Here is a 57,671-nt window from a genome sequence, read left to right on the forward strand (position 1 = left end):
TTACATTGTGAAAGGGATTCTCGCCAGACATTTGGGTGGGGAAGCCAACATTGTCAACTCCATGCATCTGGCCAAAATCCGTGATCTGAATGTGGTTGTAAGCCAAACCTCAACAACTAAAGGATTTACTAACCTGATTACCGTAACATTGGTTACAACTCAGGATGCTGAGGAACGTCGTGTAGCAGGTACATTGCTTGCAGGTTATGGAGAACGTATTGTTCGTCTGGACAAATTCCCGGTAGATATCGCTCCGGAAAGTCATCAAATTTTGATCTCCCACAACGATAAACCAGGTATTATCGGACGTGTAGGAACGCTGCTTGGACAAAACGATGTCAACATCGCATCCATGCAGGTTGGACGTAAAATTATTGGTGGTGCAGCGATCATGATTCTGACCGTAGATAAAGCTGTTCCAAAAGATGTGCTTGTGCAGCTTGCTGCGCTGCCTGAAATCAATACTGCTGTTGAAATTGTTCTGGAATAATCAAATATATTTCTATATGTAAAAGGAAAGACGGGACCCTCGTGGTCCCGTCTTTTTTCGTGTACCCGCTGAAATATCGGTGAAGAAGTTTGCAAACAAAATATTTGTGGAATTGGAAAAGGGGTGCCCATCACCACCATATGAAGTCCGCTTCTTTTGCCCACTGGGAAATAGTATTAATACGTTATCGAACTATTAACTTAACTGAATAATGTTTAGTGTAGACCCCGGAGGAGACAGAACGGCTGCGCCAACAAGCCCGAATAATTGTAACTGTATTGTAGAACCAGCGGTAACGGTAACCATAAAATCAGACTGCAGCTGACTGAGAGAAAGTACTGGAGATACTACACTCGCTGGAATTGCTGCACCGTTAAGTAAAACCCGAGATTGGATAGCAAGTGCAGCTGTCAGATTTATTTTGTATGAGATATAGTAACGACCTGCGTTGGTCAGTGTGAAGGTGTCATTTGTCCCATTGACGGTTATACCTGTGCCAATATTTTGGTTATTCGGTAATGGAACGAGTGTACCACCCAATATTACAACAATCGTACCATTAGTGTTCTCAGCAAAAGCCGAGTTAGATGTTACAGATGTTCCGGTTGCACCTGTTGCTCCGGTAACTCCTGTACTTCCGGTTACGCCGACTCCCGTTGCTCCCGTTATACCTGTGGCTCCGGTTTCCCCCGTCGAACCAGTAACTCCAGTACTTCCCGTTACGCCAGTCGCACCAGTTGCCCCGGTACTTCCCGTTACGCCAGTCGCACCAGTTGCCCCGGTACTTCCCGTTATGCCGACTCCTGTTGCTCCCGTTATACCTGTGGCTCCGGTTTCCCCCGTCGAACCAGTAACTCCAGTACTTCCCGTTACGCCAGTCGCACCAGTTGCCCCGGTACTTCCCGTTACGCCGATTCCCGTTGCTCCCGTTATACCTGTCGCTCCTGTTTCACCCGTAACACCAGTTGCTCCGGTACTTCCCGTTACGCTGACTCCCGTTGCTCCCGTTATACCTGTCGCTCCTGTTTCACCCGTAACACCAGTTGCTCCGGTACTTCCCGTTATGCCGATACCCGTTGCTCCTGTTATGCCTGTCGCTCCAGTTCCACCCGTCGCACCAGTAACTCCGGTACTTCCTGTTATGCCGACTCCCGTTGCTCCTGTTATACCTGTGGCTCCGGTTTCCCCCGTCGCACCAGTAACTCCAGTACTTCCCGTTATGCCGACTCCCGTTGCTCCCGTTATACCTGTGGCTCCGGTTTCCCCCGTAACACCAGTTGCTCCGGTACTTCCCGTTATGCCGACTCCCGTTGCTCCTGTTATACCTGTGGCTCCTGTTCCCCCAGTCGCACCAGTTGCCCCGGTACTTCCCGTTACGCCAACTCCCGTTGCTCCTGTTATACCTGTGGCTCCGGTTTCCCCCGTCGCACCAGTTGCCCCGGTTATACCTGTCGCTCCGGTTTCACCAGTGACACCAGTTGCTCCGGTAATTCCTGTTATGCCGACTCCCGTTGCTCCTGTTACGCTTACTCCCGTTGCGCCAGTCAATCCTGTTGCTCCTGTTTCCCCTGTAGCACCAGTACTACCTGTTACACTTACTCCTGTGGCTCCTGTAATTCCCGTCGCCCCAGTCAACCCTACAAGACCAGTCGCTCCTGTTTCACCAGTTGCCCCAGTTCCTCCAGTTACTCCTGTTACGCTTAATCCCGTGGCTCCTGTAATTCCCGTCGCCCCAGTCAACCCTGCAACACCGGTCGCTCCTGTTTCACCAGTTGCCCCGGTTCCTCCAGTTTCTCCAGTTTCTCCTGTTACGCTTAATCCCGTGGCTCCTGTAATTCCCGTCGCCCCAGTCAACCCTGTAAGACCAGTCGCTCCTGTTTCACCAGTTGCCCCGGTTCCTCCAGTTATTCCTGTAGATCCCGTTACGCTTAGTCCCGTGGCTCCTGTGATCCCCGTCGCCCCAGTCAACCCTACAAGACCAGTCGCTCCTGTTTCACCAGTACTTCCCGTTACTCCAACTCCAGTTGCACCCGTCACACCTGTCGCTCCTGCTCCAGCGATCAACGTGTAATCTGGCGAAGTCCCCGGCGTTCCCGTTGGCGATGCTACATTTGCAATATACGTACTGCCGTTGAACGTTACAACCTGACCCGCTGGATACGTTGGGGCTACGGCTGGATCGAATGGCACGATACCACTCAAACCAACGCCTGTCGCTCCCGTTACCCCTGATGCCCCTGTGACTCCGGTACTTCCTGTTACTCCAACACCAGTTGCACCCGTCACACCTGTTGCTCCCGCACCCGCAAGCAACGTGTAATCCGGTGAAGTCCCCGGCGTTCCGGTTGGCGATGCCACATTCGCAATATACGTACTACCGTTAAACGTTACGACTTGACCTGCTGGATACGTCGGGGCTACGGCTGGATCAAATGGTACAATGCCACTCAAACCTACGCCTGTCGCTCCTGTTACGCCTGATGCTCCTGTGACTCCGGTACTTCCCGTTCCACCAATGCCGGTTGCTCCTGTAACTCCCGTTGCTCCTGCGCCCGCTAGCAATGTGTAATCCGGTGAAGTCCCCGGCGTTCCGGTTGGCGATGCCACATTAGCGATAAACGTACTGCCGTTGAACGTTACAACTTGACCCGCTGGATACGTTGGGGCTACGGCTGGATCAAATGGTACGATACCACTTAAACCTACACCTGTCACTCCTGTTACGCCCGATGTTCCTGTGACTCCGGTACTTCCGGTTACTCCAACGCCAGTTGCACCCGTCACACCCGTTGCTCCTGCGCCCGCAAGCAACGTGTAATCCGGTGAAGTCCCCGGCGTTCCCGTTGGTGACGCCACATTCGCAATATACGTACTGCCGTTGAACGTTACAACCTGACCAGCTGGATACGTCGGGGCTACGGCTGGATCGAATGGCACGATACCACTTAAACCTACGCCTGTCGCTCCTGTTACCCCTGATGCTCCGGTACTTCCTGTCACCCCAACTCCAGTTGCACCTGTCACACCCGTTGCTCCTGCTCCAGCAAGCAATGTGTAATCTGGTGAAGTCCCCGGCGTTCCGGTTGGCGATGCCACATTCGCAATATACGTACTACCGTTGAACGTTACGACTTGACCTGCTGGATACGTTGGGGCGACGGCTGGATCGAATGGTACAATGCCACTCAAACCTACGCCTGTTGCTCCCGCGCCAGCAAGCAACGTGTAATTTGGTGAAGTCCCCGGCGTTCCGGTTGGTGATGCTACATTCGCAATATACGTACTGCCGTTAAACGTTACAACCTGACCCGCTGGATACGTTGGGGCTACGGCTGGATCGAATGGTACAATGCCACTCAAACCTACGCCTGTCGCTCCCGTTACCCCTGATGCTCCTGTCACTCCGGTACTTCCTGTAACTCCAACGCCAGTTGCACCCGTCACACCTGTCGCTCCTGTTACGCCCGATGCTCCTGTAGCTCCGGTACTTCCCGTTCCACCAATGCCGGTTGCTCCTGTAACTCCCGTTGCTCCTGCGCCCGCAAGCAACGTGTAATCTGGTGAGGTGCCCGGAGTTCCGGTTGGTGACGCCACATTCGCGATATACGTACTGCCGTTGAACGTTACAACTTGACCCGCTGGATACGTTGGGGCGACGGCTGGATCAAATGGCACTAGGCCTGTCAATCCCGCCCCGGTTGCTCCCGTTACACCTGATGCACCTGTGGCTCCTGTAGGTCCTGCACCTGCAAGCAATGTATAATCTGGCGAACTTCCTGGCGTACCCGTTGGCGAAGCGACATTTGTAATGTAAGTACTGCCACCAAACGTGACGATCTGTCCAGCTGGATATGTTGGGGCTAATGCGGGATCGAATGGCACGATGCCACTTAATCCTGCACCTGTGGCTCCAGTAACACCAGTCGCCCCCGCAGCAGCGATTAATGTGTAATCCGATGAAGATCCCGGTGTTCCTAGAGGACCAGCTACACTCGTAATGTAAGTACTACCGTTATACGTAATTACTTGACCTGCTGGATAACCCGGGGCGAGCGCTGCATTAAATGCCACGGCTCCTGTCAAACCAGCTCCGGTTGCTCCCGTTGCTCCATTGGTTCCACCCGACAGTAAAAGAGTGTAGTCTGGAGAACTTCCGGGTGTACCCAATGGACCGTTTACATTAGCAACATAAAGACTACCCTCGTAGCTTACTACTTGACCTTGAGCATAAGTTGGTCCCAGTGCAGGATCATATGCAGTAATATTGTTCAAACCCACACCTGGTGCTCCTGCCGGACCCTGTGCTCCCTGTGGACCAACTGGGCCAACCGGTCCTACTGGTCCAATTCCTCCAGGTGTTCCAGTAGCCCCTTTCACCCCAGGGACTCCTGGGACACCTGGTACCCCCGGGACTCCTGGCACTCCTTGTGGGCCAGCTGGTCCGGTAATCCCACCAGTTCCAAGAGTTGTCGTCGCCCGGCTTAACGATATGGAGATCGATCGAATTAATCCCACAAGTTTATCTTTTTCTGCAGGTGGTACTTCAAGAAGCAGCGTCACACTTAACAAGTCATCCAGTAAGTTTTGCAAGTTACCTGCGAGATTAATAAGAGGAACAGGGACAACCTCTGAACCTGCAATCGTTAATTCCAATACGGCTTGTAATTCAGCCTTTACTCCGGCACGAAATCCGGATTGATTTACAAAAGTAAGTAACTGGCGTAATCCATTCTGTAATGACAGTATATTGGCTGAAGTCGGCTGACTAATTGCAGCAGGAATAGCCACAGCCAAAGAACGCAGTATGGATTCAAACTGCTCCAGTTCGCTTGTGGTTATTGGAATAAACGGAGAGCCTGCTCTAAAAGATCTGCCTTCCAGGAAAGCTTTAATATTGACCCTTTTTCGATCATCGGACATGCTTAACTCAATCCTCCTCTATCTTGCTTGCTTTTCAAGCTTATGTAACATAGGAAGGAAAATTATCTTGGACACTCTTTTTAGTCAAAAAAAGACCATTCTTGTTCCACGTTGAACAAGATTAAACGGTAGTCTTCAACAAAAAAACACCCTCCATAAGAGGGTGTTTCCGCACTTTTTGTATGAATTCAGGCTATTTCGATGAATCCAAAGGAAATTGCAAAATAAACTCTGTTCCTTCGCCAAGCACACTATTGACGGTAATCATGCCTTGGTGCGCATCAACAATATTTTTCACAATCGCTAAACCAAGCCCCGTACCCACACTTTCTCCCCGAACACGAGCCTTGTCTGCTTTGTAGAATCGTTCGAAAATAAATGGCAAGTCGGATGAAGGGATACCTACACCCTGATCCTTCACAGAAACTCTGACAAATGGAGCACGAAGATAAGTGACCCGCTCTGCTGAGATCATTACATTTTTGCCAGTAGGTGTATGTCTGAACGCATTATCCAGCAAATTCGTAAATACTTGCTCAAGTCGATCCTCATCTGCTTGTTGAAGTTCAATAGTTGGTTGTTCGAACTTAAATTGCAGTTGAATTCCCTGTTCTTTTGAACGCACCGAGAACTTCCGATATACACGTTCAAGTAGTTCTCCGAGGTCAACTTCTTTCATCACCATGTCCGTGTGTCCAGCTTCCATCCGCGCAAGATCAAGCAAGTCTTTAACCAGTCTGCCCATCCGCAGGGACTCATCATGAATGACCTGGATCAGTTCTTCGCTCTCTTCCGGTGAGGTTGCCATGCCGTCCAAAAGGGCTTCACTGTAACCTTGCATCATGGATAGCGGAGTTCGTATCTCATGAGATACATTAGCAACGAAATCACGCCGCATTTTCTCCAGACGCACTTCTTCTGTTACATCCCTTAAGACAGCCACAGCCCCTCTGACCACACTGTCAGCATACAACGGTGCCATCTGAACAGACCAGACACCTTGCTGTACATGAACATTGGAGTTCTGGTCCCCACCTTGCTCCATCACCATTCTGAACAAAGGAAGAAGGGGCTCAGGTACATCACGCGAAGACTTGTCGGACTGCTCGGAATCTTGTCCTTCGTCCATTTTTGCCCAATCGAGATCATACCATGTCTGCATGATCTTCTCTCCAGGCGGATTCGTCAGAATAACTTTGCCTTCACCATCAAATGTAACCACCGCATCGGTCATGCTGCGAAGCACACTCGCCAGATGTTCCTTCTCATGGTTAAGGTTTCGAATATTATCTTCCAGTTGGGCAGCCATATGATTAAATGTGTTGGCAAGTTCACCAATCTCATCACTCGTTACCAGGGAGAGACGCGTTCCGTAGTTCCCTTTGCGAATCGCATTGGCTGCCTGAATCAATTGCTGCATGGGCTGCGTTATTTTAGTGAATAGAAACAATGCAAAAAACGTGGTTAAACTGAATCCGATAATACAGATATAGGTGAACAACCGCTTAATATCTCTGGATTCGGATTCTGCAAAGTTCGTATCAATGTAGGGCAGCAAAAAAAGACCCAGCGCTATAAGTACACAACCCACAAGGCAGATAATAGTGATCCATAACTTCCCGACCAGTGATCTCCAGAAACTAAAACTACTTCGGTACTTCCAGTTTATAACCCACACCCCACACCGTCGTAATCATGGCCGCCGATTCAGGCGATACCTTGTTAAGTTTCTCGCGAAGACGCTTCACATGCGTATCCACGGTACGAAGATCGCCAAAGAATTCGTAATTCCATACATCTTTGAGCAATTCTTCTCTGGAGAAAACTTTGTCGGGAGATGTTGCCAGATAGTGCAGCAATTCATATTCTTTTGGTGTAAGACTAATCTCTTCGCCACCAGCGGTTACCCGGTGGGCATCATGCTCAATTACCAGATGCGGGAACACGATGTTGTTACTCGAATTGCTCTCCTTGGAGAGATAAGCTGTCGCGGAAGCTCGACGCAAAATCGCTTTGACGCGATAAATCACTTCACGCGGGCTGAATGGTTTTACAACATAATCATCAGCGCCAACTTCGAAGCCTTGAACCCGGTTAATCTCTTCACCTTTTGCGGTGAGCATCAAAACCGGCGTTGATTTCACCTGACGAAGACGGGTACACACTTCAACTCCATCCATACCCGGCAACATCACATCAAGCAAAATCAGCCCGTAGTCCCCTGCTGTTGCTTTACGCAGTGCAGTTTCCCCATCCTCAGCTTCATCGATTTCATAACCTTCTTTTTCAAGATACATTTTCAAAAGCCTGCGGATTCTCTCTTCGTCATCCACGACCAGTATTCGATTCTCATGTTCAGCCATGCCTCTCCAGCCCCTTTGCAATAACTCCTCATCACTTCTATTATGTTCGATCTGGCGAACAATATTTGAATACCTTCAATAAAAAGGTACATTTGTGTTTCCCGCTTCTAAACTAAACCTTTGCAATACGAGTCTGTCCTAGTCAGCTCCAGCATAAGAATGTAATCCGGCAATGATCAGATTCACTCCAACCAGCGTAAACATGACCACCAGGAAGCCAAGAACTGCAAGCCATGCAGACTTCTGACCTTGCCAACCTCTGGATAAACGCAAATGCAGATACACACTATAATATAGCCATGTAATCAATGCCCACACCTCTTTGGGGTCCCAACCCCAAAAGCGACTCCAGGCAATCTGAGCCCAGATCATGGCAAAAATTAATGCTCCCAGCGTAAATATCGGAAAACCAATGGCAATCGCGCGATAACTTATCTCATCCAGATCATCCGCATCGATTCCATCCATCATTGGCTGTAACGCTTGTCCAAGTGGTCTGCGCACAAGAAGTCGTACAATTCCATACAGGATCAGACCTACAATAAGTGACCAAACCACCGTATTCAGCTTGCGCCCGGCATTTACCCCGTTCATCCAGGAAGGCGTCTCAAGTAAAGGTTTTTTCATGCCAAGAAACGGTGTCATGCTCTCCACTTCGCTATTATATGGTGCAAAAATCGGAGGCATGCGATAAATCACTTTCTCTATTGTACTATTTTCCTGTACCTCTGTGTCAATGCTGACCGTTTTCTGCACAAAAACCGCCTCGTAACCAGCTGTACGAAAGGCAAATACCGTTCCGATAAATCCGATGACTACAACGATTGTAATCAGGGTGAATTCAACCCATCCTCGTTGACGTCTTGAAGACTTGTCTTTACCACTGAAATCAACAGTACGGAGCAAATACATGAACCCTGCGGCAAAACCCACGGCGAAGAATGCTTCACCAAGCGCGGCCAACGTCACGTGAATTTTCAGCCAGATGGACTGAAGTGCCGGGATTAATGGTTGTACCTCCTGAGGAAATACAGCGGCATACGCCATAATAATAATGGTAAGTGGTAACGCAAACAAACCCAGTAATGACTTGCGGTATATGGCATATACAACAATAAATGCAACCATAATCATCATGGACAGAAAAGACATGAACTCATACATGTTACTAACCGGGATATGACCTGCCCCAGCCCATCGGGTTACAAAAAATACGATATGTGCCGCCAAGGCAACAGTTGAAGCGATAAAAGCTCTTTTACCCCAGCGATTCATATGGTCCAGAGGATCACGATTACTCCATTTTTTGCCCATGACCGCGACAGCATATAACAAGAATGCAGCACAATAGAGAAAGAAAGATACAATAAATGCGTCGCTGCTGAAATCCAATAAATTCATGCCTGGTTCCCCCCGTTATCCAACGACTTCTCTTCAACTTCCAGATTCATCTGTTTTAACACGGCCGCAACTTCACGCCTGAAGCCAAACCAGTTTTTGTTGGTATGTCCACCCAAGGTGAGCTGTTGATCATCAAAACGAATCCAGATGCGGCGATGATGCCAATAAAAACCCATGACCAGACCCAACATGACAATACCGGCTCCTACCCAGACAAAAGGCATTGCCTTATCCACTCTTATATTGAGATAACTTACGGACTGAATAATATCGACCTTGTCCATGCTGTCTACTTCCAGCTGTAAAGGAATCTCAGCTCCAATCAACTGTTGGTTAATCGCATCTTGTTGAAACCGTTGTTTATCAATCTGCTTCGCAAAGTACAGATATTGTATCCCCTCTTCGGGCAGATCCGGTCCCTTGATGAGAAAGAGAAAAGCAGGTGCATTAGGTGAAGGCGATTTTGATTTGGGCTGACCATTCTCATCTAATCCAAAGTCCATAAACTTTTCTTTTACCGTGAGCTTATAAGGACCAGCTTCAAATGTTCTTTGGGTATCTACCATATCGATCTTAATTGGCCCATATACTTCACCCGTCTTTGTATTGACCAGATCAGGCGTTACGGACCGAATGGTGGGTGTTAGATCATAATCAAACTGATAGGCTTTCAGACCGTTATAATTCAATGGATGATTCACCCGCACATCATGTCTGGCCACCTCAGCTAACTGAGGTTTCTTCGAAAGATCCGAACAATCTGCTGTACATTCATACAAAACAACTTTTGTTTCAAAAAGTTTTGGAACAGTCTTATTCAGGTTACGGAATTGCTCAGGCACTTCTTCCTCACTGTAGAATTCAACATTAAACTGTTCATTTTGCAGATACATCGACGTATTCGGGATCTTTTTGATCTCACCTTCAGGAAAAGCGACATGCTCATCCAGATTCAGACCAGGAAGTCCTCGTGCAAGCACCGCCAGCAAAAATATAATGAGTCCAATATGGATGACATATGGGCCCCAGCGACTGAATCGCTGTTTCTCGGCGAGTAATGCATCACCCTGGGTGTGTACGCGGTATCCTTTCTTTTTCAACGGAGTAACCGCTTTCTTAATCCAGTCTTCTGGTGCCTCTTCGATGGTACCTTGGTACACCAGACGCTGTCTTGTCAAAAATTGCGTATGCTTACGTATTCTCTGTTTATTCAGTGCTTTGTAGAGCGGTAGAACGCGATCCAGACTGCATATCACCAATGATGCCCCAATCAGCACCAGCAGTAGAATAAACCACCAGGATTCGTATGTATGGGATAAACCCAACAGATAATAGATATGACCCAATTGACCGTATGTTTCTTTGTAATACACGGAAGGATCAATATTCAAGAATGTACTTTCTTGCGGATAGATTGTACCAAGCATAGAACCTACAAGCGTAAAAACAATCATATAGACGGCAATTTTGACGGATGAAAAAAAGTTCCATATGCGGTCAATGATGTTGGGATTACTACGCTGTGAACGGCGCGCCATGCCATCATAACGCATTTCCAGCACTTCATCCGATTTAGCTTCAGACTCCAGCAGCGGTTTCCCACATGCTTCACATAGTACAGTGCCTACCGGATTCTGGTGTCCGCACTCACATTTGGTATTTTGGAACACGAATAGACCTCCTGTCAGGGCTGCTTCGCCAGTTGCGAAATTTGAGCGTCAAGTGTGTCCAAATCAAGTTGCCCGATATGAATGGTAGAGATTTTGCCCGTGTCGGATACAAAGAATGTTGTTGGCATCGGAGAGATCCCGAAATCACGAACCGAGTTTTTCTCCCGGTCAAGCATGATTGGAAACGTAACCCCAACCTGCCGCACAAAATTATCAACGGTCATCTGGTCTTCTCCAACATTAATTCCGACAAATTGTACTCCCTGGTCCTTCCATTTGTCAGCTTGCGCCTGAAGTGCAGGCATTTCTTTAACACAAGGTTCACACCACGTGCCCCAGAAATTGATCACCATCGCTTTTCCTTTGTACTCATCAGACGTATGAACTTGACCATCCAGGCCCAGCAGTTCAAAAGAAGGAGACTTGTCCCCTTCCTTTGGCTTGCCATTCGAGCCGGATACCGATGTGGTAATCGCATATCCGCCCAACACCAGGATCAATAACAAAATGACGATTTGCACCGTTCTTCTTGATTTGCCCATGTGCTGCTCCCCTTTTAAGTGACTGTAGCATTCGCATCTTATTGGTCTAAGACAACTGTGAACATCCTATGAACAATTATAGCGAATTTCGTCACAAAACTGCGGCGGTTTTATGAAAATTGTGTGTCCTCACATTACCTTTTTTTCATTTTTTTGGCTGGTTCTGATTGTGCGAGGGTAATCAGGTTGTTGACTTCTTCTTTGGTCAGATTACGTGTCAGACCACGTTTCAGGTTTTGTAGCAAAATACCACCAAACGAAATCCGTTTCAGACGGGTTACCGGATGGTTGATCGCCTCAAACATGCGTCTAACCTGACGGTTACGTCCTTCATAGATCGTAATGGAAATGACCGACTCATTAGCGGCTGTATCCACATCTTTGTACTCTACCTCTGCAGGAGCAGTCATGCCGTCATCCAGCATAATGCCTGTCTTTAATTTCTCCAGAGCTGTACCATGCGGCACACCTTTAACCGTTGCATGATACGTTTTGGGTACGTGATGCTTCGGATGCGTCAGCAAATGTGCAAACTCTCCATCATTGGTAAGGATCAATAAGCCCTCTGTGTCATAATCCAGACGACCCACAGGATATACGCGTTCCTTGACACCTTTCAGGTAGTCGGATACAATTTTCCGACCTTCCGGGTCAGATGCACTTGTGATTACACCTTTTGGCTTATTCAACATCAAGTACACTTTTTTCTCACTGCGGATTGGTTTTCCATTAACCGTAATCATATCCTCTTCGGGGTTCGCTTTTGTACCCAGTTCGGTTACGACCTCCCCGTTAACTTCTACTTTGCCGGACAGGATTAGTTCCTCGCTCTTGCGGCGGGATGCAATGCCTGCCTGTGCGATAATTTTTTGTAATCTTTCCATGTTTGTCATGTCACCTCACACTAATGATACCCATCACGCAGGGAAATCACAAGGATAATCCAAGGATTTTGCAAACTGGCGACACGAATATGCATTTTAGGCGACCTTCCCCTTTGAGATTGACGCAAAAAAAGCCTACCTTTACACGACCTGTTGAACACAGATGGTGTAAAGATAAGCCTTTTCCTCAAATCATTTAATTGGAAACTTTTCCTGCAACTGCAACTTGTTTTTTGGCAGGTTTAGTACTCTCTTTAATGAAAGTCTGCAATGTCTTGGAAGTAATATAATAGGTACGTCCACCGTACACAAATGTCATCATACCAATGACCCGGTTGTTCTGATCCAGAACAGGGCCACCTGAATTACCTTGTGCCATGGATTTCACAATACTGCCGATTCCCTTTTTACCTGGAACGTCCGAAGCTTGGGAACTGAACACTCTGCTTTTGGCTATCGTATTGTAGGTTGAAGGAAAATCTTCATCCAGGATGACAAGATCACCAGCAGGATTTTTAGGGAATCCAATGGTATAGACAACCTGGTTATCCCTTGCGTTTGCAAACGTGACCGGTTGGGCGTCTATTTCCTTGTCCAGCTTCAGCAGTGCCATATCTGTCACCGGGTCTGTCTTAATAATTTTTGCCTTTACAGGCTTACCCAAGGAACCCGGACTTGCAACACTCAGTGTACCTTCATCACCATCAGACAGTTCAGCAAAACTCTGAACGACATGATAATTCGTGAGCACTTCATCCTTTGAGATCAATATTGAGGTACCAACATCATAATATACCATATCGGGTTCATCCTGCTTAACCAAACGTACATTCACGACTGGAAAAGAATCCGCTGTGACTGCCATTTGTGCACGCAGCTGTTTATCGAAGTAACCTGTAAAATGTATCGTCTGAACGGCTTGAGCTGCCGCCAGCCCCGTTGACCCTGCGAGCATTGCAATAGCAAGCACGCTTGACATTCCGACACGGAGCATTCGTTTCCAACTCTTCTGCATGTCTCACTCTCCTCCGCTATTATTCTAGCATATCTAATATATCGGAAGGAAAGGAGATATCATTTAACCAAAAACGAGCAAACAAATGGCGAGGGCAGCAATAAAACCAATGACATCTGAAAACAACCCTACTTTGAGTGCATACCGACCGTTCCTTATGCCTACAGCCCCAAAATAGACAGTCAGCACATATAAAGTGGTGTCTGTACTCCCCTGAATCGTAGATGCCATACGTCCAATCATAGAGTCGGGACCATGGGTTTTGATCAGATCGGTTGTAAACGCTAGGGAGCCTGTCCCCGTTAAAGGACGCAGTATTCCGAGTGGTAACACTTCGCCTGGAACACCCATCCAGGACACCAGCGGAGCGAACAGGCTAATCACAAAATCCAGTGCACCCGAGGCACGAAATACGCTGATTGCGACCATCATGCCCACGAGATGCGGAATAATACTGATTGCAGTAGAGAATCCATCCTTGGCCCCATCAACAAAGGATTCGTAAACCGGGACCTTTTTGGTAAACGCATATAATGGAACAAACGCGATAATAACCGGGATGGCCCAGACGGAAATCCAGTTGATGAAGGTTAACAAAGATGCTCATCCTTTCATGCCGGGATTGCCACTTTTCTGTATGCGCGGCGGTTTGTGTAAAGCCCTGTTCCGATACCAGCGATCGGCGATTATAGCAGCAAATGTAGCGATAATAGTAGCCATCAATGTTGTTCCCACAATCTCTGTAGCATTGGCAGAATGATAGTTTAAGCGGATGGCGATCAGCGTTGTCGGAATAATGGTAATACTGGCCGTATTCAGAGCCAGTAAGGTGCACATGGCAGGAGAAGCAGTTTGTTTGTCCGGATTAAGCTCCTGCAGCTGTTGCATCGCTTTGATTCCCATCGGAGTAGCCGCATTTCCTAGCCCCAGCAGATTGGCACTCATATTGGAGAGGATATAACCCATCGCCGGATGATTTTTGGGCACATCGGGGAACAGGAAACCCACAACCGGACCGAGCAGCTTGGCAATACGAGCCAGTAGACCCGCATCTTCAGCCATTTTCATCATACCCATCCAGAACACAAGCACACTAATCAGTCCAAAACAGACCGTGACTCCCGTTGCCGCCCCATCAAAAGCAGCTTGCGTGACCACTTCAATATTGCCGTTGACGGCTGCAAAAGCAAATCCGATTAAAATCATGAGCAGCCAAATTAGATTAATCATGGATTATATCCTCCCTTCAATGGCGATTTAGCTAAGGAGACAACAGGTGGCTTAACACGGCACGCCATGCAGCTGCCCAGGAAGAGACATCACCGATTCCACCCAACGTTGCATCTTCTGTCTTCGGTTCAGGAGGAATATAACTCCCTTTGCGATACACCGGAATTGAGCCAACAAGTTTGCCATCAAGCTGCATATCAATGCGACCTGCCAATCCAAACGAAGGATCTGTCGATTGTTCCTTGCCTTCGACTTTCGTTTCCGACTGGGCGCGATTCTCGTGCAGAATCAACTTTTTGGTCAATGAACTTTTCTCACTCTCGGCCAGAGGATACCAGAATCCCCGGCCCGTAACAACATCTGTATTTTGCACAGGCTGTTCTTGCTTGGCGACCTCTACTAACGGGAAGTACTCAAACCCGAAATCCAGCATCCGAGCATGATCGTTCCAATCGTTTCCGTCGTTCAGCGTTACTGCGGCGAGCTGCTGTCCGTTACGTGTAGCGGAACTGACCAAACATCTGAAAGCTTTTTTTGTGTAGCCGGTTTTCACTCCATCCGCACCTTCATACATCCGCAACATTTTATTTTTATTGTGCCAAGAGTATTCCCAGCTTTCATTGGGGTTCGGTGCGGATTTGTCCTCCGTGGCTACGATGCGTTTGAACACCGGATTGTGCAATGCATATGCCGTTAATCGTGCCAAGTCGTTAGCTGTTGAATAGTGACCTTCTGCATCCAGTCCATGAGGGTTCATAAAATGAGAATGCGTCAGACCGATTTGCTCCGCCTTTTTATTCATTAACAGGACAAAGCCTTCTTCCGATCCACCGACATGTTCTGCGATCGCAGAGGCCGCGTCATTGCCTGAACGGAGCATTAGCCCGTACAACATGTTTTCAAGCGTCATCTCTTCACCTAACTTGAGATAGAGAGAAGATCCTTCTTTGGCAAAAGCTGAGGGAGACACTTTCACTTTATCATCCAGCTTGCTGTGTTCGATCGCTACGATCGCTGTCATGATTTTGGTCAAACTGGCAATTCGCAGTTCTTTATCCCCATCCTTGCTGTATAAGATCCGGCCTGATGTGACATCAATGAGAGCAGCGCTTTGCGCATGTGTAGACGGACCTTGAATCGTTGCCTGGGCTTGAGTAGCCCCTAATGAAGACAGCAAGAAGACAGGGATAAGCATGCATGCAAGAACTTTCGTTATTTTTCGCATCAATTCATTCCTCCGGGTCACTTGGAATCTTGTACTATCTTATGTTCGGACAACTTGGAGTATGTCCCATAGGGCAAAAACAGCAAAAATCCCTCACGCTGGGATGCGGGAGGGATCATGACGAAATGATTCAGCTATACGTTGATGGATCTGGTGTAACGGGTACACCTGTTGTATTCGTTGGTGTTGTATTCCGTTGGAACATGCCTTGAATTCGGTCCAAAACATAAGGGGTAGAGTCAATGAGTTTCTCAAACAGATGTGTGGAATTATCGAGTGGTACGATGTGTACCCCCTGTTTACCTACCACCAGGAACGCAATAGGACGTATGGATACACCGCCGCCACTACCGCCACCAAACGGAGAAGCAACTTTAGCCGAACTCGCATGTTCAGCAGAGGCACCCGTAGCACCACTTTTGCCACTACTTTCTCCATTAACGTGAAAATCACTACCACCGGCAGCAAATCCGAATCCCACCTTACTGATTGGCAGAATCACGGTACCATCTGGTGTTTCGACTGCATCGCCAACAATTGTATTGACATCCACCATGGCCTTGATATTTTCCATTGCGGTTTCCATTAAGCCTTGAATTGGATGATCTGACATTTAAATTCCCTCCAGTTTCAATGTAAGCTAGGTTTGATCTAACCATATCATCCCCAAACTTGAAGGGACTTATGTAATAAGCATTTTAAATACACTCACCAAATCCCAACCTTACATTCCCAAAAACAGACCGACTATGATGGTTTTTTATACTGTTGTCCCACTAAGCTTATTCTTTTGTTTCTCCTTATGCCTGCGGCGCTGTTCCTGAAGAAGCTTGAACCACATCCGCCATCCGCCTTCGACTTGAAGCACACGGGTGAGTAGTGTAACTCCAGCGATCAGAACGGCTGTAATCCGAATTTTCACTCTGAAATCAAGCTCCGTTCTAAATTCCATTTCATCGGACCATACCGGCATAACCTGAAGCACAGGTGTTTCATCAAAGCGGATCTGATAGGTGAGAAAACCAATAATAATGGACTTGATACTCCACACCCAGCCCGTCAGCACCGCTGTATATGCTGCATCACCAACGCCGATGTGGGTAGCCCAGGACAGTTGGGTCATATGTACGCGTGTAAGTGTTTGCTTCAGCCACAGCTTGAGCGCGTCCGTTGCCCTAAGCATGATTTTCACATCTTTAGCCCACTTTTTGACTTTGCGTTTGTTGACCCTCTCGCTTCCCTGGGCCTCCCCTCTCGAATGATTCATGGATTGTTCGGTCTTGACCAGAAAACCTTCCTTCATATTACGAAAAACAATACTCGGGATCTCATAGTTAATCCGCACAATTCCATAGAGAAGACGAACATTAATATTGGCGTAATCATCACTTTTATGTTTACTGAATGTAAAATGTACATGAACATTTGAGATGAGGACTGCGGCAATCAGCAATGCGAACAACAAACCGATTCCTCCAAGCCAAATCCACACAGGCCTTACCTCCAAGCCCTCAATTCTTTTCTCGTCTAGTATGGCACTTTGAATAGGAAAAAATTCACGTCTGACCTAAAAATCCCATTTCATATTTGTTTGGAAACTGTTCTATTCACCATTTATCTAAAAATAATGCACAAAAAAACCGACCCCACTTTGGGTGTCGGTTAATATGAACTTTCAATTAGAGTAAAGAATCCGTATTATCATCTTCGTTGTCGATATGACTTAGGTCATCCGCCGGATCAGCACTTTCCGGTTCCAGTTGTTGCAAATCCAGTTTGTTGAATAACAGTTGTGTCTCTTCCTCCAGGTTCTCCGAATCTTCGAACAAGCCTGGTTCCGGAAGGTCTTTAATTGAAGCCAAACCGAAATAATCCAGGAATGACTTGGTCGTTCCGTACAGAATTGGTCGTCCGATTGCCTCGGCTCGTCCCACTTCAATAATCAGATCCTTATTCACAAGCGTATGGATGGCTCGCTCCGATTTTACACCGCGGATTTCCTCAATCTCTACCCGTGTAATCGGCTGACGATACGCCACAATGGCCAGCGTCTCCAGAGCCGCTTGGGATAAGGATGTGCGTGCAGGAGAGTATGCCAGTTTCTCAAAATATACAGCGTGCTCAGGCAAGGTTCCCAGCTGAACTACCCCAGCAATTTTGAGAATCTGTACCCCTCGTCCCTGCTGTGAAAATTCATGAATCATCTCCTCAATCGCGTCCGTTACAAGCTCCACTCGCTGGTCGACGATCTCGGCGATTTGTTTGATACTCAGACCTTCTTCTCCGGACAAAAACAGCAGGCCTTCAATAATCGATTTCAATTTCGGAAAATCCATGATTCTTTGTTTCCCCTCTCCACTCCATAACGATATCCTCAAACATCCGTTCCTGATAACAGACAATCTGCTTCATCTTCATCAGTTCCAGCACCGCCAGAAAAGTGACAACAATCTCATGGCGATAGATATGCTCGTCCATCAACTTGGAGAATAACAGTCTGCCTCCCGGCCCCATACTTTCCAAAGCGCCGATGACATCCCGTATCCGGTCCTTAACCGAAATCTCATCCCGTTTGATTCGGGTTACAGTTGTGCGCTTCTCAGCCTTGCGTAGCGCCTTCTGAAAGGCTGCAATCAGGTCAGAGGTGTGTAAACCCTCAACCGGGTTCGATTGGGCTTCTACGGGCATATAGGGGCGCAGATCCTCGGGCTCTTTGGAAAATATAAGGCTGCGTTCCCACTCCCGTTCATGAAGATGACGCGCAATTCCCTTGTACTTGCGATATTCTATCAGACGTGCAATCAGCTCTGCACGTGGATCATAATCTTCTTCTTCCATAAAATCATAATCCTCGAAGTCCTCAATTACCGGTGGTTTAGGCAGTAAAAGTTTGCTCTTGATCGACAGCAATGTTGCTGCCATGACCAGAAATTCACTCGTAATATCCAGTTCCAGTTCCTGCATTGAATGCAGGTACGCCATGTATTGATCGGTAATATCGCTGATGGGAATATCCTGGATATGAATTTCAGCCTTATCAATCAAATGAAGCAGCAGATCCAAAGGCCCTTCAAAAGTCTCCAGTTTGTATGTAACTACCGTCACTAGACGAATCCTCCCGCCAGAAAAATACAAAACCCTGCTAAGCCGTCCGAATCCGGTTTCCCGTGTTCGTCTGCGCAAAGCAGGGCACTACTATTAAATAAGCACTATTTTAGCTGTTTCGTCAAGTTTGCCATCTCAATTGCCGCCGTAGCTGCATCCCAACCTTTGTTACCCGCTTTGGTTCCGGCACGTTCAATCGCTTGTTCAATATTTTCTGTTGTAACCAGTCCAAAGATCGTAGGCACGCCAGTTTTCAGGTTGATTGCTGCTACCCCTTTAGCCATCTCGTTGCACACATAATCGTAATGCGTAGTGGATCCACGAATGACAGTTCCCAAGGTAATCACCGCATCATACTTGCCGCTCTCCGCCATTTTCTGCGCAATCAAAGGGATTTCGAACGCACCTGGAACCCAGGCTACATCCACTTCATCATCCTGCACGCCGTGACGTTTGAATGCATCGAGCGCTGCGCTAAGCAATTTACTGGTAATGAATTCGTTGAAACGTCCAACGACAACTCCATATCGTGATCCTTCTGATACTAAATGTCCTTCAAAAAATTGTGGCATTCAAGTCATCTCCCTAACGGTATAATGTAATGTAAGTACCGGAAATCCTAATTAATCTCTTCCATAAATTACATGGTGAACGTTATTCATCTAAAATATATTTACTGTTCGTTTTGCTCGATATCATCAAACTTGAGCATATGCCCCAGCTTGGCTTGCTTGGTATGAAGATAAACCGTATTGTCCTCGTTCTCCTCCATCTGGATCGCGACACGCTCTACGACTTCAAGTCCATACCCTTCAAGACCTTTAATTTTACGAGGGTTGTTAGTTAGCAGTCTGATCTGACGAACCCCAAGGTCTTTCAGAATTTGAGCGCCAATTCCGTAATCACGCAAGTCGGCAGCAAAACCCAAACTCAGGTTTGCATCAACAGTATCCATACCTTCCTCTTGCAGCTTATAGGCTTTGAGCTTGTTGATCAGCCCGATACCCCGACCTTCCTGTCTCATATAGAGCAGTACGCCATTGCCTTCCTCGTGAATCTGTTTGAGTGCCGCATCAAACTGCGGACCACAGTCACAACGATGCGAATGGAATACATCACCTGTCAAACATTCAGAGTGCACACGTACAAGTACGGGTTTCGAACCATCAATTTCGCCTTTGACCAAAGCCACATGTTCCTTATTGTCCACAGCGTTTGTATAAGCCACCGCTTGAAACTCACCAAAGTCCGTCGGCATACGCACAGCCACTTCACGTTGAACCAGCTGCTCTTTTTCGTTACGGTAACGAATCATGTCCTGAATACTAATCAGCTTCAGATCATGTTTGCGGGCAATCTCCTGCAGATCCGGAAGTCTGGCCATCGTGCCATCTTCCTTAATTACTTCACAAATAACGCCGGCAGGGTAGGAACCACACATGATAGCAAGATCTACAGCCGCTTCCGTATGTCCGGCACGACGAAGTACTCCGCCGTCTTTTGCAATCAACGGGAACATGTGACCAGGCTTACGGAAGTCCCCGGCTTTCGCCTCAGGATCAATTAGACCTTTCACGGTAATAGAGCGTTCATGTGCCGAAATACCTGTTGTCGTATCTTTGTGGTCCACAGAAACGGTGAAGGCTGTTCCATGGAAATCCGTATTTTGTTGAACCATCGGTTTAAGGTTAAGTTCGTCCGCACGTTGTTGTGTAATCGGAACACAGACCAGACCTCTACCTTCAGTAATCATGAAATTAATAACTTCAGGTGTCGCCTTTTCGGCCAAAGCGATAAAATCGCCTTCATTCTCCCGATCTTCATCATCCACAACAATGACGGGTTTACCACGCATGAGATCATATATGGCTTCTTCTATTGTGTCCAGAATGGATTGTTCTGACATTGGTCCACCTCCAGTTAATTTCTGTTCTCTATTTATGCAAATCCGTGATTGGAGAGAAAATCTTCACTGATACTGCGCGGCTTGCCAGCACCCGTCTCCCGATGCCCTCTCCCATACTGGAGCAGATGATCCACATATTTGCCCAAAATATCGCATTCGATATTAATGGTATCCCCTGTCTTTTTCACATTTAGTACAGTTTCACCAATGGTATGCGGGATAATGGAAACCGTGAATGCGGTATCCGATGTATGGACAACGGTCAAACTAATGCCATCCAGTGTAACCGATCCTTTGGGGATCAGATATTTGAACAACTGGTGATCATCAGGCTTGATCTCAAACACAATCGCATTCTGATCACGTGTTATACTGCCAATCACTCCAGTACCATCAACATGGCCCTGAACGATATGTCCCCCAAAACGACCGCCTGATTGCATGGCCCGCTCCAGATTAACTTTACTGCCAGATTGCAGCTGACTGAGATTGGTATGGCGATAGGTTTCAGGCATTACATCGGCGGTAAAACCTCCACCTTCGAGCGTTGTTGCTGTTAAGCACACGCCGTTCACTGCTACACTATCACCAATCTTCAGATCGTCCATGATGGCGGAAGCTCCGATATTCAGGACCATCGCTTCGCCTTTCCGACCAATACGCCGGATCTGACCGACTTCTTCCACCAAACCGGTAAACATGCTGCCGCCTCCCTTTTTCAAGTTATAAAGAACCTAACTTTCTACTTTCAAATCCATTTATTTATTCAGGCCACACCGGAATACCGCCAATGCTGATATTATCTCCAACTTGTTCGATCTCCAACTGATTCAATTGAATCGCCTGATTCATACGTTCCACACCTTCGAAGCGGAAGCTTCCAGGTGTATCATAACCGCCTACAATCTTCGGAGCGATAAACATGAGCAGTCGATCAACCAACCGTGCCTCCAGCATGGCTCCATTCAAGGTGCCTCCACCTTCAAGCAAAATTGAACCAATCTCACGCTCACCCAACTTGCTAAGTCCGTTTAACAGATCCACACGTGGTCCAGGACCACAGCGTATAATTTCGACGCCGTAGGCTTCCAAACGTTCAGCAGCTTCAGGACTGGCTTCGTCTGTTGTCAGCACCCATGTTGGAGCAAGACCATCCTTAACCATTTTGGCACCTACGGGAAGACGTAACTTGGAATCCACTACAATGCGCACTGGACTAATGCCTTCGACTTGCAAACGGGTTGTAAGTTCCGGATTATCGGCAATCACTGTGTCGACCCCAACCATAATTCCCTGGTGACGATGACGAAGGGCATGCACAATCTCACGAGCGGGCTCGTTAGAGATCCACTTGCTGTCTCCGCTGCGAGTAGCAATTTTGCCATCCAAAGTAGTAGCCGTTTTCAGTGTCACAAAAGGTAGACCCGTTGTAATAAACTTAATGAATTTTTCATTCATGCGTCTTCCACGCTCACGCAGTACGCCAACTTCAACTTCAATGCCTTGTTGACGAAGCATGCTGATGCCCCTGCCGGATACTTGCGGATTTGGATCTTCACAACATACCACAACACGTTTCACCTTTTCATGAATCAGGCGTTCACTACAAGGTGGCGTCTTGCCATAATGACTACAAGGCTCAAGTGTAACGTATACCGTACTTCCTTCTGCATCACTGCCTGCCATGTTAAGTGCATGCACCTCTGCATGACCGGTTCCACGTTTCAGATGGCTTCCCAGGCCTACAATACGACCCTCTTTCACAACTACACATCCAACGACCGGATTAATCCCCGTCTGTCCCTGTGCTCGTTCCGCCATATCCAATGCCAGTGCCATATAAAATTCATCATTGATCATTTCCAAATCCGTTCACCCCGCGGTTTAAAGTCTTGTTTATTAAAAAATCCCCGTCGAACAATCAGTTCGATGGGGATGATGAGAGACAAATGTCACCAGCAGGAGTGAAATGGATACAGCACGCCAACACTTTGCCCAAAACTTCATTTCGGGCAAGTGAAAATAGACACATACCTTAATGAACATCAATTACAGGTAAAGAGCTTTTATAGTGCGGCATATGTATGGAACTGTCCGGCGTAACCGGATCTTCCCTGCACAGTGCAAGACATTACCAATCGTGACTGTGCAGCAATACTCCTGCTGAATGCAAACCTGTTAGGTCTGCACCTCTCCTTCTCCCATCCAGACTATACTGTCGGTTCTGGAATTACACCAGATCAGCCATCTGCCAAGGGCAGACAGGTCACGGACTTTGCATCGAGTGCTGGACATATGTCCTTACACTTCCTGCATCACCGCCGGTAGGGAATTGCACCCTGCCCTGAAGGATTGCTTTCGTTATTACTTGGATGTTAGCACTTTAATGCCAAAAAATCAATTGTTTTTTGTTCCTTTTTGTCACATACTAACTTTTAATAAGCTAAGAAACAACAAAAAACCGCTTCCTCTCAAGGAGGCACGGTTTTTGCTTGGAGGCCCATTTCACATCCATCGCAACATTCTACATATCAGGAAAACACCAGCTCGCCATATGCTTTAATTCTTTGGCATTATGGAATGGAGTGCGATCAGGTTCTTGCAGGGGCGAAGTCGGAAGCGGGAACTCTCTTGCCACCCTTCTGACCCAACTTGTGGAATCAATCGCAATAGCCGAGCATTTCCAGCGTCCATTCGCTCTCGGTCGAAACGTCCCATGCAAATCTGCTTTTCCCGGCATCTCTGGAAAGACTCCATCCAAATATTCAACGATGACACGCTTGTCTCTGACTTCATGACAATACACCGTCACCCATACACCTTCCCGAACCCGAACAGCATACACATCTCCAGACTGTACCTCCCCGGTACCTGCATCAGGAGATGCCTTTGGTACTTTTCCGCGAACACTTCTCTTCTTCTCCAATGCTCCTAAGATCGTGTCCTTTACAGCTGGACTCTCATCAGGCTTATCCGCAAGAGATATATTATTCAGATCAAAATCATGAAATATCTTGTTCAGGTTGTTCTCATTAATTCCGACAGATGAGTCCCACCACGCCAGAGGGGCCTGCACTTCAACCCGCACATTGGGGCGTGCGTCACGCTGCATGTAAGAGGTGAATCCCGTGATCATTCCAGGATGTTCCGGCGTATCCAATATGCCAATCAGAGCTAACGTCTCAAGCAAATCACGGTAGGCATATTCCTTCTGTGTAGGCAAAAGACGTTCCTTCTTGAGCGCTACTGCTGCCTTGCTGTAACGTGTTTTGGGAGGTAATTCGCGCAGCACCGTTAACACCGCACGGAATGTCCAGCGGTCGTACTCATTGGGTATTGGAAGCTCCTGCGCGGCAGCCAGCTCTCGAAGTGCCAACACATATCCAAAAGGATCACCGTCCAACGGGGTTCCATTGGTCATCCGCCAATACCATTGCAGCGTTGTGTCGGTTGCTTGATCTACACTTAATCCGCAGATCTTGCAAGTGTTCGAAGATGGATATGGCGTATGTTCATGACTTGGCATACTGCTCGCAATAAGCTTGCCCGTAAGCAACGAGCGCCAGATCATGGGTGCTGACCACAAAGAGGATACAAAGGCCTGCGCTGCATCATTTAGCGTCCATTGATTCGCAACTTTTTTCAGCTCAGTAATCGTTTCATCATGTTGCGGACGTACAAATCGATTCGGTTCATGCCCGGCTGCCTCAAGCGCTTCTCGATCCTTTACGGATAGACTATCCGGAACGACATGGCGCGATGCCTGCAGTTCTTCATCCCACAACGTGCGCTCACTATAAATTTGTTTCAACAAGCTTAGCTGAGTAACCATATCCAAGGTTTTATTCATCCTTTCTAATTATCGATTTCAAGTATGTAAAAAAAAGAAAAAAAAGTGCTTCTATAAAAGAAGCACTTCATGTTTGGATCCAGTTAAGGTGAAGGTATTAAGCTTCTACAACTTCAACAGTTTCCATTTTGTCTTTACCTTCTAAAGCGTCCACGAACTCCATGCCTTTAGTTACTTTACCAAATACAGTATGTTGTCCATCCAAATGTGGTTGCGGTTGATAGCAGATGTAGAACTGGCTTCCACCTGTGTTACGGCCAGCATGTGCCATAGCAAGTGTTCCGCGCTCATGTTTGTTCGGGTTAATTTCACAGTTGATTGTGTAACCTGGGCCACCTGCACCGCTACCGTTAGGGCATCCGCCTTGAGCTACAAAGCCCGGGATAACGCGGTGGAATGTAAGACCATTGTAGAAACCGGAGTTAGCCAGTTTCTCAAAGTTTGCTACTGTGTTTGGAGCTTCTTGATCGAACAGATCGATCAGAACTTCTCCGCCGTTTGCCAATTTAATTTTCGCTTGTTTCGCCATATGTAAATGACTCCTTTCGTATTGACCATCGTTAATGGTGCTAGAACGCATGACCCTGGGCCAAGCATTACAGCACTTTTCTTAGTGTACACCGAAAATGTCTGGATCGCAAAAAAAACGGCAACTTTTTTCATGATTTAGCTCAAATACGCAAAAAGCAGACAAAAAAGGAAGTTCCCTTTTCATCTGCTTCAACTGTAAACGAATTAACGAGTTACTGGCTGTTTGCCAATGCGCGCTGGTACCAGGTCATTCTGGATGATATCTTGATACGTCTCACGGCGTACCACGACATCTCCTTGACCGTCTTTGACAAATACAACGGCCGGACGACGAATCCGGTTGTAGTTGCTCGCCATGGAGTAGTTATACGCACCTGTGCAAGCTACAGCGAGTAGGTCGCCGCTTTCCACTTTTGGCAAGTCCAGATCCCAGATCAACATATCGCCACTCTCGCAGCATTTACCCGCAACAGATACTGTTTCCTGAGCAGCCTCATTCGCACGATTGGCAAGCACAGCTTCATACTTGGATTCATACAAAGCAGGACGTGGGTTATCGGTCATACCACCATCAACGGCAACGTATTTACGCACGCCTGGAATGTCTTTGCTTGTTCCAACAGTATACAGCGTTGTTCCCGCTTCACCCACGATGCTGCGGCCTGGTTCAACCCAGATCTCAGGTACGGCATAGCCGATTTGGGCAAAATGATTTTTAACGGCGTCTGTAATAGCCTTCACGTATTGTGCAACTTCAAGCGGCGTATCTCCATCGATATAACGGATTCCGAATCCACCACCAAGGTTAACCACTTTGAAAGCAACATTAAGACGCTCATATACACTTGCTGCAAATTCAGCAACACGTTGAACAGCCATCTGGAAGCCTTCAACTTCGAAGATCTGGGAACCGATGTGGGAATGCACACCAAGCAATACCAGGTTAGACTGCTTGGAAGCCAAGTCAATCGCTTCAAATGCTGTACCATTACCGATATCGAATCCAAATTTGGAATCCGTTTGACCTGTGGAAATATATTCATGCGTATGGGCCTCAACACCAGGCGTCACACGAAGCAAAATGTTTACTTTACGATTTTTGTCCGCTGCTACAGCCTGCAACAGATGCAATTCATTGAAGTTATCAACAACAAAGCATCCAATTTCCGCATCAAGAGCCATTTCGATCTCTTCCAGCGTTTTGTTGTTACCGTGGAAGTGAATGCGCTCAGCCGGGAAGCCTGCTTGCAGTGCAGTAAACAGTTCACCATCAGATACGACATCCAGGGAAAGTCCTTCTTCTGCTGCAAGGGCACACATCGCCATTACACAGAATGCTTTACTTGCGTAAGCAACCTGGAAGCCCAATCCGGAAGCACGGAATGCTTCCATGTACTCTCTGCAACGCTCGCGAACCAATTGCTCGTCCACAACGTACAGGGGAGTTCCAAATTGTTCTTTCAGATCTGTTGCATCAACTCCGCCAATCTCCAGATGCCCTTGCGCATTTATTTTACTTGTACCATGTAAATACATAATCTGCATTCCTCACTTTTTTGTATACTGGAACAGTTGCTATTCCAATGATTTTACACCAGTATATCAAATTAGGCAGCGAGATGAATGGATTTTTCGGAAGATCATTTGTGTTTTTTACTTTTTCGCAGTTCCCCGTCCGGATCATCGGACATTTTGGTGTTGTCACGGGTCTTGTTAAATGATGGACGTTTTTTATTTTCCAGCAGCGGAAGCCGGAATAAAAAGTTGCCCAAGGCCTTTGCATTAAACGGTATAAAAGGCCAGAGATACGAAGAATTATACGACCGGTGAACGGTGAGCGCCAATATGAGTAATGTACAGCCCACGACTAACCCCGGAACCTTGAATATCGCAACAGCGACTAGCAGAACCAGCCTGACCAGCCTATTGGCGAGACCCAACTCGTAACTCGGCGTGGCAAACATACCGATGGCTGCGATGGCCATATAGAGCACAACTTCATTGACAAAATATCCTGTTTTCACGGCGATATCCCCAACTAAAATGGCCGCGATCAAGCCCATGGCCGATGCCAGAGGTGTAGGCGTATGAACCGCTGCCATCCGTAATAAATCGACGCCCAGTTCGATCAGTAGAAACTGTAGAATCAGCGGTAGCTTTACATTTTCCTGCGGACCAATGAAGTCGAGTCCCATCGGTTTAATCGAAGGGTCAATAACCATCAGAAGCCATAGTGGTAACAAAAACAACGATATGAGAATCCCTGCAAAACGCACCCATCGTAAATACGTTCCCATCAAGGCCGTCTGTCTGTTCTCTTCCGCATGCTCACACAGGTCAAAGAAGGTCGTAGGCAGAATCATCACACTGGGAGAAGTATCTACAAAAATGACGACTCGTCCTTCCAGCAAATGGGAAGCTGTAACATCCGGTCGTTCCGAGTAACGAACGAGTGGAAACGGATTCCATCCCTTGTTGATAATCGCTTCTTCCAGCTGTTTATCAGCGGATGGAATACCATCAATATCCACTCGCTGAATTTTTTCACGAACTGAATCCACCTGCACTTTATCCACAATATCATCAATGTACACCACGCAGACATCGGTTTGCGTTCTTCTCCCGACCTGCATGATCTCAAACTTCAGCCCAGGGTCGCGTATTCTGCGACGCACTAATGTTACGTTGGTCAGGAGTGTTTCGGTAAAACCGTCTCTCGAGCCCCGGACTACCCTTTCCAATGAAGGTTCTTCAGGTGAACGTACCGGATAACTCCGGGTATCCATAATTAAGACCGATCGGTCTCCTTCAACGAACATTGCACTCATACCGGTAAGAACCTTGTTGATGACCGCACTCATCTTCTCGACTTTCTCCACCTGAATATGGGGAATGTAACATTCGAAATAGGATTTGAGAGCATGTCCGGACACGTCATCCGGCGTGAGATAGGTCAGTCTTTTCAACACTTCAAGCAAAATCTCATCCTTGGCGAAGCCGGTGATCATCAGCAACCCAACGTGCTTGCCACCCAGGACCATTTCCCTCATATTTACGTCGAACGATTCTCCGAGCCCCAGTACCTGTTGTAATGTATATCTATTTTCACTCATCCGAGGGGAGATGTCATCGTTTTCCTGCCAATATTGTACGGATTCCTCAACGCTGTCGGACATCTCATTTTGTTTTTTCTTGTTGTACGCTTTCTCCTCTTCTTCCTTCTGAATCTCATAAGCAGACTTGTGTAACATCTCTTCCGTTATACCTTCACTATTTTCCTGGCCTGTGTGCTCCGTTCGTTCATCCATCTTCCATCCTCCTATGGCCACGAGTTACCGCTGATATATGAAAAAATCAAACAGGGAACCTGTCATTTTGCCCAAAATCATGGCGAGCAGTAATCCAAACAAATAAGGTTTCATGCCCAAACGTTTGGCTAACACGGGCAGCACATTAAGCACCTCGGTGAGCGCCGCAGCGAGCAGACCGATGAACACGCCACAGAACAAACCAACGATCGGGCTGAGCAGCAGCACCCCATGCATTTTCCAGTGCCAGAAATCCGCCACCGTCCCGAGCAGTGAACCACCAATTAGCGCCCCTTCGTACCAGTGAGTCTTGTCATACGATTGCGTAAGTTGAGCCAACCTGGGAATCATATCGAGCACCAGAATGAGCGCAATTACGCCGCTCCCTACGGCAATTCCCCCTGCAATACCCAATACAATGCTTATTGCTCCATTAAGAACGCTCATCCGCATTCATCTCCCTGCGTTCCTGCTCGTGCATCCGTTCGCTTTCTTCAATCACTACATATTTATCTACATTTTGCTGGTATAGGAACATCTCCACTTCTAGTGGGGTAGGTTCCTCATTCCATTTTTTCTTGAACAAATGATTAAAAAATACTGCCATTCCGAATCCAATGCCAATGGAATACGCCACTTGGAACAAATAGGGATGTTCGTCCCGATGCCCAGTGAGCATCTCCACAATACGAATCTGTACTTCCTGCATGTTCACATCGGCATGAAAATTCATAATGGTTAAGGCTGATCCAAAAAACAGCAGCAGCCAAACCAGAATGAACAGGGACTTGGAAGGTTGACCATTTCCCGCGATGACTTCAACCAACGTATGACCTGATCCCATCAGTTCCACACTTACCTCCGGCAAGATGTGCCGAATTCGGGGAATAATCTGCAATATATCAATGAGGATCAGATTGCCATCCTCCGGTCCAGGGCGCAGCAGTTCAAGCTCCAGTAGCCTGCCCTCCTGGTCTTCAGAAGAGGTCAGTACATGTGCAATATCTCCAAGCTTGACTGCTCTGCCCCTCTGGATGCGAATACGGCTGCGCAGACGAATATAGACCATTGGAGTGGGTGTCTGGGACATCCATAGCACTCCTTTACTGCGTAATTTAGGTTAGTATTTGAAGAATGTGCAAATTTATTACAAACGGGTTGGAAAAAAGGTGGAAGGCTGAGTTGGCGCTGCGGGATGGATCGGTCATTGGTCGCTGTTATCCCCGGATTTCTTGAACTCTCCTTTTCAAGGAGGAAATCCGGTGCTAAAGGCGAACGCTTCGCTCCTTTTGACCGATTCCATCCCTCCGCTACCCCTCGTCCTCCCGTTTCCAAACGTTGAAAAAAATATGCTGGGTGGGGGCAGGGTAAGGATTTAAAAAGAGGAGCTTTTGGGGGTTATTTTGCTCAACATTCTATGACTTTTGAAGTTATCTTCTGGAACCATCTAGACTACAGTTGTGTTAGAAATTTGGAGACAAAGGCGAACGCTTCGCTTCTTCAGGTCTAATCTGCCGCCTGCGTTGCTTATGTATCCTTAAGTGAGCCCTCACGCTTCGCTCCTTTTGACCGATTCCATCCCTCCGCTGCCCATCGTCCTCCCGTTTCCAAACGTTTGAAATAAATATGCTGGGGAGGTGGCAGGAAGGGAATTAAAAGATGAGCTTTTGGGGGTTATTTTGCTCAAAATTCTATGACTCTTGAAGTTATCTTCTGAATACAACATAGACTACAGCTGTGTAGAAATTTGGAGATTAGCCTTTTTATACGCTCTCCTTGTGACCGATTTGGGGCGTAATTGAGTGTGAAGCATTATTACACATATCAAAAAAAGTCGCCGTATGGGCGACTCTTCGGTATTGGTAGCTAGGCTCACGGATCATGAACAAGAACTCAACAATTATGTTCTTTTTCTCTTTTGTTCAATTCCCTTCTAAATCGTAAAGGGGTTGAATTCATTGTTTTGCGGAATTGGTTAATGTAATAACTCGTGCTGTTAAAACCAACCTCATAGGCAATTTCGGTGATGCTACGCTTGGAGGATTGCAATAGTTCAATGCTTCTTTGGATGCGGTACTCTATCACATATTGCATGGGTGTGGTTTTCAGGATTTGCTTGAAATAACGGCATGTCTCCGATCGACTTAACTGTCCGGCCTTTGCAATATCTTCCAGCTTAATCGGATCAGCATAGTTGAGATTAATCCATTGCAACATGTCTTTCATTCGATTGTTTCTGCTCATCTCTGATGGATCATGTTCAAGAGAATATCCGTTCATAATCAGCAGTTTCCACATATTAAGCACCGCCGAAGCAATATTCACTTCGTAAAACGGAACTTGGTGCACCAGCTCCTTTCTAATCCGTGCAATAGCATCCAAGATCTGTTCACCCCAAGCGTTAGCTCTTTCGATATACAGAAAAGGCAAATTAGTTGCTGTTATATATGGATGTACGTACTTTATATACAAATCCGAAGGCATGATAACATGTGGGGACAAATTCAGACATAAATAAATGCAGTTCTCGCTCACACCATGATCTTCGGCCATATGCATTATTCCACTGTTGATAAAAATCCCGTCACCTTTGGACAAAATCATCTTTTGATCGTTGATATGGAACAACGCCGTACCCTGAAGAACAGCAACAAACTGCAATTCATCATGCCAGTGGAGAGGAATATGACCGTGAACATTTTGAACAATGGTTGTCTCATAACAGGCTATAGATAATGTATCGGTACGGTGTTGCGTCATTTCTTTCAAATGTTGATCAATGATAAATTCGATCTTTTGCATGGCCCTCATCTCAATATAGTTATATTTTTAAGTGTAATATTGATATTAATGTACCGCATTTCTCCTTAATATAACACTATTCTTATATTTAAGGTGAGGCGAACAAGAATGACAACTTCTGCAAAATCCAAAATTTCAGGCATCATACTCGTTCTGACGGGAGCCATCTGCTGGGGCATTGGGGGTACGGTATCTCAAAAACTGTTTCAACTGGATGGAATTGAGGTCAATTGGTATGTCACTGTACGATTGTTGATCGCTGGGTTACTATTACTGGTTATTCAATTGTTTACAAATGGACGATTTCAAATTTTTGATGTGTGGAGAAATAAAAAAACGGCTGGACAGATGATCATTTTTGGATTGGTGGGCATGCTTGCCGTTCAGTATACGTACATGGCATCCATTAAACACGGCAATTCAGCGGTGGCTACACTCCTGCAGTACCTGTCCCCTATTATGATCATGATTTACATCGCACTCCGTAAGCAGTCTGTCCTCACACTTAATGACCTTGCATGCGCCATTCTGGCTCTCAGTGGGTGTTTTCTCCTGCTGACGAATGGCTCACTTACCCAGTTATCTGTCTCCTCGCTTGCAGTGATATGGGGGCTGTTATCTGGGGTTTCAGCTGCATTTTATACGCTGTATGCCGTGCAACTGATTAAAAAGTTCGATTCACTTGTTGTGGTCGGCTGGGCTATGATCATCGGTGGTTTGGGAATGAGTTTTATTCACCCGCCCTGGAAAATGAATTTTGCTAACATCACGCTTGAAACCTACGGTTATTTGATATTTACGATCCTTTTTGGAACCATGATTGCTTTTTGGTTTTATATTGCGAGTCTCAAAAGTCTTACACCCAAGGAAACTAGCCTGCTCGGGAGCGCAGAGCCGCTTGCTGCTGTTGGAACAACCGTCATATGGCTCCATGAACCTTTTGGCTTTTATCAATGGATTGGTATGGCATGTATTCTTGGCATGATGCTGGTCATGCAGTCCAATCGTTCGAGATCTCCCCGTATTAACAACAAATAACCTCCCTCGCCATAATGCGCGATAGAAGGTTGTTAGTTGTCGTATATTGGTGTATATGCACCAATATTGTTGTTGCAACCCACGAAATCACTGCGCGATCTGGTCGCGGATGGATTGCAGTATTTTTTTCTCCAGACGTGATACCTGCACCTGAGATATTCCCAATCTGCTCGCAACCTCGGACTGGGTTTGATCCCGGTAATACCTAAGATAAACGATTAACCGCTCCCGCTCACTGAGACCACCGATCGCTTCGTTTAGCGCCAATTTGTCAAACCAACGTTCCTGAGACTCGTCGGCAATCTGATCCATTAACGTGATGGGATCACCGTCATTCTCGAATACCGTCTCATGGATGGAGGTCGGTGGTTTGTTCGCTTCCTGGGCAAATACAACTTCCTCCGGGGTTACCCCCAGCTCTGCGGCAACTTCCTTAATCGTTGGTAGACGATCCAAATGTTTGGACAGTTCGTCCCTTTTTTTGCGGACTTTATTCGCCATCTCTTTCAGTGAACGACTGACCTTCAGGGTACCGTCATCCCGTAGGAATCGCTGGATTTCTCCGATGATCATCGGTACCGCGTAGGTCGAGAACTTCACGTCATAACTGAGATCGAATTTGTCCACTGACTTGAGCAGACCGATACAACCAATCTGGAACAGATCTTCCGGATCATATCCCCTGTTCATAAAACGCTGTACGACGGACCAGACGAGTCTGATGTTGCAGTTCACCAGCGTATCCCGTGAGACATGGTCACCCGACTGACTGAGCGCAATCAGCCGTTTGACCTCGGCATCGTCCAAATAGGTCTGTGAAGATGGTTTCACTTCAGCATCCATAAGAACACCAACCCCTAATTATACAATGCTTTCTTGGATTCAATCCTTTTTTTCATCTTGATGGAGGTGCCTCTGCCGGGCTCACTGCTGACTTCGAATTCATCCATAAAGTTTTCCATAATGGTGAAGCCCATGCCCGACCGCTCAAGTTCGGGTTTGGACGTATATAGCGGCTGCTTGGCCAGTTCAAGATCTTCGATTCCTTCACCGCGGTCTTCCACAATGATTGTAATCATGTCTTCCCGAATCTCGGCCTGGATGGACACAACACCTTCGGAGTTGTTGTTGTATCCGTGGATGATGCTGTTGGTCACGGCTTCCGAAATGACCGTCTTCAGGTCACTGAGCTCGTCCATCGTTGGATCAAGCTGGGAGATAAACGCAGCAACGGTTACCCGTGCAAACGACTCATTCTCTGACTTGGCCGCGAATTGCAGATTCATGAAATTTGTCCCTGTTCCTTCATTCATGAGACGACCTCCAGACCTGAGAGAGCAGTTCCCTCATTTTCGTATATCGGCATAATCTTGAACAGACCCGACATTTCCAGCAAACGGTACACTGGCGAATTGACGTCACAGACCACCATCTTGCCACCTTTATTCTTAATGAGCTTGTATCTTCCCAAAATGACACCCAGACCTGAACTGTCCATAAATTGCAGATCTTTCAGGCTGAGTACGAGATGCTCGCTTTGTCTCCGCTGGATGGCTTCATCCATTTGCATCCGTACCATGTCAGCTGTATGGTGATCCAGCTCCCCGGATAATCGTACAATCAGAATCCCGCGATGGTGTTCCATTTCCACATGCAAGTTCACGTTTGCTCACTCTCCTCCCTGTCTTAGAACAAGGATTTCTACGCTTCCGAAGGCTTTTCCTGCCCCCCGACAAAACTAGAAGAAAACCCCTATTTAACTACAAAATATGTTCGAAGGATACGTGCAACTCGCAGAAATCGCCGTTTAGTCAAACAGGTTGGACGTTGTCCGCTTGAACAGCTTCCACCAGCCAGCCTTATTCACATCCTGCGGAGCCTGAATGTCGAACTCCTTAATGACGTCGTTACCCTGGTAAACCACCAGTTTACCTATACTTTGCCCGGCTTTGATCGGAGCTTTCAATTCTTTGGCGACCAGCAATTCATGCCGGATGTCATTGGATTTGGCTCCTTTGCGCATCAGTACACTATAATTTTGCGTGGCATTTAGAGGCAATTCGGCAACTTCACCTTTTTCGATCTTCAGACTACCCAGCAGATCCCCTGCCTTGTAGAGCGCCTTCATCGTATATTGACTAAACGCATAGTCAAACATCGAAGACACTTCGCTGTTCCGTGTTTTGGTATTTGGTTCACCAAGTACCACGGAAACGACACGCAGTCCGTCCTTGGACGCTGTTGCGGACAAGCAGAATTTCGCTTCGGACGTGTAACCTGTTTTCAAACCGTCTGCCCCATGATAAAAACGAACCAGCTTGTTTGTGTTCACCAGCCAGAATGGCTTCTCCGAATCTTTGCGAAGGTAATCCTGGTATGCACCGGTGTACTTCGTAATCCCGGAATGCTTCAGTAGTTCACGGCTCATGACGGCAATGTCATGGGCGGAAGAATAATGATTATCGACCGGCAGGCCGTTACAGTTGGCAAAATGAGTATCCTTCATGCCAAGCTCCTTCGCACGCTCATTCATCAGCTGTACAAAAGCTTCTTCCGAGCCAGCGATCTTCTCAGCCATCGCTACCGAGGCATCATTGCCCGAAGCCATCGCGATCCCTTTTAACATATCATCAACTGTCATTTCTTCCCCAGGCTCCAGGAAGATCTGCGAACCGCCCATGGAAGCTGCGTATTCGCTCGTTCTTACTTTGTCGGTCAGCTTCAGCTTACCCGAGTCGATCGCTTCGATCGTAAGCAGCATGGTCATAATCTTTGTAATGCTCGCCGGAGGCAGCTGATCATGACTGTTTTTCTCATAAATGACCGTCCCCGTATCTGCATCCATTAAGATCGCAGAGCGCGCCGACGGGGCCAGATCAGTTCCTCCCGCTGCCTTCGGTGTTTCTTCAGCTAATGCCGTTGATGCCAAAAGGGACAGCAGGATACAAAGGGTCATGAACGATGCCATTATTCTTTTCTTCACAAGGTTACCTCCTCAAATGACTTGCTTACTGCATGTTCCATGCATGTACTGCTAATCATTGTCGGCCCGTTTCCAGTAAATTATTCCATGTAAAGCATGATTTCCCGAACTTTTATTGAAAATGTGGTCAAAGCAAAAATAACGCACTGCACTCAACGAATGAGTAAACGTACGTTCAACACAACAAAAAAAGGTTACCCCCGATGATTTCTCATCCAAAGAGGTAACCTTATCTACTCAAATCTTGCTTACATTTGTGGAATAACCGCCACTACCAGCGCCAGGAACGACTCACGCACACGTTCGGTCGTCTCCATAACCTCATCATGTGACAGTGGCTGGTCCAGAATGCCGGCAGCCATGTTGCTGATACAGGAAATACCGAGTACTTCCAGGCCTGCGTGGCGTGCCACGATCACTTCAGATACAGTGGACATGCCCACTGCGTCTGCGCCCAATGTACGCAGCATTCTGATCTCTGCCGGTGTCTCGTAGTTCGGACCGAGCATACCTGCGTATACCCCTTCACGTACGTTAAAACCTTGTGATGCGGCCGTATCCTTCGCCAGCGCACGCAAACGGCGGCTATATGCTTCGGACAGATCAGGGAAACGCACGCCCAGTGCAGCGTCATTTGGTCCGATCAGTGGATTTTTGCCTGTGAGGTTCAAGTGATCAGAGATCAGCATCAAGTCTCCAGCTTCATACGACGTATTCACGCCGCCCGCAGCATTGGTTACAAGCAGGCTACTTACACCCAGTTCTTTCATAACCCGTACCGGGAAAGCTGTCAATTCCGGACCATATCCTTCGTACATGTGGAAACGGCCTTTCATCATCACGACTGGACGACCTTTAATGGTTCCGACCAATAGTTCACCTTCATGTCCTTCTACTGTGGACACCGGAAAATGTGGAATATCCTGATAAGCAATACTTACGCCATCTTCAATCAGTTCTGCCAGTACGCCAAGACCCGAACCCAAAATCAAACCGACTTCCGGCTTGATGGAGCTTTTGCTTTGAATATAAGATGCTGCTTCCGAAATCATTTGTTGGTTTAATGCTGTCATGCGCTGTATGTTCCTCCTTGAGTTGAAACGATCCGTCTTATGTATAACGGCGTTTGGATGTATTCAATTTATTTTATCCTAAATCGGCCCAATGTTCCGCATTTATTTGTGAATGCCCTGCGTCAAAATCTATCTTGCCCTCGGATGATGGGTTTCATAGATTTCTTTCATGGTTTTGCGACCATGATTGCCGTATTGTTGTCCAGGCTGCTCCACGTGACCCAGCATATCTTGAACCGCACGTGTATCCGCCCCATTGGCAATCAGGTGTGCTGCAAACGAATGACGAAGGGTATGCGGCGTAATTTCTTCCGAGATTCCCGCATCCACCGCCGCTTTTTTGAGCAGCTTCCAGAAGCCCTGCCGGGTTAAACGTCTACCAGATACATTCACGAATAGTGCCTGCTCGTCCGAATCGGTTTTGAGCAACTTGTTGCGGAATTCCTCCACATATACACTTGCCCAATGTGCTGCTGGTGCACCGATGGGAAGGATGCGTTCCTTGCCCGCCCCACCGCATCGTATAAAGCGCATGCCTGGCTGAACATCCCGAATGTCAAGGGCAATCAGTTCCGAGACCCGAATGCCTGTAGCATATAACAGTTCAAGCATCGCTCGATCTCTCACACCTTGCGGTGAACGAATATCAGGCGCTGTCAGCAGTTGTTCGATCTCCTGAATACTTAACACCTGTGGTGGCGTCTTGTCCGCCTTGGGAGCTTCCACATCAAACGTAGGGTCCTGTATAATATCACCCCGCCGCATCAAAAAATGAAAGTAGGAGCGCAGAGATACGATGCTGCGGGCAATGGTTGCATTGGCACGTCCTGCCTGTTTGAGCTGACCTGCAAACAGGACGACATGTGTGCGTCTGACCTGATCGGCTTCGCGTATGCCATATTCCTTATCTGCAAATTCAATGAACTTGTCCACGTCTCGGAGATACGATTCAAGCGTGCTGCTCGACATCCCTTTATCATCTTCCAAGTATAAGGCATAGGCATGTATCGTCTGTTTCATGTACAACGCTCCTCAACTGACAGATCTGCCGCTCTGGCAGACTGCTCCCGTATTTGCATCCCTGGCTGTTTGAAGCTACTCCCCGTACCAATAGAACAAACGGAGACGCTCTGCCATCGTAGGACGTCCTTCTCCATTACCCGGCCAATCCGTTTCCTGAAATACTTTGATTGCATTGCCAGTTGGCATCTGATACTGATCCACAGGTGAGATCCAGCCATTAAACAGATCCAGAACATGATAGAACAGATAAACTAATGCAGCGAAAAATATAATAAATCGAATAAAACGGAGCCCTCTCCGCACTGATATAATCATGGGCGCGTCCCCTCCTGATTCGAATCCGGTATTGTCCTTGAATCAGGGTATGTCCATAAACACAGGTTTATGCCATTTGGGCGAAACTCCAGATCACTCCGGTGCCAAAAAAGCTCTCCCGTCAAAACCGCCGGTGAGAGCTTGAAGATATGCTATGTTATTCTTCATCTTTGGGTTTCTGTTCATTTTTAGCTTTGCAACGATAACAAATTCCATGAAAGTCCAGTCGGTGATCTACTACCGAAAAGTTGAATTCCCGCTCCAAACGCTCTTCAAGCGGTCCAAGCCAGTCTTCACGTATTTCATCCATACTTCCGCATTGAACACAGATTAAGTGATGATGGTGATGCTTGGATGTATCTCCGCGCAGATCATAACGCGCTACACCGTCGCCGAAGTTGATTTTCTCTACAACATGCAGCTCACTCAGCAGTTCGAGGGTACGGTACACGGTTGCCAGACCGATTTCGGGAGCCTTTTCTTTAACGAGCATGAATACATCTTCTGCGCTCAGATGATCTTCTTCATTCTCAAGAAGTACTCTTAAGGTGGCTTCCCGCTGGGGCGTTAATTTATATCCTTGGGACTGTAGTTGCTGCTTAATTTTATCAATCCGTGCTTCCATTTTCTCCCTCCCCCTAGGAAATCACTGCACACTGCAACTTAACCCACTCTTTTCATTATAGGGGGAGTGCGTAATTAAAGTCAACATTTTACACTATACGGTACACGTTAGGCCGGTAGTAGCATTGGCGTGACCCAACGCATCATCGCAGGTGTAACCCATGTTTCAAAAGACGCCACGCCGAGCAGCAATGCAGCCATAACCAAAGTTAACACTATATATGAAGCAAAAGGCCTTTGTCGACCCGGTGTTCGCTGCATCAAAACACGATTGCGAATGATGTATAACGAGAACGTCATCGCCGCCACACTGCAGATCAGAAGGATCGGAATGACAAATAGATTATGCGGCGCCACGGACACCAGTGCAAACAGCAGCCCTTTCCAGGAATACTGCCCAACAAGGTACCCCACTGTGAATCCAATGAGCACACCTTTCAAAAAATCCAGAACCAGTATACCGGGTAGTCCAACGACGGATAAACCCAGAATAAAGATCAGACCCACCCATTTCAGATGGAGCATGGCAATGTCCCAATATGCCCCGGTCTCAGTCACTTGTGCACTGTGCTGCACGGTCATGAAGAAATTGCCGAGATAACCCTCCAGATCCTGACGTTGCTCAAGAGACAGTGCATTCACCATGAGCGCGCCAAAAATGACGCCGACCAGAAACAAGACAGCCACGAATACATATAACGAAGTCTGACCTTTAAATGTAAAGTAGGAAGAGCGCATACAGGTACGAGTCCCCTTTCCGGTATCATGCTGCAAGGATTCTCAGTTACATCCTCATAGTCATTCTTATGAACCGGAATGCACCTGTATGACTTCTTGTCCAGATTGGCTCTACGTGAAGTGAAGCTTTATCAGTTGAACCTAGGAGTATTTACACGGGTCACTCCGAAGCTTTTTCCTGAACAGCAACTTTACCGTACGTACCGCCACCTCCGGAGGACAACTCCAGTTGTCCGTTCCGTGCAGCCACAATCAGGCCTGCCAGCACAGGTCCAACAACCGCAGCAAGCTCTTCCTCACGCGTGCGATGAAGTACGTTCATTTCCGTACCAAAATGGTCCAGTAGCTGGCGCAGTTTGGCTTTTCCAAGTCCCGGAATGAACTCCAGTGGTACCTGATAATGATACGCCGGTCTGTTTGCAGGAACATGAGGACTCTCCCGATCAGAGATTGCCAGAATGCGGTCCAACACTCCCTGAACCAGTTTCAGACTGCCACAGTGCGGACAGCGCTCTGCTGACATCGCTTGCTCATCCATAATGCTGCCACATGCTGCACAGTAGGTACGATGATATTTGCCCAGCCTTGGATTCAGTCCATAATTGGCCCCAATTTTCCTGCCGGCTTCTCCTTGGAGTGCCATACGGAACTCATCAAAAGAAGGTGCAGCCACTTGCAGTTCATTATACTCTCGTCCAATCTTACCGAGAGAGTGGGCATCCGAATTGGTCAGGAACGGAACATGATCCAATTCCCGAATATAACTGGCCATGGATGAGTCCGAGCTTAACCCCAGCTCGACCGCATCCACAAGACGGGTATCCAGTACATCGCCCATACGGGGCGCCGTACTGCCATAGATGCCTTTATGCGGTGTAAACACATGTGCAGGCACAATAAGTCCACCACGGGCCTTAATCTCCGCCTGCATCTCAAGAGCGGGCACGTAGACACGCTGGGAACTGAGATTCACATTTTTCATATAACGTTTCATCCAGTCCGTGAAGGACTTCATCGTTTTCAGATCACGGAAGTACGCCAGCATATGGAACTCACGCATTCCAGGCTCGCGCAGCTCAATCTCTGTACCCAGCAGAATGGTGGTGTCCTGGTAGGCAATGCCGCCTCCCTCAATCTCGGACATGGTACCACTCTCCAGCAATTGCTCAATATCCATCTGTACAACCGGAGAATGACAATCAATAACACCAAGCAAATGAATTCCTTTGCGATCCGATGCTTCCCGGGCAATATTCTCAAATGTCAGATCACGACTGCCACTGATTTTAACAGCCTCACCGCGAGAGGTTCGTCCGATGTGGATATGCAGGTCTGTATAACAGGGCTCCCACATCGTGGACGTTTTCAGTTGGTCTTGCATGCCTAGAACCGTCCTGTCGTTCTGTAAAGGTCCCACGCGTACACGGCCATCATCGTTTTGGCATCGCTAATCCGGTTCTCGTCCATAAGTGCATAGGCTTCCTCCAGAGTTATTTCGGCAACTTCAAGGAATTCATCTTCATCCAGCGCCATATCCCCGGCTTCCAACTCTTCAGCGATGTATAGATGAATGATCTCATCTGCGAACCCCGGTGACGTGTAGAACGAACGCAAATGACGTAGCGACTTGGCCACGTACCCCGTCTCTTCTCGCAATTCACGTGCTGCGGCAACTTCCGGCTCTTCTCCCGGGTCCAGTTTTCCCGCAGGAATCTCCACTTCGGTGCGTCCCATTGCCTGACGATACTGATCCACAACAAGCATGCGATCCCCATTCAGAGCAAGTACAGCTACCGCTCCAGGGTGCCGGATTATCTCACGTGTAGCCGTCTGGCCATTCGGTAGTTTAACGGTATCGACTTGAAGTGAAATCACTTTGCCCTCGAAGATTGGCTTAGTGGATACGGTCACTTCATCTAGTTTTGGATTGGCAGGTTGCGCCGCGTGGATGGATTGGGCAGATTGGTTTGGTTTCATTTGTTCTTCAACTCCATATCGTAGGATTATATATTCGGTTAATGTATATATCTCTGATTTTGGGCATATGGTGAGCGTATAGAACTCTCACAACAAATATAAACGAATCAGGGGGACTTTCGATGAACAGTTATATGACGCCTCAATCCTTACACGTGGTAGGACAAGCCCGGCAAGTACAGCTTATACTCAAACAATGGTTGCGCGAGTGGGGCCCGGATGCCAAGTTAATCGATCTCCTCGCTGGACGTAAATAAATGAGTCATTGAACCATTGTTTCATTTTTAACCCTAAATTAACTCCCATGAAATATAACATGAATTCGCAAAAAGTCCGAATCCGATACAGACCGGGTTCGGACTTTTGTCTAAGAATTACATTCTATTTCTTGTCAGCTGCCGTTTCCTGAATAATAGCTACGACTACCTGGGATAACTTCACAATGTCTTCGGCACGAATACGTTCTTTGGTTGTATGAATATCCTCATACCCTACCGCCAAGTTCACTGTTGGAATGTCGAATCCGTTAAAGATATTGGCATCACTGCCACCACCGGAAGCAAACGTACTTGTCTCCAGCCCAATACTGCGGATGGCACGCTGTGCAAGCTGTACAACTTCGTGTTCATCATGGAAACCAAATGCAGGGTAAAGGATCTCACTTCTGAATTCAGCTGTTGCACCGTATTTGCGACATGTCGTTTCCAACGCGTCACGCATCTGTGCAACCTGCAATTCAACTTTCTCCTGCACAATACTGCGAGCTTCCGCTTCAAGCTGTACAAAGTCACACACCACATTGAGTGCTGATCCACCCTGGAATTTACCAATGTTCGCTGTCGTCTCATCATCAATTCTGCCCAGTGTCATCGCTGCAATCGCTTTGGCTGCGACCTGAATGGCGCTGATCCCGTCTTCCGGGTTCACACCCGCATGTGCGGACTTCCCATAGATGCTCATTTGAATTTCAGCTCTCGCTGGTGCAGCAACACAGATCGTGCCTACAGCTCCATTAGAATCCAGTGCATAACCGAACTCGGCATCGATATCCTTCGGATTCATGGCACGTGCACCCACCAATCCAGACTCTTCGCCGACCGTAATGACAAATTGAATTTTACCATGTGGAATCTTGTTTTCCTGGATCACACGAATCGCTTCGAACAATGCCGCAATCCCTGCTTTGTCATCTGCTCCCAGGATCGTTGTTCCATCACTTCGGATCCAGCCATCTTCACCCAGTTCAGGCTTGATTCCCTGTCCCGGCGTCACGGTGTCCATATGACATGTGAAAAAGATCGGTGCAACCCTTTCTGTTCCTTCGGCTTCCCAGGTAATGACAAGGTTTCCGGCGCCATGTCCGGTTTGCTCCATGGTGTCGTCCTCATAGACATGAAGACCAAGCTCTGCAAACTGTTCTTTTAACACCTTCGAGATGTTCTGTTCATTTTTCGTTTCACTATCAATCTGCACCAGTTCCATGAACTGATCGATAACACGTTGTTGTTTAATCATAGGACTTTCCTCCCTCTCGTAGATACGGTACAATACAATTACTATGGCTTGTTTATTTTATGAGGTTGTTCAAAAAGTCTGCTTTTGATTACGAAGGATGCCTGGCGGCATCATCAGCATCGAATATGGAATTCAGCCGAAATGTCCGTTGCTCACGTAGTTTTCCCTACGCTCCGCTACTCCATTTCTAGCTTCATCCCATCTTCTTGGTACTGAAAACCAGTCTTTTTGAACATACACTTTATGTTGAAAGGAGTTCTCTCATCATGCAAAAAAAGAAATGGTTCAAAATCATCATCTATCTCATGCTGATCGCCATGATCGGGTCCACCCTTTTCATAGCTCTCGAACCGTTGCTGTTTGGATAGCAACCTAAAGCCTTTCGACGAACTGTTTACAGACGTTGAAGGGCTTCTTTTTCCGTGACCCAATTAATTTGATATGGAAAAATACGATTAAAGTACGGAACAATCTCCTGCGCTACCTGCTCCACTGCATAGGACTTGCCCGTTATATCCTCCAGTGAGGTAACGCCATACTGCTCAATCCCACAAGGAACAATCCCCTGAAAACCTGCATGTTGAATGCCTGAGCTGATGTTAAAAGCAAACCCGTGACTGGTCACAAAACCGCGGCGGTGTTTGCAACGATTAAACTTGATGCCGATTGCAGCGATCTTCATATCTCCAATCCACACACCCGTGTAACCCTCTTTCCGTCCAGCTTCGATGCCCTGGTCTGCGAGATAATCCATAAGTACCTGCTCAAGTTTCCGTAAATAGCCGTGTAGATCCAAGTCTTCATCCCGACCAAGAATCAATAACGGGTAACCTACCAACTGGCCCGGGCCATGATAAGTAATATCACCGCCACGGTCAATTTGAAACAAAGAAATTCCTTGCTCACGCAACTCTTCCGGACTGAGAAGCAGATGCTCCGGATGATTTTGTGAACCTATTGTATACGTTGGCGGGTGCTGTAAAAGCAGCATCTGCTCCGCTCCCTCGCCCTCGTCCAATCGCTGCACAATCGCTTTCTGGCGGTTCCAAGCCTCTTCATAATCAAGCATTGGTATGTATGCAACATCCAGCGGCTTGCTCATGATTCCCCACACCCTTCTGCTTCAGGTTCAGTGTACAATTGAGCACCTGTCCGTAGACAGCAGGAAAAGTGCACGGCCTCCGGCACATACACTTTCCCGACAACTATTTACTTAATACACCTTGGTCTCCATGGTATATCCTTCAAGGTTTTCTTTGACACGTTGCAAGAAACGTCCGCTGATTACACCATCCAGGATTCGGTGATCCAGCGACAGACACAGGTTAGCCATCGAGCGAACAGCGATCATATCATTAATAACCACTGGCTTCTTAACAATCGACTCGAATGTAAGAATCGCTGCCTGTGGATAGTTGATGATTGGCTGGGACAGAATCGAACCGAATGAACCCGTGTTGTTCACCGTGAACGTACCACCTTGCATATGGTCCAGCTTCAACGTACCTTCACGTGTTTTGCGAGCCAGTTCATCCACTTCACGGGCCAGACCTGCAATATTTCGCTGATCGGCATGTTTGATTACGGGTGTAAGTACGGAATCTTCGGTTCCTACCGCCATGGACAGGTTAATGTCCCGTTTGACGATAATTTTGTCCACTGCCCATACCGAGTTCATGATTGGGTAGTCTTTAATCGCGTTAACGACTCCCTTCATCATGAAGGACAGATATGTCAGATTGATGCCTTCCTTACGCTTGAACTCATCCTTGAGTTTATTGCGCAGCATCACAAGATTTGTTACGTCCACTTCGATCATTGTCCATGCATGCGGGATTTCCGATACGCTTTGACGCATATTCCGGGCAATGGCATTACGCACAGGGGTAACATCGATGAAATACTCCGATCTTCCCTGGCCCCCACCTTCCACTTCGATCTGTGGAATTTTCGGGCTTTCGGTTAAATGAATGCCTGAATGTCTCACAGGAACACCTGCATCGGACGCTGAGATCGCTTCTCCAGCGGTTAAACCCATTTCACCATTTCCACGGTTCACTCCGCTGAATGGAGAAGCAGACGGCACACCAGAAGGTGTATGCTGTGCTGCAGGAGATGTTTGTGCAGACGATCCAGCCGCGTTACCTCCCTGTGCAACAAATGTCAGCACATCTTTGCGGGTAATACGGCCACCGGCACCGGTGCCTTGGATGCTTTGCAAGTTCAAGCCATGCTCTGCTGCCAAGGATTGCACTGCCGGGGAATACCGATTACGCATCGGCTGGTTAGGGTCATGTGCTGCTGTATTTGAGGCGGCAACAGGAGTGGGGGCCGTATTATGCTGCACTTGCTCCTGCTGCTGCGATACTTGTGTTACTTGCTCAGCCGCTTCTTCGTCAGAAGCAGCGACCTGCATGCGGCAGATTGCTTCACCAACAGCAATCGTTGTGCCCTCTTCCACCAAAAGCTCACCCATAATTCCATCCACAGTGGATGGAATTTCGGCATTAACTTTATCAGTGATTACTTCACAGATCGGCTCGTACTGTTCCACACGGTCGCCCGGTTTTTTCAACCATTTGCCTATGGTAGCCGAGACCAGCGATTCCGCCAATTGCGGCATAATGACCTCGATCCATTTCATACGTTCAGCCATTTGATTATCACTCCAAACTTTACTTTTAAACGATCCAAAACAAAATTAAAACTCGGCAAGTGTACGCATTGCTGCTTTGGCTTTGTCCTTGCTCAGCATGTAGAATTTCTCCAATGTTGGGCTAATTGGCATGGCCGGCACGTCAGGTCCACAGAGACGCTGAATCGGTGCATCCAGTTCAAACAGACATTCCTCACTAATAATAGCGGCAACTTCGGCACCTACACCACCCGTTTTGTTATCTTCGTGTACGATCAACACCTTGCCTGTCAGACGAGCGGAAGCAATAATCGCTTCACGATCCAACGGTTGCAACGTGCGCAAATCCAGAACGTGTGCTGTAATGCCTTCTTCACGTTCCAGCTCCTCAGCAGCCTGCATCACAAAATGCAGCGGCTGACTGTAACCGATCACCGTAATATCCGCACCCTCACGAAGTACGTTGGCTTTACCAATCGGAACGATGTAATCATCTTCAGGCACATCTTCCTTGATAAGTTTGTAGCATTTTTTATTTTCAAAAAAGAGTACCGGGTCCGGGTCGCGAATAGCGGCCTTGAGCAGTCCCTTAGCATCGTATGCCGAGTAGGGAGCTATAATTTTCAGACCAGGTGTACCAAAGAAAATCGATTCCGGACATTGGGAGTGATACAACCCACCGAAAATACCGCCACCAATCGGCGCGCGGATAACAATCGGACAGCTCCAGTCATTGTTGGAACGATAGCGAATTTTTGCCGCTTCACTAATGATCTGGTTGGTTGCCGGTAACATGAAGTCCGAATATTGCATCTCGGCAATCGGCTTCATGCCATACATCGCTGCACCAATGGCAACACCTGCAATAGCGGATTCAGACAATGGTGTGTCCATCACTCGCATTTCGCCAAACTGATCTTGCAGGCCTTTAGTTGTGGTAAACACACCACCTTTGAGACCTACGTCTTCACCAAGGATAAAAACATTCTCATCCCGTTCCATCTCTTCTTTCATCGCGAGACGGATTGCATCAATATATTCCATCACTGCCATACTTACCGTCCCCCTTCTTCGCTGTCCGCATAAACGTGCGTCAGAGTGTCCTCAGGTTTAGGATATGGCGCGTTGTCTGCATATTCAGTTGCTTCTTTCATTTCCATCGCAAGCTGGGAAGCCAGATCCGCATCCCGGGCTTCGTCCCAGATGCCACAATCGATCAAGTAGTTCTTCATGCGAGGAACGCCATCTTTCTTCCAGTTCTCCTCAACTTCCTCTTTGGTCCGGTAAGCCAGATCATTATCGGAGGTGGAATGAGGTGACAACCGATACATCATCGCTTCAATCAGTGTCGGGCCTTCCCCGGCTATAGCACGGCGACGTGCTTCCTTCACTGCAGCATATACTTCTAATGCATCGTTACCATCTACACGCAGTCCGGGGAACCCGTATCCTTGTGCTCGATCGGATATTTTGCCGCTCAACTGTTTGTGAATCGGTACCGAAATTGCATATTGATTGTTCTCACACATAATAATGACAGGCAATTTATGCACACCTGCAAAGTTGGCGCCCTCATGGAAGTCACCCTGATTGCTTGATCCTTCGCCAAAGGTAACAAAAGAAACAAATTCTTGCTTCTTCATTTTGGCAGCCAGTGCAAATCCAACAGCGTGCGGAACCTGTGTTGTAACCGGACTGGAACCCGTCACAATCCGCAGCTTTTTGTGACCGAAGTGACCCGGCATTTGCCGACCGCCACTATTCGGATCTTCTGCCTTCGCAAAAGCAGACAGCATCAACTCACGCGGAGTCATGCCTACCGCCAGTACAAAGCCGTAATCGCGGTAATAAGGTAAATAATAATCGTGATCCCGATCCAGACCAAAAGCAGCGCCTACTTGCGCAGCTTCCTGTCCTACACCGGATACGTGAAAGTTAATTTTGCCAGCCCGTTGCAAGAGCAAGCAACGCTCGTCAAACTTGCGCGCGAGCAGCATGTATTTGTACATATCCAATACTTCACCATCGCTAAGTCCCAGCTGTTGATGCCGGTGGACCGCGTCTGCAGTACCTTGTGAACTCATATGAGGTACCTCCTTTTAATCAGAGCCTGTGCCACTCTTACTACCCGATCTTATAACCTGGTACTAAGACTTGGCTTAACCTTATTATAATCCCTTTTACCCAAAAAAGGAAAGGACCTTTCTCATAAGCTTGTTTGGCTTACATTCCAATGGCCTTTCCATCGACCGCCAACATGGCTTCACCCATAATTTCTGACAGAGAAGGGTGCGGATGAATGGTTTGTCCGACTTCCCAAGGTGTGGCATCCAGCATCTGAGCCAGAGAGGCCTCAGCGATTAATTCCGTCACATGGGTGCCAATCATATGTACCCCCAATATATCATTCGTCTTGGCATCTGCGATCACCTTCACGAATCCATCCCGACTTCCGTGAATGAGTGATTTGCCAATAGCCGAAAATGGGAACTTCCCTGTTTTAATGTCATAGCCACGTTCTTTGGCTTCACGCTCGGTAAATCCGATGCTTGCTGCTTCCGGACGTGTGTACACACAGCGCGGGATACGGTGGGATTCTACGGCATGTACCTTTTCGCCCGCCAGATGATCGACAGCGAGAATGCCTTCATGACTTGCGGCATGTGCAAGCTGCAAACCGCCGATGCAGTCACCAATAGCGTAGATGTGACCTTCACCGGTCTGTAACTGTTTGTTCACAGCGATGAACCCACGCTCCAATTTAATATCTGTATTTTCAAGTCCGATATTTTCCACATTAGCTTGACGTCCAACCGATACGAGCATTTTCTCCGCTCTCAGCGTTTCCTGCTTATCTTCACCAAGCTGCACATCAATCTGGATGCCCTCTTGATCTGTGCTATATGTTTCCGTTAGAACAGTGGCACCTGTCAGGAAACGAACACCTCGTTTGCCGAGCAATCGCTGCATTTCTCTGGCAACATCCTCATCCTCGGCAGGCAACACGTGAGCAGCTGCTTCTACTACTGTGATGTCTACGCCAAAGTCATTCAGCATGGATGCCCACTCCAGTCCAATCACACCCCCACCGACAATGATGAGTGATGCAGGAAGTTCATCCATACGCAGTGCTTCGTCACTGCTCATAATAAACTTGCCGTCCGGTTCCAGGCCCGGCAGCACACGAGGACGCGAACCAGTGGCAATGATGAGATTGGTTGGTACAACCGTATCCATCTCGCCATCTTCGAACTCTACAGCGACTGCTCCGCTCTGCGGTGAGAAGATGGATGGTCCGATGACGCGACCTTTCGCGTGTACAACCTGGATTTTATTTTTTTTCATCAAATACTGAACGCCCTGATGGAGCTGTTCGACAATTGCATCCTTGCGTGCCTGTACTTTGGGAAATACAAGTGTAGCTCCAGCTGTCTCGATACCATACGTCTCGCTCTCCTGGATTTCGGCGTATACTTCCGCACTTTTCAGCAAAGCCTTACTCGGAATACAGCCACGATGCAGACAGGTACCGCCAAGCTTGTCCTTCTCAATGATAACGACCTGTTTTCCCAGCTGTGCAGCCCGGATCGCGGCTACATATCCACCGGTCCCTCCTCCAAGAATTGCAACATCACATGTAATTGGCATCTCTCATGCTCTCCTCTATGAATCAAATTTCAATATCATTTATGATGGCTTAAATCATGGTTTAGCTTATACCCTCTATATGCCATTGTACTCTCCTTGAGCGGTCAACTCAAAGTTTGAAGCAATCACACATGGACAGCCTATGCATTCCAAGCTATGATGGAATCAGGTATGATCTGTAAGCGTAACCTTTATTTAATGTCGACTTTGGCAGAAAGGGTATAATGCTCATGAATACAAGATTGGTCTTTGCCCGATTTTTGGCAATTGTTGTTCTGGTCATCCCCGGGTTAATGGCAATGAAGGGTTTTCTGATGATGAAAGATGCCCTGTTCCTATATTATGCCGAGCACGGGAACGAACTGATTTCACCAGGGTTCCAGTGGCTTTCCTTTGGCGGTGGACTTATCCTTTTTGCCGCAGGTATGAGTTTTCTGGGAGGCTGGATCCTGTTCCGTGACCGCAAGCGTAATTATGTAGGTCCCCGTTTCCGGTCCAAAAGTGTACCCGAAAAAGCAGAGACGCCCGGAAGGACTCCATGAGTCCGGGCTTTTTGTGTGTTTATACAACACACCGCCTACTTTTACATAGACAGGATGGATCATCATGGTATCATTTCTAATCACGTTACAACGATTGCTCAAAGGTATTTTCCATGCGTTCAAAGACCCCAAGTTTCTGGCTTTGTTTGCATTAACGGCAGCAACGTTGCTGTCAGGCACTTTGTTTTACACTCGTGTTGAAGGTCTGCACTGGATCGATGCGTTATACTTCTGTGCGGTTACCCTGACTACGGTGGGACATCCTGAGTTTGTACCATCCACCGGATTCAGCAAAGCCTTTACCGTAATCTACATGTTTGCAGGCATTGGTCTCACCTTTGCCATGATTGCCAGAATTACAGCAGGTATTCTATTCCCTCGCAAATTAAAGACAGAAGAGGACCCGGAGTAATCTCCGGGTCATTCGTATAAGGCATCCCGCAGTTTGGTAGACATACGTGATTCTTTGGAAGAAGACTTCAAGATCGTTCTACGCAAGGTAAGGTTACTTGCCTGCAGTCTCTCCGCTTCTGCGAACAGTTCTGCAAATAACGCCTGCGTCTCTTCATCTAGAGATCCCTGTTCTTTCAAGCTTTCATATCGCTCTTGAAGGGATGTTAATGCTTCACTCATACTAAACACCTCTTTTCACAACTCCTGTTAACTAGCTGCCGTAACCAATACCTTAACAATCCATATAGTAACACAAAGCTGTGCAGATTAGTTCTGGCTCTTTCCAAAGATTTTGTGGTACTCTGTAAAGGTCGCTTTTTTTGTTGAATCCCGTATGTGAGAGGAGTAGCAGCACCGTGCAAACAGGACGTATTACCGTAATTACTGGACCCATGTTCAGTGAAAAATCCGGTGAACTCATTCGCCGTTGTCAGAAATTAATACAATTTGGCCGTAAAAAGGTTGTGGCCTACAAACCAGCCGAGGATAATCGGTTTGCCCAGGACGAGATCGTGAGCCGGATTGGTTATCGACTCCCTGCCCATTCCATTCCCCGGCAATTAACCCCGGAATCCGTAGAAATGATCTTGAACCAAACCATAGATGCTGATGTTGTTGCATTTGATGAAGTACAATTTTTCAGCAGTGCCATTATGGAACTTGTCTCGGAGTTAGCGTATTGTGGCAAACATGTCATTGTGGACGGACTTAATATGGATTACCGTGGTAAGGAATTCGGATATGTCGGTGGTTTGCTTGCCATGGCAGACGACATTGAGAAACTCTCGGCTTTCTGTGCGGTATGTGGCAGCCCAGATGCAGCCTTTACGCAACGTATCGTCAATGGGGAGCCTGTTACCTTGGGTCCGGTTGTCATGATTGGCGATTCAGAAGCTTACGAGCCACGCTGTCGTTGCTGCTTCATTCCTCCTCACAAAGTTGAATGTTCATCATAATTCCTAAAAGATCGATCTTAGATATCTTCCAAAAAGGCCCCTTGGGGCTTTTTTTGTTATAGAGCAAACATTTGCACAAAAAAGCACCGCTTCGCAGCGATGCTTCCAGAGTCACTTCCCGCTAGTCACGGGAAACAAAATATTTGTTGGTCATGTAGTAAGCGTCACCACGCGACGTTTCCACCATTCCTTTTTTGGCATCCAAAAATACAATCTCTTTACACTTTGTACAGTACCATTTTGTGCGCTTGTATGGGGATTCCGTCACATAAGCCGTGCCACATTTACAATCAATCTTCATTAATAACTCGGTTGATTTATAAGCACTGGACAAGCGTTCCAGGTTATCCTGCTGCTGTGTAGGCATAATGGTCTGCTGATAATCCGATAAATGATTTTGAACCTTGAAGTCTGCTACCAATCCTGCATTCAATCCAAAAAACTCCTTGCCGATTTCGGTCACGAAGCGCTTCTCATTTCTGTAGCAATCCAGCCACTCAATAATCTGCTTATTAGACAGTGGAACCGTACCCTTGATACCGCTGTTTAAGGTGTAGGTCATGATGTATAAAGTATCGTCTTGTCTACCTGAGTACATTAGAATCCTCCTTCGAATACATTTGCTAATGTACTACAAAAACGCGCATAAATCAAAAAAATCTTATTTCCTGAGCGCATCTCTTCTTATTAAATGGGAAACATTCCACGTTCATCCGCCAAAGACTTACAAGAACTGCATACACCTGAAACATTTCCCTGTGGCGCCGCATAATGCACGACCGATTTAACGTTTTTCTTGCATATGGAACAGTAGTGCCTCCTTTCCTTTTTTGGGATATAGTCCGATAGCTTAACCACGTTTTTGTTCGGTCGGAATCGTTGTAAGAAACCCGGCCATTTCATCTCGCTTCACTCTTTCTTGTTCGTCTACTTCGTAGTCATTTTTTTGCTCTGGGCTAAAAATCATCTTGTCTTTTTTTATGTATACGATTCCAAGTTGTGCGTGCCTATCTCATAATCTATTCGACGTTTTGGGCGTTTTTCCTGTTTTTAATCTCTACACATATAAAAAAAACCGACAGAACCTGCTCTCCTTTTTTTTCGGAAGAACAGTATTTTAGTCGGTTCCAGCCTTATTTATAAAAAGTTCCCAGAACGTCCAGCTCTGATGAGCGCTCAATTCGAAATGGATAGATATAACCCTGATTCATTCGGGTAAATTTGCGGCTCCACAGATCCAGTCCCGATGTGAACTGATAGGCCTGATATATAAACTTGGAGCAGTAATTGCGCTCAATACTGCGCAGATTGGTCTGCAAACGGTAGAATTTTACCTGCTTGTAATGGTCATGTACCCACCCGGCTGCTTTCATTCCTGCCTCATTCAATCTGGAACGGAATACAATGAAGCGATCTCCTTCATAAAACCTCGTGAGATACCACTCTAATGAATCAGCAAATACAGGCCCATAAGGGTGCACATGATACACCTTGCCGTCGAGACCGATAATGCCCATATGCCCGGCGTAATACGTCGATTCTGAGCTTGGCGTGTACACAATATCCCCTGGCTCTAGCTTCATTTCGCCCAACACGTTAATAGGCAAGTCCTGGTGCAGCCGTTTGGCTGCTGAACGTTCACGCCGCCCTTCAACCAACAAGCGATGAAGCGCGCCAGCCAGTGCGAGATACATTTCAGACCATTTGATCTTTTTTTTATCAGATCGTTTGAACCACCGCTGGATGAAGGTGAAACCTCGTTGTGGCTGTGATCCCTTTTTCATACGCTGCACTCCACTCTGATCTAGTTATTGTATCTATATAAGTTGAATTAAAGTTTATTTACACTGGCAATACGATGACAGAACAATCTTCCAATCGCTGTTATCCCCAGATTTTTTCGATTCCCTTTTCCTAAGGGAAAATCCGGTGATAAAGGCGACCGCTTCGCTTTTTCAAATTTTTTCTGTCCTCTCCGTTATCGTGTAAATGATTATTTCAATTTATATAGTTGTTATTCCACAGTTTCTCAGGCTTATTATAGACATTTGGTGGTTCATGTTCAATTCGAAGCCTATTCTATCTTGTGCCATTATGCCTTCTTATTACCCATTTTATGCAAAAAAGATGACTTCGGAATGAACCCGAAGTCATCTTAATATAACCGATCGCAGACCTTTATTCTTCTACAACACCAAGGGCTTTATTTTTCTCCTTAAAGCGACTGTTATGGGAAGAAACATAAGCCACTTTCTCCGCTTCAGGGTCCATGTAAAGCTTCGCACTGTTTACCGCTAGGGCTGCATCCGTGAAAGTACCTGCAATCAGATACAGTTTGCTACCATAATCTACAAAATCACCTGCGGCAAAAACACCAGGAATATTGGTTTGTAATCTCTCCGTTGTAGTGACATGCCATTCGCCAAGATCAAGTCCCCAATCCCGGATTGGACCAAAGTCACTCTTCATGCCGTGGTTTACAATGACAGCATCGACTTCAAGCATTTCAGTTTCACCTGTGTCCACGTGTGAGATGGTCACCTGTTCAATCACATCACCACTCATACTATGCAGTGTCTCTACCGCATATGGTGTACGGACATCTACAGAGGATTCTCTCATACGCAGTACATTACGCTCCAACCCGCCAAAGCGGTCACGACGATGCACAACCGTAACTTGCTCTGCCAGAGCTTCCAGTTCATTCGCCCAGTCCACAGCAGAGTCGCCTCCACCCGAGATCAACACGCGTTTACCACGGAATGGCTCCAGTTCCTGCACAGTATAGTGCAGATTGCTAACCTCGTAACGGTCTGCACCTTCAAGCTCCAGCTTGGCCATTTTATATATACCATATCCAATTGCCATAATGACAGTACGTGTCCAGTGTTGTTCACCTGTTGCAGAAGTTAACAGAATTGTGCCATCAGGTTGACGCTCGAATCCTTCGATCTGTTGTTCAAATACGAGGGTTGGCTCAAAAGTTCTTGCCTGTTCTTCCAATTGTTTGATCAGATCTTCACACAGAATTGGTGTCACACCCCCGACATCCCAGATCATTTTCTCCGGATAAAAGAGCATGCGACCTCCCAATCTGTCACGTGCCTCAATCAACTTGGTCTTCATATCCCGCATGCCGCTATAAAAGGCAGAGTACATGCCCGCAGGGCCACCGCCGATAATGGTTACATCATAAAGTTCCAACTGCTGATTCATATTAAAAATACCTCCGTTAATTCGATCCAGAACATCGAGTATTTGATATCGATTCTCATTATCACTTAAATCCTAGTGTAATGGTAATCTTATCAAAATACAATGGCTAAAAAACAAACATTTCTTGTACAAAAATTCTACGAACACATCTGCTCTTTATTATTGCGCTCTTGGAGCCGCCAACAGCTTTTCAACGACAAAATCAAGTTGTTTATTAATTGAATAGATATCCGAATAATAGAAGAAATCGAAATCAATCTCAATCAGACGACCTTCCTTAATGGCAGGGATGCTGCTCCATATTGGATTATCCGTCAAGTTATCTGCCCCTTCATACACAGAGCGAAACACATAGTCTCCGATATATTCAGGAAGGACTTCCATGGAAATCGTGGAGCCTGCCGCGTCCGAAACCACGTCGATTTTTTTCTGTACGACTTCAGGTGCTTTCATTCCCAAGTACTCATATACCGCCTGAGATCCACGGCCAAATTGTTTGCTCTCTACAATAACCATACCTTTCAAACCACCCTCCACAATGGAGATTGTTTTGTCCAGTATGCCTGCATCTGCAAGAGTTTTTTTACTCTCTTCGACTTTGTTGTTGAGATTGGTGATTAACGTCTCGGCTTCCTGCTCTTTGCCAAAGATACTTGCTATATCATGAAGTCTCTCTTCTGTAGTCAATTTCTCATACGGAATATATACCGTAGGTGCAATATCTTTTAATAACGTATACGTCTCTTCTGAAGGAACAATGATCAGATCCGGATCAAGATCAATGACAGCTTCAGGATTCGGTTCAAACCAGGTACCCAATGCGTTTACACCTTCTAGCTCACCCTTGTATGCAGCCCCGTCATATACATCTGAGGTAGCGATTGGCTTAACTCCAAGTGCGACAACATCCCCCTGGAGATACAATACAACAACCCGTTTTGGATTCGCTGGAACAACTACGTCACCCTTAACCGTTGAGACCGTGCGTGTTTCATTGTCTTTGTTCGTCTGGCTTCCTGTGTCGGATGATACTGCCGTACTGCTGTTATTGGAACTGGCACCCGTTCCTTCGCCAGCTGCTGGTGTTGTTGCTGTACCTGAAGAGCAGGCTGCGAGGAGCATCGTTATGCTCAATAATGCAACCATAATCATACTGGAACTTGTTTTTCTTCTTTTCATTGGTGTAGACCCTCCGTTTATATATTGATAATGATTCTCATAATCAATATATCCCGACTTCCATCTTCGGCCAATGGACGATTCAGAGATTACCAATGGACGATCCTCTGCTCTCTCTTCTTCTCTTATCTTTCGTTGATACTGAATCGGAGAGATTCCCACATGTTTTTTGAAGATACGACTAAAATAATACACATCCGAATAACCCACTTCTGCTGCAATTTCACTCAGCGTTGCATCAGATCGTACAAGCAGATTCCGAGCTTTGGCGATTCGGGTCTGAATTAAATAATCAATGGGACTGTGACCCGTCTGTCGTTTGAATTGCATGGATAAATGTCGGGAGCTGTAGTTGAACTGTTCAGCCAGGAAATCAAGCGTGACCTGTTCCCTATAATGATTCTGGATATAACGAAGTGTTTGTTTCACCGGGTCAGCAAGCTCTGTTTTGATCTCCTGCTCTGCCAATTGAACCATCATTTCATGAATGAACTGGTAAAATAAACTTTTTGTATGAAGCAGATCCAGACTGCCAGATTGAATCCATGCACCCTCAAGCTCATCAAGATAACGTAATAACCCCAGCGGACTACTCGGTGCAAATCCATATTGCAAAGAGAACGGTGCAACTTCCGGCTGTGCCAATAACCACTTTTTGCGATAACTAGGAAAGGCAAGGAATGCTCTGTAATAGAGCAGAATATATTCGAAATCTTCGTAGGTTTGGATATCCAGTGAAGATCCTTTGGCTCCATGAAGCATGTAGAACCGCTCTGCCTTGTATGTTTGCCCATCCAACTGAAGCACAGCCGATCCTCGAATCGTATATATAAAACCATTTGCCGGAAGTGTGTAGGAACTCAGTTGTGCCCCTGCCTCCATAACGATTCGGCGTATATCCAGAACCTTAACAGCGGCATGATTCCAGCATTTCATCTGTTCATCTAATTGCATTGAATACTCTCCAATCCCAGCCTCACCCGGAACAAAGGCCTTACAAGGTCATCATTCTGCCACACATCCGATAACATATGCGTAGCAGAGGTTCACTAATGTACCTTTATTATAGATGATAATAATTTTCATTATCAACTGAAATTTAGAGTGGAATTGGATTTCATTTCATCCTTCACTTGTTACACTTATTTTTTTTCAGAGATCTTCGTAAACCACGCGGCCAATTCCTCTGTTTGATCCAATGTTGCAATCGGGTCAAAGTACCATGAACGATCCGGGCTCCAGATAAACACACGATCATTTTTAACCGCATCCAGTGAACTCCAGACCGGTTTCGATTTCAACTCTTCCAGGGTCAGATTATCTGCTGTTAGAATGATGTAGTCTCCGGCGAACTCAGGAATCGCTTCCGATGAAACTTCAACCAGTTGATCCTTCATTAAAATCTCTTTTTTATCTGCAGGAGGATTCAAACCAAGCGCGCTGTAGACTGCCTGACCTCCCCGACCAAAATTATCACCAAAGGCCAACGGTGCTTTATCATAGAACTGCATGACCGACACCTCGGCCTGCGGATCAATTGCCTCACCAACACGTTTCTTGGCATCTGCAATTCTTGCATCATAATCGGTTAACCATGCCTCGGATTCTTTTTCTTTATTTAGCACTTCACCGAAATAGGCAATTTCTTCGTGGGTGTTTTTCAGTTCGCCATAAGGTACAACCAAGGTAGGTGCAATTTTGCTAAAGGAATCAAATAAATCAGGATTACCTGTCACAATGAGATCCGGTTCAAGTTCCAACACCTTTTCTAGAGAGATGGTTTCATATTCACCAATATTCTGCACGCCCTCAAGTGATTTGATAAAATAAGGATTTTTCAGGTTCATCTCGGGTGTACCCACAGGTTTAATCCCCAGGGCGATCAGACTTCCCAGATACAAGTCAACCACAATCCGTTTAGGTTCAGCCGGGATTGTAATATCTCCCTTCACCGTTGAGATTATACGTGGTTCAGATGACTTGCTTTGATTCTCCGCCGTTACTGTCTTCGTGGAACTTGACGTACTATTGCTTCCGGATGCATCCCCGCTTGAATTACTGGCAACACCTGTTGAGCAGGCACTTAGCAGTAACGTAAGACTTAGTAAAATGCTAAGCAACATTCCAGTTCTTGTCTGTCTGTTCATATTTATTGACCCTCCATGCTTATATTGATAATGATTATCACCATCAGTATAAACATACCTTCCACTTCCACCTCTGAAAATGTCATTTCGCGCCACACCTGATGTCAGATCAGGCCAATTTAGAGCTGCTGAGGTCTTTTCTTTAAATTGCAGAGGAGAAAGACCTGTATGTTTCTTGAACATACGCCCCAAATAATATCCATCCGGATAACCGATTCCTACAGCGATCTCATCCAACGTGGCGTCCGTTTGCAGCAACATCTCTTTGGCTTTGAACAAACGAAACTGAATCAGATAATCGATGGGACTGGTTCCAGTCGACTGCTTGAACTTGCGTGACAAACTTCTTGGGCTGGTGCCAATCATT

Annotated in this window: 56 protein-coding genes and 1 riboswitch (2 of these 57 running past the window's edge); of the genes, 7 read left to right on the forward strand and 49 right to left on the reverse strand. The window is 46.9% G+C overall.

Annotation, left to right across the window (positions count from 1 at the left end; translation table 11 throughout):
* On the forward strand, positions 1-490 hold the end of the coding sequence (serA, locus tag MKY44_RS17790; protein ID WP_017687669.1) for a phosphoglycerate dehydrogenase. It extends 1,106 nt beyond the left edge of the window; 490 of the gene's 1,596 nt are visible here — the last part of the coding sequence; its start codon lies beyond the left edge, outside the window; its stop codon occupies positions 488-490.
* 195 nt (positions 491-685) lie between these two features.
* Here serA and MKY44_RS17795 read toward each other — a convergent pair whose 3' ends face one another.
* From MKY44_RS17795 to MKY44_RS17920, 26 genes are all read right to left on the reverse strand, one after another.
* Positions 686-5,410 (reverse strand): BclA C-terminal domain-containing protein, encoded by a 4,725-nt coding sequence (locus tag MKY44_RS17795; protein WP_341008047.1) that lies wholly within the window; start codon positions 5,408-5,410, stop codon positions 686-688.
* 193 nt (positions 5,411-5,603) lie between these two features.
* Entirely contained in the window at positions 5,604-7,001 is a 1,398-nt protein-coding gene (locus MKY44_RS17800; RefSeq protein WP_341009889.1) for an ATP-binding protein, read from the reverse strand.
* Between the two features lie 55 nt (positions 7,002-7,056).
* A complete protein-coding gene (locus MKY44_RS17805) occupies positions 7,057-7,773 on the reverse strand; it encodes a response regulator transcription factor (RefSeq protein ID WP_036607918.1) in 717 nt (238 codons plus the stop codon).
* A gap of 138 nt (positions 7,774-7,911) precedes the next feature.
* Complete coding sequence (ccsA, locus tag MKY44_RS17810) at positions 7,912-9,174, reverse strand: cytochrome c biogenesis protein CcsA (RefSeq protein ID WP_341008048.1); 1,263 nt, start codon at positions 9,172-9,174, stop codon at positions 7,912-7,914.
* Positions 9,171-10,844: a cytochrome c biogenesis protein ResB gene (gene resB / locus MKY44_RS17815; RefSeq protein WP_341008049.1), complete on the reverse strand. Its 1,674-nt coding sequence runs from the start codon at positions 10,842-10,844 to the stop codon at positions 9,171-9,173. Before resB ends, ccsA begins: the two co-directional genes overlap by 4 nt.
* 14 nt (positions 10,845-10,858) lie before the next feature.
* Complete coding sequence (locus tag MKY44_RS17820; RefSeq protein ID WP_017687661.1) at positions 10,859-11,386, reverse strand: redoxin family protein; 528 nt, start codon at positions 11,384-11,386, stop codon at positions 10,859-10,861.
* 134 nt (positions 11,387-11,520) lie between these two features.
* Positions 11,521-12,270, reverse strand: a complete 750-nt coding sequence (locus MKY44_RS17825; RefSeq protein WP_062835222.1) for a pseudouridine synthase — start codon at positions 12,268-12,270, stop codon at positions 11,521-11,523.
* Between the two features lie 196 nt (positions 12,271-12,466).
* Positions 12,467-13,285: a S1 family peptidase gene (locus MKY44_RS17830; protein WP_341008050.1), complete on the reverse strand. Its 819-nt coding sequence runs from the start codon at positions 13,283-13,285 to the stop codon at positions 12,467-12,469.
* A gap of 63 nt (positions 13,286-13,348) precedes the next feature.
* Positions 13,349-13,882, reverse strand: coding sequence for a spore maturation protein (locus MKY44_RS17835; protein WP_127550944.1), 534 nt, complete (start codon positions 13,880-13,882; stop codon positions 13,349-13,351).
* Positions 13,883-13,888: 6 nt separating this feature from the next.
* Complete coding sequence (locus MKY44_RS17840) at positions 13,889-14,515, reverse strand: nucleoside recognition domain-containing protein (protein WP_341008051.1); 627 nt, start codon at positions 14,513-14,515, stop codon at positions 13,889-13,891.
* A gap of 31 nt (positions 14,516-14,546) precedes the next feature.
* On the reverse strand, positions 14,547-15,740 hold the full coding sequence (locus tag MKY44_RS17845) for a D-alanyl-D-alanine carboxypeptidase family protein (protein WP_341008052.1): 1,194 nt from the start codon (positions 15,738-15,740) through the stop codon (positions 14,547-14,549).
* 130 nt (positions 15,741-15,870) lie between these two features.
* On the reverse strand, positions 15,871-16,353 hold the full coding sequence (gene ytfJ / locus MKY44_RS17850; protein WP_341008053.1) for a GerW family sporulation protein: 483 nt from the start codon (positions 16,351-16,353) through the stop codon (positions 15,871-15,873).
* A 147-nt stretch (positions 16,354-16,500) separates the two neighbouring features.
* On the reverse strand, positions 16,501-17,232 hold the full coding sequence (locus tag MKY44_RS17855) for a DUF2953 domain-containing protein (protein WP_339186663.1): 732 nt from the start codon (positions 17,230-17,232) through the stop codon (positions 16,501-16,503).
* A 187-nt stretch (positions 17,233-17,419) separates the two neighbouring features.
* The gene (gene scpB / locus MKY44_RS17860; protein WP_341008054.1) at positions 17,420-18,076 is read right to left on the reverse strand and encodes an SMC-Scp complex subunit ScpB; all 657 of its coding nucleotides are present in this window, start codon (positions 18,074-18,076) and stop codon (positions 17,420-17,422) included.
* Positions 18,045-18,845, reverse strand: coding sequence for a segregation and condensation protein A (locus MKY44_RS17865; protein ID WP_076328266.1), 801 nt, complete (start codon positions 18,843-18,845; stop codon positions 18,045-18,047). The genes scpB and MKY44_RS17865 overlap by 32 nt, the downstream gene beginning before the upstream one ends.
* Positions 18,846-18,949: 104 nt before the next feature.
* The gene (gene ribH, locus MKY44_RS17870) at positions 18,950-19,417 is read right to left on the reverse strand and encodes a 6,7-dimethyl-8-ribityllumazine synthase (RefSeq protein WP_017687651.1); all 468 of its coding nucleotides are present in this window, start codon (positions 19,415-19,417) and stop codon (positions 18,950-18,952) included.
* Positions 19,418-19,518: 101 nt separating this feature from the next.
* Positions 19,519-20,751 (reverse strand): bifunctional 3,4-dihydroxy-2-butanone-4-phosphate synthase/GTP cyclohydrolase II, encoded by a 1,233-nt coding sequence (locus MKY44_RS17875; RefSeq protein ID WP_076318983.1) that lies wholly within the window; start codon positions 20,749-20,751, stop codon positions 19,519-19,521.
* Positions 20,752-20,783: 32 nt separating this feature from the next.
* Complete coding sequence (gene ribE / locus MKY44_RS17880) at positions 20,784-21,452, reverse strand: riboflavin synthase (protein ID WP_036607839.1); 669 nt, start codon at positions 21,450-21,452, stop codon at positions 20,784-20,786.
* Positions 21,453-21,513: 61 nt separating this feature from the next.
* Positions 21,514-22,617, reverse strand: coding sequence for a bifunctional diaminohydroxyphosphoribosylaminopyrimidine deaminase/5-amino-6-(5-phosphoribosylamino)uracil reductase RibD (gene ribD, locus MKY44_RS17885; protein ID WP_167483687.1), 1,104 nt, complete (start codon positions 22,615-22,617; stop codon positions 21,514-21,516).
* A 323-nt stretch (positions 22,618-22,940) separates the two neighbouring features.
* Positions 22,941-23,107, reverse strand: a riboswitch (FMN riboswitch).
* A gap of 168 nt (positions 23,108-23,275) precedes the next feature.
* On the reverse strand, positions 23,276-24,583 hold the full coding sequence (locus MKY44_RS17890) for a hypothetical protein (protein ID WP_341009890.1): 1,308 nt from the start codon (positions 24,581-24,583) through the stop codon (positions 23,276-23,278).
* A gap of 115 nt (positions 24,584-24,698) precedes the next feature.
* Positions 24,699-25,130 carry a peptidylprolyl isomerase gene (locus tag MKY44_RS17895; RefSeq protein WP_017687646.1) on the reverse strand — a complete coding sequence of 144 codons (432 nt, stop codon included), beginning with the start codon at positions 25,128-25,130 and terminating at the stop codon, positions 24,699-24,701.
* A gap of 206 nt (positions 25,131-25,336) precedes the next feature.
* Complete coding sequence (lysA, locus tag MKY44_RS17900) at positions 25,337-26,668, reverse strand: diaminopimelate decarboxylase (RefSeq protein ID WP_017687645.1); 1,332 nt, start codon at positions 26,666-26,668, stop codon at positions 25,337-25,339.
* Between the two features lie 104 nt (positions 26,669-26,772).
* Positions 26,773-28,440: a spore germination protein gene (locus MKY44_RS17905; RefSeq protein WP_341008055.1), complete on the reverse strand. Its 1,668-nt coding sequence runs from the start codon at positions 28,438-28,440 to the stop codon at positions 26,773-26,775.
* A gap of 24 nt (positions 28,441-28,464) precedes the next feature.
* Positions 28,465-28,893 carry a stage V sporulation protein AB gene (locus tag MKY44_RS17910; protein ID WP_026080996.1) on the reverse strand — a complete coding sequence of 143 codons (429 nt, stop codon included), beginning with the start codon at positions 28,891-28,893 and terminating at the stop codon, positions 28,465-28,467.
* Positions 28,874-29,530, reverse strand: a complete 657-nt coding sequence (locus MKY44_RS17915; protein WP_339297325.1) for a stage V sporulation protein AA — start codon at positions 29,528-29,530, stop codon at positions 28,874-28,876. The genes MKY44_RS17910 and MKY44_RS17915 overlap by 20 nt, the downstream gene beginning before the upstream one ends.
* 803 nt (positions 29,531-30,333) lie before the next feature.
* Positions 30,334-31,242: a helix-turn-helix transcriptional regulator gene (locus MKY44_RS17920; RefSeq protein ID WP_341008056.1), complete on the reverse strand. Its 909-nt coding sequence runs from the start codon at positions 31,240-31,242 to the stop codon at positions 30,334-30,336.
* A gap of 108 nt (positions 31,243-31,350) precedes the next feature.
* Between MKY44_RS17920 and MKY44_RS17925 the strand changes: the two genes are divergently transcribed.
* Positions 31,351-32,280: a DMT family transporter gene (locus MKY44_RS17925; protein WP_341008057.1), complete on the forward strand. Its 930-nt coding sequence runs from the start codon at positions 31,351-31,353 to the stop codon at positions 32,278-32,280.
* 87 nt (positions 32,281-32,367) lie between these two features.
* On the opposite strand, the gene sigF is transcribed toward MKY44_RS17925, so the two are convergent.
* The 11 genes from sigF to MKY44_RS17980 all read right to left on the reverse strand — a co-directional run bounded on the left by sigF (position 32,368) and on the right by MKY44_RS17980 (position 41,013).
* The gene (sigF, locus tag MKY44_RS17930; protein ID WP_036607856.1) at positions 32,368-33,123 is read right to left on the reverse strand and encodes an RNA polymerase sporulation sigma factor SigF; all 756 of its coding nucleotides are present in this window, start codon (positions 33,121-33,123) and stop codon (positions 32,368-32,370) included.
* 14 nt (positions 33,124-33,137) lie between these two features.
* Positions 33,138-33,593: an anti-sigma F factor gene (gene spoIIAB / locus MKY44_RS17935; protein WP_036672324.1), complete on the reverse strand. Its 456-nt coding sequence runs from the start codon at positions 33,591-33,593 to the stop codon at positions 33,138-33,140.
* Positions 33,590-33,943 (reverse strand): anti-sigma F factor antagonist, encoded by a 354-nt coding sequence (gene spoIIAA, locus MKY44_RS17940; RefSeq protein WP_017687636.1) that lies wholly within the window; start codon positions 33,941-33,943, stop codon positions 33,590-33,592. Before spoIIAA ends, spoIIAB begins: the two co-directional genes overlap by 4 nt.
* Positions 33,944-34,087: 144 nt before the next feature.
* Positions 34,088-35,263: a D-alanyl-D-alanine carboxypeptidase family protein gene (locus MKY44_RS17945; protein ID WP_341008058.1), complete on the reverse strand. Its 1,176-nt coding sequence runs from the start codon at positions 35,261-35,263 to the stop codon at positions 34,088-34,090.
* A 248-nt stretch (positions 35,264-35,511) separates the two neighbouring features.
* A complete protein-coding gene (locus tag MKY44_RS17950) occupies positions 35,512-36,336 on the reverse strand; it encodes a purine-nucleoside phosphorylase (RefSeq protein WP_036607861.1) in 825 nt (274 codons plus the stop codon).
* Positions 36,337-36,465: 129 nt separating this feature from the next.
* A complete protein-coding gene (locus MKY44_RS17955; protein ID WP_105599514.1) occupies positions 36,466-37,356 on the reverse strand; it encodes a tyrosine recombinase in 891 nt (296 codons plus the stop codon).
* Positions 37,357-37,431: 75 nt separating this feature from the next.
* Positions 37,432-37,674 carry a DUF4227 family protein gene (locus MKY44_RS17960; RefSeq protein ID WP_017687632.1) on the reverse strand — a complete coding sequence of 81 codons (243 nt, stop codon included), beginning with the start codon at positions 37,672-37,674 and terminating at the stop codon, positions 37,432-37,434.
* A gap of 157 nt (positions 37,675-37,831) precedes the next feature.
* A complete protein-coding gene (gene fur, locus MKY44_RS17965) occupies positions 37,832-38,299 on the reverse strand; it encodes a ferric iron uptake transcriptional regulator (RefSeq protein WP_036607866.1) in 468 nt (155 codons plus the stop codon).
* A gap of 107 nt (positions 38,300-38,406) precedes the next feature.
* Positions 38,407-39,036, reverse strand: a complete 630-nt coding sequence (spoIIM, locus tag MKY44_RS17970; protein WP_017687629.1) for a stage II sporulation protein M — start codon at positions 39,034-39,036, stop codon at positions 38,407-38,409.
* Positions 39,037-39,196: 160 nt separating this feature from the next.
* The gene (locus MKY44_RS17975) at positions 39,197-40,417 is read right to left on the reverse strand and encodes an endonuclease Q family protein (protein ID WP_341008059.1); all 1,221 of its coding nucleotides are present in this window, start codon (positions 40,415-40,417) and stop codon (positions 39,197-39,199) included.
* 2 nt (positions 40,418-40,419) lie between these two features.
* Complete coding sequence (locus tag MKY44_RS17980; RefSeq protein WP_051447058.1) at positions 40,420-41,013, reverse strand: NUDIX domain-containing protein; 594 nt, start codon at positions 41,011-41,013, stop codon at positions 40,420-40,422.
* A gap of 122 nt (positions 41,014-41,135) precedes the next feature.
* Between MKY44_RS17980 and MKY44_RS17985 the strand changes: the two genes are divergently transcribed.
* Positions 41,136-41,270 (forward strand): Z-ring formation inhibitor MciZ, encoded by a 135-nt coding sequence (locus tag MKY44_RS17985; protein ID WP_100527202.1) that lies wholly within the window; start codon positions 41,136-41,138, stop codon positions 41,268-41,270.
* Between the two features lie 124 nt (positions 41,271-41,394).
* Here the strand turns inward: MKY44_RS17985 and MKY44_RS17990 are convergent, their stop codons facing one another.
* Positions 41,395-42,528, reverse strand: coding sequence for a M20/M25/M40 family metallo-hydrolase (locus MKY44_RS17990; RefSeq protein ID WP_341008060.1), 1,134 nt, complete (start codon positions 42,526-42,528; stop codon positions 41,395-41,397).
* Positions 42,529-42,794: 266 nt separating this feature from the next.
* Between MKY44_RS17990 and prli42 the strand changes: the two genes are divergently transcribed.
* A complete protein-coding gene (gene prli42 / locus MKY44_RS17995; RefSeq protein WP_017687624.1) occupies positions 42,795-42,896 on the forward strand; it encodes a stressosome-associated protein Prli42 in 102 nt (33 codons plus the stop codon).
* Between the two features lie 26 nt (positions 42,897-42,922).
* Here the strand turns inward: prli42 and lipB are convergent, their stop codons facing one another.
* The 5 genes from lipB to lpdA all read right to left on the reverse strand — a co-directional run bounded on the left by lipB (position 42,923) and on the right by lpdA (position 48,811).
* Positions 42,923-43,630 (reverse strand): lipoyl(octanoyl) transferase LipB, encoded by a 708-nt coding sequence (lipB, locus tag MKY44_RS18000; protein WP_036607873.1) that lies wholly within the window; start codon positions 43,628-43,630, stop codon positions 42,923-42,925.
* A gap of 111 nt (positions 43,631-43,741) precedes the next feature.
* Positions 43,742-45,184 (reverse strand): dihydrolipoamide acetyltransferase family protein, encoded by a 1,443-nt coding sequence (locus MKY44_RS18005; RefSeq protein WP_341008061.1) that lies wholly within the window; start codon positions 45,182-45,184, stop codon positions 43,742-43,744.
* Between the two features lie 45 nt (positions 45,185-45,229).
* Positions 45,230-46,216 (reverse strand): alpha-ketoacid dehydrogenase subunit beta, encoded by a 987-nt coding sequence (locus MKY44_RS18010; protein ID WP_017687621.1) that lies wholly within the window; start codon positions 46,214-46,216, stop codon positions 45,230-45,232.
* A 2-nt stretch (positions 46,217-46,218) separates the two neighbouring features.
* Positions 46,219-47,247 carry a thiamine pyrophosphate-dependent dehydrogenase E1 component subunit alpha gene (locus tag MKY44_RS18015; protein WP_036607878.1) on the reverse strand — a complete coding sequence of 343 codons (1,029 nt, stop codon included), beginning with the start codon at positions 47,245-47,247 and terminating at the stop codon, positions 46,219-46,221.
* 139 nt (positions 47,248-47,386) lie between these two features.
* A complete protein-coding gene (gene lpdA, locus MKY44_RS18020) occupies positions 47,387-48,811 on the reverse strand; it encodes a dihydrolipoyl dehydrogenase (protein ID WP_341008062.1) in 1,425 nt (474 codons plus the stop codon).
* A 224-nt stretch (positions 48,812-49,035) separates the two neighbouring features.
* Here lpdA and MKY44_RS18025 point away from each other — a divergent pair, with 224 nt between their 5' ends.
* Both MKY44_RS18025 and MKY44_RS18030 read left to right on the forward strand, forming a co-directional pair.
* Complete coding sequence (locus MKY44_RS18025; RefSeq protein WP_341008063.1) at positions 49,036-49,353, forward strand: DUF2627 domain-containing protein; 318 nt, start codon at positions 49,036-49,038, stop codon at positions 49,351-49,353.
* A gap of 64 nt (positions 49,354-49,417) precedes the next feature.
* Positions 49,418-49,765, forward strand: coding sequence for a potassium channel family protein (locus MKY44_RS18030; protein WP_192133999.1), 348 nt, complete (start codon positions 49,418-49,420; stop codon positions 49,763-49,765).
* Positions 49,766-49,773: 8 nt separating this feature from the next.
* Here MKY44_RS18030 and MKY44_RS18035 read toward each other — a convergent pair whose 3' ends face one another.
* Entirely contained in the window at positions 49,774-49,986 is a 213-nt protein-coding gene (locus MKY44_RS18035; RefSeq protein ID WP_340017841.1) for a hypothetical protein, read from the reverse strand.
* 176 nt (positions 49,987-50,162) lie between these two features.
* Here MKY44_RS18035 and MKY44_RS18040 point away from each other — a divergent pair, with 176 nt between their 5' ends.
* Positions 50,163-50,762: a thymidine kinase gene (locus MKY44_RS18040; protein WP_017687615.1), complete on the forward strand. Its 600-nt coding sequence runs from the start codon at positions 50,163-50,165 to the stop codon at positions 50,760-50,762.
* Positions 50,763-50,883: 121 nt separating this feature from the next.
* Here the strand turns inward: MKY44_RS18040 and MKY44_RS18045 are convergent, their stop codons facing one another.
* The 5 genes from MKY44_RS18045 to MKY44_RS18065 all read right to left on the reverse strand — a co-directional run.
* Positions 50,884-51,360, reverse strand: coding sequence for a hypothetical protein (locus MKY44_RS18045; RefSeq protein ID WP_017687614.1), 477 nt, complete (start codon positions 51,358-51,360; stop codon positions 50,884-50,886).
* Between the two features lie 535 nt (positions 51,361-51,895).
* The gene (locus MKY44_RS18050) at positions 51,896-52,546 is read right to left on the reverse strand and encodes a hypothetical protein (protein WP_036672336.1); all 651 of its coding nucleotides are present in this window, start codon (positions 52,544-52,546) and stop codon (positions 51,896-51,898) included.
* A 394-nt stretch (positions 52,547-52,940) separates the two neighbouring features.
* Complete coding sequence (locus MKY44_RS18055; RefSeq protein ID WP_253438770.1) at positions 52,941-53,978, reverse strand: NAD(P)/FAD-dependent oxidoreductase; 1,038 nt, start codon at positions 53,976-53,978, stop codon at positions 52,941-52,943.
* A 159-nt stretch (positions 53,979-54,137) separates the two neighbouring features.
* Complete coding sequence (locus MKY44_RS18060) at positions 54,138-56,111, reverse strand: AraC family transcriptional regulator (protein ID WP_341008064.1); 1,974 nt, start codon at positions 56,109-56,111, stop codon at positions 54,138-54,140.
* A 188-nt stretch (positions 56,112-56,299) separates the two neighbouring features.
* On the reverse strand, positions 56,300-57,671 hold the 3' portion of the coding sequence (locus MKY44_RS18065) for an AraC family transcriptional regulator (protein ID WP_341008065.1). The gene runs 590 nt beyond the window's last position; 1,372 of the gene's 1,962 nt are visible here — the last part of the coding sequence; its start codon lies off the right edge, out of view — the gene reads right to left on this strand; the stop codon is at positions 56,300-56,302.

Origin of the sequence: Paenibacillus sp. FSL R7-0026, from assembly GCF_038004485.1 — a bacterium.
Taxonomy (GTDB): Bacteria; Bacillota; Bacilli; order Paenibacillales; family Paenibacillaceae; genus Paenibacillus; species Paenibacillus xylanexedens_A.

What these genes read in the sequence shown, in the direction of transcription:
- MKY44_RS17795 (WP_341008047.1), bottom strand. Translation starts at nt 5,410, where the DNA reads ATGTCCGATGATCGAAAAAGGGTCAATATTAAAGCTTTCCTGGAAGGC.
- MKY44_RS17805 (WP_036607918.1), bottom strand. Translation starts at nt 7,773, where the DNA reads ATGGCTGAACATGAGAATCGAATACTGGTCGTGGATGACGAAGAGAGA.
- ccsA (WP_341008048.1), bottom strand. Translation starts at nt 9,174, where the DNA reads ATGAATTTATTGGATTTCAGCAGCGACGCATTTATTGTATCTTTCTTT.
- MKY44_RS17820 (WP_017687661.1), bottom strand. Translation starts at nt 11,386, where the DNA reads ATGGGCAAATCAAGAAGAACGGTGCAAATCGTCATTTTGTTATTGATC.
- MKY44_RS17825 (WP_062835222.1), bottom strand. Translation starts at nt 12,270, where the DNA reads ATGGAAAGATTACAAAAAATTATCGCACAGGCAGGCATTGCATCCCGC.
- MKY44_RS17830 (WP_341008050.1), bottom strand. Translation starts at nt 13,285, where the DNA reads ATGCAGAAGAGTTGGAAACGAATGCTCCGTGTCGGAATGTCAAGCGTG.
- MKY44_RS17840 (WP_341008051.1), bottom strand. Translation starts at nt 14,515, where the DNA reads ATGATTAATCTAATTTGGCTGCTCATGATTTTAATCGGATTTGCTTTT.
- MKY44_RS17845 (WP_341008052.1), bottom strand. Translation starts at nt 15,740, where the DNA reads ATGCGAAAAATAACGAAAGTTCTTGCATGCATGCTTATCCCTGTCTTC.
- ytfJ (WP_341008053.1), bottom strand. Translation starts at nt 16,353, where the DNA reads ATGTCAGATCATCCAATTCAAGGCTTAATGGAAACCGCAATGGAAAAT.
- scpB (WP_341008054.1), bottom strand. Translation starts at nt 18,076, where the DNA reads ATGGATTTTCCGAAATTGAAATCGATTATTGAAGGCCTGCTGTTTTTG.
- ribH (WP_017687651.1), bottom strand. Translation starts at nt 19,417, where the DNA reads ATGCCACAATTTTTTGAAGGACATTTAGTATCAGAAGGATCACGATAT.
- MKY44_RS17875 (WP_076318983.1), bottom strand. Translation starts at nt 20,751, where the DNA reads ATGTCAGAACAATCCATTCTGGACACAATAGAAGAAGCCATATATGAT.
- ribE (WP_036607839.1), bottom strand. Translation starts at nt 21,452, where the DNA reads ATGTTTACCGGTTTGGTGGAAGAAGTCGGTCAGATCCGGCGTATTGGT.
- MKY44_RS17890 (WP_341009890.1), bottom strand. Translation starts at nt 24,583, where the DNA reads ATGGTTACTCAGCTAAGCTTGTTGAAACAAATTTATAGTGAGCGCACG.
- MKY44_RS17895 (WP_017687646.1), bottom strand. Translation starts at nt 25,130, where the DNA reads ATGGCGAAACAAGCGAAAATTAAATTGGCAAACGGCGGAGAAGTTCTG.
- lysA (WP_017687645.1), bottom strand. Translation starts at nt 26,668, where the DNA reads ATGTATTTACATGGTACAAGTAAAATAAATGCGCAAGGGCATCTGGAG.
- MKY44_RS17905 (WP_341008055.1), bottom strand. Translation starts at nt 28,440, where the DNA reads ATGGATGAACGAACGGAGCACACAGGCCAGGAAAATAGTGAAGGTATA.
- MKY44_RS17910 (WP_026080996.1), bottom strand. Translation starts at nt 28,893, where the DNA reads ATGCGGATGAGCGTTCTTAATGGAGCAATAAGCATTGTATTGGGTATT.
- MKY44_RS17915 (WP_339297325.1), bottom strand. Translation starts at nt 29,530, where the DNA reads ATGTCCCAGACACCCACTCCAATGGTCTATATTCGTCTGCGCAGCCGT.
- MKY44_RS17920 (WP_341008056.1), bottom strand. Translation starts at nt 31,242, where the DNA reads ATGCAAAAGATCGAATTTATCATTGATCAACATTTGAAAGAAATGACG.
- MKY44_RS17925 (WP_341008057.1), top strand. Translation starts at nt 31,351, where the DNA reads ATGACAACTTCTGCAAAATCCAAAATTTCAGGCATCATACTCGTTCTG.
- sigF (WP_036607856.1), bottom strand. Translation starts at nt 33,123, where the DNA reads ATGGATGCTGAAGTGAAACCATCTTCACAGACCTATTTGGACGATGCC.
- spoIIAB (WP_036672324.1), bottom strand. Translation starts at nt 33,593, where the DNA reads ATGAATGAAGGAACAGGGACAAATTTCATGAATCTGCAATTCGCGGCC.
- MKY44_RS17950 (WP_036607861.1), bottom strand. Translation starts at nt 36,336, where the DNA reads ATGACAGCATTAAACCAACAAATGATTTCGGAAGCAGCATCTTATATT.
- MKY44_RS17955 (WP_105599514.1), bottom strand. Translation starts at nt 37,356, where the DNA reads ATGAAACAGACGATACATGCCTATGCCTTATACTTGGAAGATGATAAA.
- MKY44_RS17960 (WP_017687632.1), bottom strand. Translation starts at nt 37,674, where the DNA reads ATGATTATATCAGTGCGGAGAGGGCTCCGTTTTATTCGATTTATTATA.
- fur (WP_036607866.1), bottom strand. Translation starts at nt 38,299, where the DNA reads ATGGAAGCACGGATTGATAAAATTAAGCAGCAACTACAGTCCCAAGGA.
- spoIIM (WP_017687629.1), bottom strand. Translation starts at nt 39,036, where the DNA reads ATGCGCTCTTCCTACTTTACATTTAAAGGTCAGACTTCGTTATATGTA.
- MKY44_RS17975 (WP_341008059.1), bottom strand. Translation starts at nt 40,417, where the DNA reads ATGCAAGACCAACTGAAAACGTCCACGATGTGGGAGCCCTGTTATACA.
- MKY44_RS17980 (WP_051447058.1), bottom strand. Translation starts at nt 41,013, where the DNA reads ATGAAACCAAACCAATCTGCCCAATCCATCCACGCGGCGCAACCTGCC.
- MKY44_RS17985 (WP_100527202.1), top strand. Translation starts at nt 41,136, where the DNA reads ATGAACAGTTATATGACGCCTCAATCCTTACACGTGGTAGGACAAGCC.
- MKY44_RS17990 (WP_341008060.1), bottom strand. Translation starts at nt 42,528, where the DNA reads ATGATTAAACAACAACGTGTTATCGATCAGTTCATGGAACTGGTGCAG.
- prli42 (WP_017687624.1), top strand. Translation starts at nt 42,795, where the DNA reads ATGCAAAAAAAGAAATGGTTCAAAATCATCATCTATCTCATGCTGATC.
- lipB (WP_036607873.1), bottom strand. Translation starts at nt 43,630, where the DNA reads ATGAGCAAGCCGCTGGATGTTGCATACATACCAATGCTTGATTATGAA.
- MKY44_RS18005 (WP_341008061.1), bottom strand. Translation starts at nt 45,184, where the DNA reads ATGGCTGAACGTATGAAATGGATCGAGGTCATTATGCCGCAATTGGCG.
- MKY44_RS18010 (WP_017687621.1), bottom strand. Translation starts at nt 46,216, where the DNA reads ATGGCAGTGATGGAATATATTGATGCAATCCGTCTCGCGATGAAAGAA.
- MKY44_RS18015 (WP_036607878.1), bottom strand. Translation starts at nt 47,247, where the DNA reads ATGAGTTCACAAGGTACTGCAGACGCGGTCCACCGGCATCAACAGCTG.
- lpdA (WP_341008062.1), bottom strand. Translation starts at nt 48,811, where the DNA reads ATGCCAATTACATGTGATGTTGCAATTCTTGGAGGAGGGACCGGTGGA.
- MKY44_RS18025 (WP_341008063.1), top strand. Translation starts at nt 49,036, where the DNA reads ATGCTCATGAATACAAGATTGGTCTTTGCCCGATTTTTGGCAATTGTT.
- MKY44_RS18030 (WP_192133999.1), top strand. Translation starts at nt 49,418, where the DNA reads ATGGTATCATTTCTAATCACGTTACAACGATTGCTCAAAGGTATTTTC.
- MKY44_RS18035 (WP_340017841.1), bottom strand. Translation starts at nt 49,986, where the DNA reads ATGAGTGAAGCATTAACATCCCTTCAAGAGCGATATGAAAGCTTGAAA.
- MKY44_RS18045 (WP_017687614.1), bottom strand. Translation starts at nt 51,360, where the DNA reads ATGTACTCAGGTAGACAAGACGATACTTTATACATCATGACCTACACC.
- MKY44_RS18050 (WP_036672336.1), bottom strand. Translation starts at nt 52,546, where the DNA reads ATGAAAAAGGGATCACAGCCACAACGAGGTTTCACCTTCATCCAGCGG.
- MKY44_RS18055 (WP_253438770.1), bottom strand. Translation starts at nt 53,978, where the DNA reads ATGAATCAGCAGTTGGAACTTTATGATGTAACCATTATCGGCGGTGGC.
- MKY44_RS18060 (WP_341008064.1), bottom strand. Translation starts at nt 56,111, where the DNA reads ATGCAATTAGATGAACAGATGAAATGCTGGAATCATGCCGCTGTTAAG.